Annotated in this window: 45 protein-coding genes and 2 pseudogenes (1 of these 47 running past the window's edge); 12 read left to right on the top strand and 35 right to left on the bottom strand. The window is 64.8% G+C overall.

Features of this window, described 5'->3' with window-relative positions; translation table 11 throughout:
• The 7 genes and pseudogenes from BMY06_RS18985 to BMY06_RS18960 form a co-directional block, all read right to left on the bottom strand.
• Positions 1–272 (bottom strand): transposase (locus BMY06_RS18985; protein WP_143064410.1); only part of this gene is annotated, 272 nt, incomplete at its 3' end.
• 12 nt (positions 273–284) lie between these two features.
• The gene (locus BMY06_RS18980; protein WP_074984562.1) at positions 285–959 is read right to left on the bottom strand and encodes a hypothetical protein; all 675 of its coding nucleotides are present in this window, start codon (positions 957–959) and stop codon (positions 285–287) included.
• Between the two features lie 64 nt (positions 960–1,023).
• The gene (locus tag BMY06_RS18975) at positions 1,024–1,326 is read right to left on the bottom strand and encodes a hypothetical protein (protein WP_074984561.1); all 303 of its coding nucleotides are present in this window, start codon (positions 1,324–1,326) and stop codon (positions 1,024–1,026) included.
• Positions 1,327–1,461: 135 nt separating this feature from the next.
• Entirely contained in the window at positions 1,462–1,788 is a 327-nt protein-coding gene (locus BMY06_RS38790) for a hypothetical protein (RefSeq protein ID WP_124263316.1), read from the bottom strand.
• Positions 1,789–1,965: 177 nt separating this feature from the next.
• Positions 1,966–2,280 (bottom strand): annotated as a pseudogene (locus BMY06_RS40200) (DDE-type integrase/transposase/recombinase); the annotation flags it as partial.
• Between the two features lie 90 nt (positions 2,281–2,370).
• A pseudogene (locus tag BMY06_RS40475) lies at positions 2,371–2,505 on the bottom strand (ESPR-type extended signal peptide-containing protein); the annotation flags it as partial.
• Between the two features lie 483 nt (positions 2,506–2,988).
• Positions 2,989–5,490, bottom strand: a complete 2,502-nt coding sequence (locus tag BMY06_RS18960; protein WP_065059406.1) for a penicillin-binding protein 1A — start codon at positions 5,488–5,490, stop codon at positions 2,989–2,991.
• A 657-nt stretch (positions 5,491–6,147) separates the two neighbouring features.
• On the opposite strand from BMY06_RS18960, the gene BMY06_RS18955 reads away from it, so the two are divergent.
• The 4 genes from BMY06_RS18955 (at position 6,148) to BMY06_RS18940 (ending at position 10,669) form a co-directional block, all read left to right on the top strand.
• Positions 6,148–6,741 (top strand): hypothetical protein, encoded by a 594-nt coding sequence (locus BMY06_RS18955; protein ID WP_074984559.1) that lies wholly within the window; start codon positions 6,148–6,150, stop codon positions 6,739–6,741.
• 348 nt (positions 6,742–7,089) lie between these two features.
• Complete coding sequence (locus tag BMY06_RS18950; RefSeq protein ID WP_065059403.1) at positions 7,090–7,770, top strand: PspA/IM30 family protein; 681 nt, start codon at positions 7,090–7,092, stop codon at positions 7,768–7,770.
• A gap of 96 nt (positions 7,771–7,866) precedes the next feature.
• Positions 7,867–9,054, top strand: a complete 1,188-nt coding sequence (locus BMY06_RS18945) for a tetratricopeptide repeat protein (RefSeq protein ID WP_074984557.1) — start codon at positions 7,867–7,869, stop codon at positions 9,052–9,054.
• Between the two features lie 124 nt (positions 9,055–9,178).
• Positions 9,179–10,669: a flavin-containing monooxygenase gene (locus tag BMY06_RS18940; protein ID WP_074984598.1), complete on the top strand. Its 1,491-nt coding sequence runs from the start codon at positions 9,179–9,181 to the stop codon at positions 10,667–10,669.
• Between the two features lie 43 nt (positions 10,670–10,712).
• Here BMY06_RS18940 and BMY06_RS18935 read toward each other — a convergent pair whose 3' ends face one another.
• Both BMY06_RS18935 and BMY06_RS39625 read right to left on the bottom strand, forming a co-directional pair.
• Complete coding sequence (locus BMY06_RS18935) at positions 10,713–11,483, bottom strand: class I SAM-dependent methyltransferase (RefSeq protein WP_074984554.1); 771 nt, start codon at positions 11,481–11,483, stop codon at positions 10,713–10,715.
• A 59-nt stretch (positions 11,484–11,542) separates the two neighbouring features.
• A complete protein-coding gene (locus tag BMY06_RS39625; protein WP_161495517.1) occupies positions 11,543–11,686 on the bottom strand; it encodes a hypothetical protein in 144 nt (47 codons plus the stop codon).
• 247 nt (positions 11,687–11,933) lie between these two features.
• Between BMY06_RS39625 and BMY06_RS18930 the strand changes: the two genes are divergently transcribed.
• Entirely contained in the window at positions 11,934–13,352 is a 1,419-nt protein-coding gene (locus BMY06_RS18930) for a methyl-accepting chemotaxis protein (RefSeq protein WP_074984552.1), read from the top strand.
• Between the two features lie 119 nt (positions 13,353–13,471).
• Here the strand turns inward: BMY06_RS18930 and BMY06_RS18925 are convergent, their stop codons facing one another.
• The 4 genes from BMY06_RS18925 to BMY06_RS18910 all read right to left on the bottom strand — a co-directional run bounded on the left by BMY06_RS18925 (position 13,472) and on the right by BMY06_RS18910 (position 17,601).
• Positions 13,472–14,290 (bottom strand): ABC transporter permease subunit, encoded by an 819-nt coding sequence (locus BMY06_RS18925; RefSeq protein ID WP_065059398.1) that lies wholly within the window; start codon positions 14,288–14,290, stop codon positions 13,472–13,474.
• A complete protein-coding gene (locus BMY06_RS18920) occupies positions 14,287–15,222 on the bottom strand; it encodes an ABC transporter permease subunit (RefSeq protein ID WP_065059397.1) in 936 nt (311 codons plus the stop codon). The genes BMY06_RS18925 and BMY06_RS18920 overlap by 4 nt, the downstream gene beginning before the upstream one ends.
• Positions 15,219–16,388: an ABC transporter ATP-binding protein gene (locus BMY06_RS18915; RefSeq protein WP_065059396.1), complete on the bottom strand. Its 1,170-nt coding sequence runs from the start codon at positions 16,386–16,388 to the stop codon at positions 15,219–15,221. Before BMY06_RS18915 ends, BMY06_RS18920 begins: the two co-directional genes overlap by 4 nt.
• A 112-nt stretch (positions 16,389–16,500) precedes the next feature.
• A complete protein-coding gene (locus tag BMY06_RS18910) occupies positions 16,501–17,601 on the bottom strand; it encodes a polyamine ABC transporter substrate-binding protein (RefSeq protein ID WP_065059395.1) in 1,101 nt (366 codons plus the stop codon).
• A gap of 651 nt (positions 17,602–18,252) precedes the next feature.
• Between BMY06_RS18910 and BMY06_RS18905 the strand changes: the two genes are divergently transcribed.
• Together BMY06_RS18905 and BMY06_RS18900 are read left to right on the top strand one after the other, a co-directional pair.
• Entirely contained in the window at positions 18,253–19,476 is a 1,224-nt protein-coding gene (locus BMY06_RS18905; protein ID WP_244144388.1) for a phospholipase A, read from the top strand.
• A 120-nt stretch (positions 19,477–19,596) separates the two neighbouring features.
• Entirely contained in the window at positions 19,597–19,800 is a 204-nt protein-coding gene (locus BMY06_RS18900; protein ID WP_074984548.1) for a DUF1289 domain-containing protein, read from the top strand.
• 92 nt (positions 19,801–19,892) lie between these two features.
• Here the strand turns inward: BMY06_RS18900 and BMY06_RS18895 are convergent, their stop codons facing one another.
• The 4 genes from BMY06_RS18895 to BMY06_RS18880 form a co-directional block, all read right to left on the bottom strand.
• Positions 19,893–21,083: an NAD(P)H-dependent flavin oxidoreductase gene (locus BMY06_RS18895; RefSeq protein WP_065060120.1), complete on the bottom strand. Its 1,191-nt coding sequence runs from the start codon at positions 21,081–21,083 to the stop codon at positions 19,893–19,895.
• Between the two features lie 171 nt (positions 21,084–21,254).
• Positions 21,255–22,688, bottom strand: coding sequence for an aldehyde dehydrogenase family protein (locus tag BMY06_RS18890; RefSeq protein ID WP_074984546.1), 1,434 nt, complete (start codon positions 22,686–22,688; stop codon positions 21,255–21,257).
• A 255-nt stretch (positions 22,689–22,943) separates the two neighbouring features.
• The gene (locus BMY06_RS18885) at positions 22,944–24,536 is read right to left on the bottom strand and encodes an ABC-F family ATPase (RefSeq protein ID WP_065060123.1); all 1,593 of its coding nucleotides are present in this window, start codon (positions 24,534–24,536) and stop codon (positions 22,944–22,946) included.
• Between the two features lie 213 nt (positions 24,537–24,749).
• Positions 24,750–25,649, bottom strand: a complete 900-nt coding sequence (locus BMY06_RS18880; protein ID WP_074984596.1) for an NAD(P)-dependent oxidoreductase — start codon at positions 25,647–25,649, stop codon at positions 24,750–24,752.
• A 217-nt stretch (positions 25,650–25,866) separates the two neighbouring features.
• Between BMY06_RS18880 and BMY06_RS18875 the strand changes: the two genes are divergently transcribed.
• Positions 25,867–26,076 carry a dodecin gene (locus tag BMY06_RS18875; protein ID WP_065060124.1) on the top strand — a complete coding sequence of 70 codons (210 nt, stop codon included), beginning with the start codon at positions 25,867–25,869 and terminating at the stop codon, positions 26,074–26,076.
• A 162-nt stretch (positions 26,077–26,238) separates the two neighbouring features.
• Here the strand turns inward: BMY06_RS18875 and BMY06_RS18870 are convergent, their stop codons facing one another.
• The 4 genes from BMY06_RS18870 to BMY06_RS18855 all read right to left on the bottom strand — a co-directional run bounded on the left by BMY06_RS18870 (position 26,239) and on the right by BMY06_RS18855 (position 31,198).
• The gene (locus BMY06_RS18870) at positions 26,239–27,324 is read right to left on the bottom strand and encodes a BMP family ABC transporter substrate-binding protein (RefSeq protein WP_065060125.1); all 1,086 of its coding nucleotides are present in this window, start codon (positions 27,322–27,324) and stop codon (positions 26,239–26,241) included.
• A 60-nt stretch (positions 27,325–27,384) separates the two neighbouring features.
• Positions 27,385–28,314 (bottom strand): ABC transporter permease, encoded by a 930-nt coding sequence (locus BMY06_RS18865; RefSeq protein WP_065060126.1) that lies wholly within the window; start codon positions 28,312–28,314, stop codon positions 27,385–27,387.
• Between the two features lie 88 nt (positions 28,315–28,402).
• Entirely contained in the window at positions 28,403–29,509 is a 1,107-nt protein-coding gene (locus BMY06_RS18860; protein ID WP_074984545.1) for an ABC transporter permease, read from the bottom strand.
• Between the two features lie 66 nt (positions 29,510–29,575).
• Positions 29,576–31,198 carry an ABC transporter ATP-binding protein gene (locus tag BMY06_RS18855; RefSeq protein ID WP_074984543.1) on the bottom strand — a complete coding sequence of 541 codons (1,623 nt, stop codon included), beginning with the start codon at positions 31,196–31,198 and terminating at the stop codon, positions 29,576–29,578.
• A 365-nt stretch (positions 31,199–31,563) separates the two neighbouring features.
• Between BMY06_RS18855 and BMY06_RS18850 the strand changes: the two genes are divergently transcribed.
• A complete protein-coding gene (locus BMY06_RS18850) occupies positions 31,564–32,496 on the top strand; it encodes a LysR substrate-binding domain-containing protein (protein ID WP_065060128.1) in 933 nt (310 codons plus the stop codon).
• 63 nt (positions 32,497–32,559) lie between these two features.
• On the opposite strand, the gene BMY06_RS18845 is transcribed toward BMY06_RS18850, so the two are convergent.
• Entirely contained in the window at positions 32,560–33,969 is a 1,410-nt protein-coding gene (locus BMY06_RS18845) for an 8-oxoguanine deaminase (RefSeq protein ID WP_074984541.1), read from the bottom strand.
• A gap of 153 nt (positions 33,970–34,122) precedes the next feature.
• Positions 34,123–34,314: a hypothetical protein gene (locus BMY06_RS38785; protein WP_065060130.1), complete on the bottom strand. Its 192-nt coding sequence runs from the start codon at positions 34,312–34,314 to the stop codon at positions 34,123–34,125.
• Between the two features lie 270 nt (positions 34,315–34,584).
• Here BMY06_RS38785 and uraH point away from each other — a divergent pair, with 270 nt between their 5' ends.
• Positions 34,585–34,938 carry a hydroxyisourate hydrolase gene (gene uraH, locus BMY06_RS18840; RefSeq protein ID WP_065060131.1) on the top strand — a complete coding sequence of 118 codons (354 nt, stop codon included), beginning with the start codon at positions 34,585–34,587 and terminating at the stop codon, positions 34,936–34,938.
• Positions 34,939–35,182: 244 nt separating this feature from the next.
• Complete coding sequence (locus BMY06_RS18835; RefSeq protein WP_065060132.1) at positions 35,183–36,376, top strand: urate hydroxylase PuuD; 1,194 nt, start codon at positions 35,183–35,185, stop codon at positions 36,374–36,376.
• A gap of 110 nt (positions 36,377–36,486) precedes the next feature.
• Here the strand turns inward: BMY06_RS18835 and BMY06_RS18830 are convergent, their stop codons facing one another.
• The 4 genes from BMY06_RS18830 to BMY06_RS18815 form a co-directional block, all read right to left on the bottom strand.
• On the bottom strand, positions 36,487–37,980 hold the full coding sequence (locus BMY06_RS18830) for a TolC family outer membrane protein (protein WP_244144389.1): 1,494 nt from the start codon (positions 37,978–37,980) through the stop codon (positions 36,487–36,489).
• A gap of 32 nt (positions 37,981–38,012) precedes the next feature.
• Positions 38,013–40,124, bottom strand: coding sequence for a peptidase domain-containing ABC transporter (locus tag BMY06_RS18825; RefSeq protein WP_074984539.1), 2,112 nt, complete (start codon positions 40,122–40,124; stop codon positions 38,013–38,015).
• Between the two features lie 2 nt (positions 40,125–40,126).
• A complete protein-coding gene (locus BMY06_RS18820; protein ID WP_074984537.1) occupies positions 40,127–41,335 on the bottom strand; it encodes a beta-barrel domain-containing protein in 1,209 nt (402 codons plus the stop codon).
• A gap of 72 nt (positions 41,336–41,407) precedes the next feature.
• A complete protein-coding gene (locus tag BMY06_RS18815; protein ID WP_074984592.1) occupies positions 41,408–42,367 on the bottom strand; it encodes a hypothetical protein in 960 nt (319 codons plus the stop codon).
• Positions 42,368–43,043: 676 nt separating this feature from the next.
• Between BMY06_RS18815 and BMY06_RS18810 the strand changes: the two genes are divergently transcribed.
• Positions 43,044–46,526 (top strand): ESPR-type extended signal peptide-containing protein, encoded by a 3,483-nt coding sequence (locus BMY06_RS18810; protein ID WP_074984536.1) that lies wholly within the window; start codon positions 43,044–43,046, stop codon positions 46,524–46,526.
• A 124-nt stretch (positions 46,527–46,650) separates the two neighbouring features.
• On the opposite strand, the gene BMY06_RS18805 is transcribed toward BMY06_RS18810, so the two are convergent.
• The 8 genes from BMY06_RS18805 to ldcA all read right to left on the bottom strand — a co-directional run.
• Positions 46,651–47,175, bottom strand: coding sequence for an ureidoglycolate lyase (locus tag BMY06_RS18805; RefSeq protein ID WP_074984590.1), 525 nt, complete (start codon positions 47,173–47,175; stop codon positions 46,651–46,653).
• An 8-nt stretch (positions 47,176–47,183) separates the two neighbouring features.
• Positions 47,184–48,194, bottom strand: coding sequence for an allantoicase (gene alc / locus BMY06_RS18800; protein ID WP_074984534.1), 1,011 nt, complete (start codon positions 48,192–48,194; stop codon positions 47,184–47,186).
• 78 nt (positions 48,195–48,272) lie between these two features.
• Positions 48,273–48,794, bottom strand: a complete 522-nt coding sequence (gene uraD, locus BMY06_RS18795) for a 2-oxo-4-hydroxy-4-carboxy-5-ureidoimidazoline decarboxylase (protein WP_065060139.1) — start codon at positions 48,792–48,794, stop codon at positions 48,273–48,275.
• Complete coding sequence (gene puuE, locus BMY06_RS18790) at positions 48,791–49,750, bottom strand: allantoinase PuuE (protein WP_074984532.1); 960 nt, start codon at positions 49,748–49,750, stop codon at positions 48,791–48,793. Before puuE ends, uraD begins: the two co-directional genes overlap by 4 nt.
• Before the next feature lie 258 nt (positions 49,751–50,008).
• Positions 50,009–50,797: an aspartate/glutamate racemase family protein gene (locus tag BMY06_RS18785; protein ID WP_074984531.1), complete on the bottom strand. Its 789-nt coding sequence runs from the start codon at positions 50,795–50,797 to the stop codon at positions 50,009–50,011.
• Between the two features lie 43 nt (positions 50,798–50,840).
• The gene (locus BMY06_RS18780; RefSeq protein WP_074984529.1) at positions 50,841–52,364 is read right to left on the bottom strand and encodes an NCS1 family nucleobase:cation symporter-1; all 1,524 of its coding nucleotides are present in this window, start codon (positions 52,362–52,364) and stop codon (positions 50,841–50,843) included.
• Between the two features lie 323 nt (positions 52,365–52,687).
• Positions 52,688–53,416, bottom strand: coding sequence for a GntR family transcriptional regulator (locus BMY06_RS18775; protein WP_065060143.1), 729 nt, complete (start codon positions 53,414–53,416; stop codon positions 52,688–52,690).
• A gap of 306 nt (positions 53,417–53,722) precedes the next feature.
• On the bottom strand, positions 53,723–53,835 hold the 3' portion of the coding sequence (ldcA, locus tag BMY06_RS18770) for a muramoyltetrapeptide carboxypeptidase (protein WP_065060144.1). 814 nt of this gene lie beyond the right edge of the window; only the last 113 of its 927 coding nucleotides appear in the window; its start codon lies beyond the right edge, outside the window; the stop codon is at positions 53,723–53,725.

Below are 53,835 nucleotides of genomic sequence, written 5' to 3'. Positions count from 1 at the left end.
TTGAGAATCTCGTTGGCACGACGCAATTCCTTGACCTCGCGCTCCAGGGCCTTCAGCCGTTCGCGTTCGTCGGTGCTCACGCCATCACGCTCACCCTGGTCAACCTGGTCACGCTTGACCCATTCGTGCAGCGTCTGCGGCGTACAGCCGATCATCGGTGCAATCGATTCGACCGCCGCCCACATCGACGGATGTTCCCTACGTTGCTCGCGCACCAGACGCACTGCGCGCTCGCGGACTTCCGGGGAAAACTTGGTTGCCTTCTTGTTCATGGCTCCATTCTCTCAAGAGTTGGAGCCTCCACCAAACCCGGCTCGGTTCAGCGCCCATACCTGCTGCCCAGCCTGATTTACACCATATGGCACCCACGTAGTTCCGTCATTGGGTTGACTGCCAACAGCAACACGAACGCTACCAAGTTCTATTTTCCCATCGGAACTTAAGTTCATCTGCGCCATCTGTTGCTCAATCTGCTGTTCGGTATATTTCCCACCGCTCTTGTCTGCAAGTTGCTTAGCGAGCGATTTTTCTTCCGGATGAAGTTGCCGGTTAAAGCGGTCGACGTCGAACGCCGATGACGCGCCAGCACTACCGCCAACCGCACCGCCTATGCCCGTGGCGACGACGTTTGCCAGAATGTTGCCGAGCGCCTGATTGGCGTTCGAATCACCGGTTGGATTCGCTGCCACCACTGCATTGCTGATGTCGTTCAGTTTGCCGCCGATGAGCGACGACAGCCCCGCACCGGCCGCGCCCTGAATCGCACCGCCCGCACCACCGCCTAGGCCCGCGACGAGCGCTGCACCGGCCGCCTGCATCCCGGCGCGACTCGCACCGCCTTCCTTCCAGGCGTCGACGCCCGCCGCATCGCCCGATGCCTTCGCTTCTGCGAGTTTCGAATTCGCGTATTCGCCAATGCGCTGCGCGACCGCCTGACCCGCCGCGCTAGCTGCCGCCATCGTATCGGCCTGATTCGTCAGGATCGCATTGATATCTGAGCAGACGCGTATAGTCGTCGCCAGTTCACTTTTCGCCTTCCCCCGAATCAGGTGGGTTCGATGGTGGCTTGCTGTGTATCGCAGCGACAAACATCGCCAAAAAACCAAACCCGATGGCGCACAATAGTGGCTCTATTTCGAAGAATTCCCTCATCTTGGGTAATGTCTTCTGGAATCCAATTATCACAATTCCCGTGATAAAAACCGCCAAGTAGAACATCACAAATGTCGCAAAGAAAACCATCCAGAGACGAAATTTCCCGAGGAATTTTCCGATTACGTCCCCAAACAATCCACCGAACAATCCACTTAGAAGTGGATCAATCATCAGATATTCCTCCGTTACTTTTCCTTCGAATATTTAACGACTTTCTGAGCCGCGCCCTTGGTTGTTTATCCCACTATAGCGCGATGATTGACACCGGTTCGAACATCATCCCTGGAATCAGAATCTCAACCTTTATCAGTCAGCGTCACCGGGTTTATCAGCCGAACCTGATGATTGCTTCTTACGCTCCGCTTCACGTGCGATGGAGCCCAACAAGGCAACGAATGTAACTATCAATGATACCCCGCAAACAACCGAGATCACGAAAGGATCAAAAAATCCAACGAATCTCGAAACAGTTTTATGAAGACCGACCGTCAAAAATCCGATAATAAAAAACGCAAAATAAAAGAGAGCAACAGTACCAACAAAGACTTTCCACAACCTGAACCTTCCAAGAAATTTAGAAATAAACGGAGCCAGATAACCTCCAATCAACCCACTAATTATTTCAACAGACATGTATCCTCCTTACCGGTTCTTTGAACTCTCAGAATTCGTCAGCGCATGTGCCCCTCTGCCTACCGTTTGGTTCACTCCAAATTTGTTCAGTTGAACGACGAAACCCGGCACTGTAGATATACTTTTAAGTGAGTTGGGTACTCCTGCCCACTTTAGCAAGGTGACGGCCCCCATGTTGCTATGCAACGCGTCACCGAAGCGATTTTCCACTGCCGCCAGCATCACGTCGCGCACGATGTCGCCGCTATGGCCTGCTGTCGTGGCCGCCCAGCTCATCGCCTCGCGGTCACAGCAGTCCAGCGCGAACGTCACACGCAGCGGCTCCCCGTTGTCGCACCGGAACTCGAAGCCATCCGAGCACCAGCGCTGATTGCTTCGTGCCACAGCGACCTTGCCGTCGTGTCGTCGTTGCGGACGCGGTGGCGCCGCACGGCGCTCCATCGACAGCCCGTGCGTGCTCATGACTCGATAGACGCGTTTCGCATTGAACGGCAGGTTCACCAGCGGCGTGGCATTCGGCGTGGTCTGCACCTGCGGTGCATGCGCCCCGCCCGCAACGACCTGCGCCTGTGCGCCCGCCGCCATGCCAGCCAGCATCATGGCAGCGGCCACCACCACTTCGCCCTTCCCGCGTCCACCGCTGGCCGTCGCAGTCTCCTCCACCGCCACAACCATGTGACGCACCCTGCTGTAGACCAGCCTGAAATTCCTGTTCATCAAAGTCTCGCCGGAAAATTTATCCAGCAATCCTCAACGAGCGCATGAGGCCCCGAATACAGGACAATTCCTAAGAACAGGCAGAGACAGCAGAAAAGATTGCGTTTACCCAGCGCGCGTCAAGACAGTTGACATTGCTCAACAGTCAGACTGCATGCGCGGTGGGCTTCAGAAAGGTGTCACAGGCGCGGGGCGTGAAAACGCCTCCACGAGCAGTGCGATCGATCGATGTTGCGTTAGCGGTGTGTATAGCGCCTCGACCTGCACGTGAATGTCCGTTGCGTGGTCGAGCGTGCATGCAGTTGTCACGCCAACTTATCCCCAGTTTTTGTTGAAGTCCCTGTGGACAAGCCCTGGGCAACCCACCCAAACCCTTGTTGCCAAAGAGAATTGTCCGCACAAAACAAAACAAAACACGGCACGTCGTTGCCGACGTGCCGTGTTAATGAGGTGAAGCGGCGAACCTGAGCGAATACCGCAGCGTTACGGCTTGTTCGTCTCAAAGAGATCCATGATCTGCTGCTTCTCGCTCGTGGTCACGCTCGGCGGCGTCATGCCGCCCGGACCCATGCTGCCCGTTGCGCCGCTCGCATCGCTGGCCGCGCCGGCCGGCACGCCCGCATCCATGCCGATGGCCGAAACGAAGCCCGCACCCGGCGTCATATCCGAGTAGTACAGCTCGCTGCCGATGGTCGTGAGACCTTGCGGCATCGGCGGCTCTTCCTGCGGAATGCCTCGCAGCGCCTTGCTCATGTAGTCGACCCAGATCGGCAACGCGAGCTGCGCGCCGAACTCGCGGCTACCGAGGCTCTTCGGCTGGTCGTAACCCATCCACGCGACCGCCACCAGCGTGTGCTGATAGCCGGCGAACCAGCCGTCGTGCGCGTCGTTGGTCGTACCGGTCTTGCCTTGCAGGTCGTCGCGATGCAGCACGTTGGTGCCCGCGCCCGTCCCCGCCGTCGCCACCGAATGCAGCAGGCTGTTCATGATGTACGCGTTACGCGGCGTGATCGTCTGCGGCGCGTTCTGGCCGGCGACCAGCGGCTGCGCACGCGAGATCGGCTGGCCGTGCGCGTCGTCGACTTCGGCGATCAGATACGGATTGATGCGATAACCGCCGTTCGCGAACACCGAGTACGCACCCGCCGATTGCAGCGGCGTGACGAGCCCCGCGCCGAGCGCCATCGGCAGATACGGCGGTGTCTTGTCCGCGTCGAAACCGAAGCGCTGCGTCACGTAATCCTGCGCGTACTTCGTGCCGATATACGACAGGATGCGGATCGACACGAGGTTCTTCGACTTCTGCAGCGCGAGGCGCATCGGCATCGGGCCGTCGGGTTGATCGTCGTCCTTCGGTTCCCATGCGTCGCCGCCCGGCGAGCTCGGCGGAAAATACAGCGGCGCATCGTTGATGATGGTCGCCGGTCCGAGGCCCTTTTCGAGCGACGCCGAATAGATGAACGGTTTGAAGCTCGAACCCGGCTGACGCCAGGCTTGCGTGACGTGGTTGAACTTGTTCTTGTTGAAATCGAAGCCGCCGATCAACGCGCGGATCGCACCGTCCTGCGGCGTGAGCGAGACGAGCGCGCCCTCCACCTGCGGCAACTGCGTGATCTGCCAGTCGTTCTTCTCGTCGGCGATCAGGCGCACGATCGAGCCGGACTTAATGCGCAGCGCGTTCGACGCGCGCGGCGACAGACCCGCCGCCACGAAGCGCAGGCCCTGGCCCGTCACCGTGATCTGCGTACCGTCGAGCAGTTGCGCCGTCACCGATTTCGGCGTGGCGTCGATCACGACCGCGGAGACGAGGTCGCCGTTGTCGGGGTGATCGGTCAGTGCGTCGTCGATCGCCTGGTCGCGGTCGTCGCCGGCCGGCGGCAGTTGCACGAAACCTTCCGGACCGCGATAGCCGTGACGGCGCTCGTAATCCATCACGCCCTTGCGCACGGCGGCGTAGGCGGCGTTCTGATCGGCGCTGTCGATGGTCGTGGTGACCGTGAGACCGCGCGTGTACGTTTCGTCCTTGTACTGCGCGTACATCATCTGGCGCACCATTTCCGCGACGTACTCGGCGTGCACGCTGTATTCGGTGCCCGCGGTGCGCGTGTGCAGCGGCTCCTTGATGGCCTCGTCGTACTGCGCCTGGGTCACGTAGCCGAGATCGAGCATGCGCTTGAGGATGTACGCCTGGCGGATCTTCGCGCGCTTCGGATTGACGATCGGGTTATACGCGGACGGCGCCTTCGGCAGACCCGCGAGCATCGCCGCTTCGGCGAGCGTGATGTCCTTGAGATCCTTGCCGAAGTACACGCGCGCGGCGGCCGAAAAACCGTAGGCGCGCTGACCCAGATAAATCTGGTTCATGTACAGCTCGAGGATCTGATCCTTCGTGAGCGCACGTTCGATCTTGTACGCCAGCAGCATTTCGTAGATCTTGCGCGTGTAGGTCTTCTCGCTCGAGAGGAAGAAGTTACGCGCGACCTGCATCGTGATCGTGCTCGCGCCCTGCGACGCGCCGCCGTGCATCAGATCGGCCACGCCTGCGCGCAGAATGCCGACGAAGTCGACGCCGCCGTGTTCGTAGAAGCGATAGTCCTCGATCGCGAGCACGGCCTTCTTCTGCACGTCGGGGATGTCGTCGAAGCGCACGAGCTGACGTCGCTCTTCACCGAATTCGCCGATCAGCACGTGGTCGGCCGTGTAGATGCGCAGCGGCACCTTCGGCTGATAGTTCGTGAGCGCGTCGAGCGAAGGCAGCTGCGGGCCCATCACGACGAGCGCATAGCCGACGATCAGCGCGCCCACCACGGCCAGCGTGGCGAACAGGCCGAAGAAGCCGAGCGCGATCGACGCACCGATCGAGCGGCGTTTGGGCCGTTCGTCGCGCGCGTCGTCGCGGCGCTGCGGCTCGCGTCCACGGTTGAAGGAGGGTTCCCGATCGTCGTTCGGGTACTGCGGTGAAGGCGGTCGTTTAATGATAGGCATGACTGGAATGATTGGCGCGTTCGTTTGCGCCGCGGCTGCGCGGCAAGCGCGCGTAGATCTCGATCATGGCGTCATGGCGCCAATGCGGCATGTGACGGCGCCGCGCCCCGAGCGCGGTTCCGTAACGCGGCCGGCAACGCCCCCGTCCGGCCACGTGGCGCGCGAATTCCGCGCGCCGTCGCAAGGTGAATCTTTCATCACCCTTTCGCGTGAAGCCCGCCCATGAAGCCTTGTGCGCTGCATCGACGCGAAATGTAACAGCGCATTCTAAATAATTCGGGCGGGGGCGGTCGCGCTTTTTTTGTAAGAGTTTCCTGGACAAGCTCATGCCGACCTGTTTATTCGCCGTGAATGCCGTGCGGTGACGGCAGTTTGCGCCATCTGACGCGTTCTGCGGAGAAAGTGTCGAAGCGATGGGGGATCGGCACGCGCTTTCGACGCTGCGCGCCCCGATCCGCAATAGATCATTGCGCGATGCGCAAGCGCCGTGCGCGCAGCTTGGCGTTGCGCATCGCGCGTCTCGTCTTATCATGGAGAGATTGCTGCACGCCCCTGCGCGAGCGGCGGCCATCGCGCTGCTGTAACGGCCGCCCCACCCGCGCCGGACCCGAGGTCATTCGAGGCCGACCCCGACGCCGATCCATCGGCGAGCCGATCATGAACAAGCCCAGCGAACGCATCGTGGTCTTCGTCACCCCCGCGCAGAAACGCGCGATCTCCGCCACTGCCGACGAACTCGGCATCAGCATCAGCGAGCTCATGCGGCGCGCGGTGATCGCCTTCAGCGCGACCAGCGACCAGGTGAAGGCGGCCAGCATCGTCGACCGTCTGAATGCGCCGCGCCAGCCTGACGCGCTCGCGCAGGTCTTGCGCAAGGCCGCCAAACCGCTGAAGCCGGGACGCGCCGGTATCCGGCCCGCTGTCGCCGACGAAGCAAACGCGCCGCTCGAAGCCGCCACGCCGCTCGAGCACGCGCAGACATCCGACGAAACACACGAAGATCACGAGGCCCGTCTCGAACACGACGCCACGCACGAAGTGGCGCAAGCGGTCGCACGCCTCGCGGCATCCGCCGCCGAAAGCGCTGCGCAGGAAAGCCACGCCGCGCTGCCGCAAGACGTGCATTTCGCCGATAACGAACCGCTGCAGCCGCTCAGCGGCACACCGTTCGCCCGTCGCACGCTCGACGACCGCGACGAAGAAAACACGCATCGCCATGGCCCCGCGCCCGAGGGCGGCAAGTTCGCCTGAGCGCGCGCCTGCCCGCGCCAATAAGACGGCCAACGCGACGGCCGATGCACGCGCGAGGCACCCTCTGCGCGCCGTGCCTTTAAGTCCCTTTTAAGAGACCCCGTGGTGTAATATCCGCGAGCGATGCGCGCTGGGCCACGCATGAAACGCGGCGCGACGTGAAGAAAGGTCAATTGTGTCGGCGTGAATCGTTCGCGCTATTGCAATCGGCGCTTTCGTCCCGATTTGCGCGCTGCATGCGCGGCTCGCCCAAAGCGGCGTAAGCTGAACGCGAGGCGCGCGCACGTGCCGCAAGCCGCATCGCGGCCCGCCAAATGTAGGGCCGATCTCATTTCACCGGAGAATTACATGTCGCTTTTCGACTCCATCTCTCGCACGGTCAAGGGTCTCTTGAACGATGCCGCCGACTCCGTGCAGGACCCGTCGCGCGACGCGCGCCAGATCGTGCGCGAACTCGACGACAGCATTGCGAAAGCCGAGAACTCGCTCGTCGAGATCCAGGCGCAGGTCGCAATGCAGCAAAGCAAGCGCGACGTGGCCGCCGACAAGGCGAAGAAGTACGAAGACGGCGCGAAGCGCGCGCTGCAATCGGGCGACGAAGCGCTCGCTCGCGAGGCGCTCGGCGCGCAGTCGACGGCTGAAGCCGAACGCGACGCGCTCGCGGCGGAACTCGCCAAGCTCGAACCGTCGGTCGACCAGCTGAAGCAGCAGATCGACGACATGCGTTCGCGCCGCAACGACCTCAACGCACGCTCGAACATCCTGCAGGCGAAGCAGCAGATCGCCCAGGCCAAGGACGTCGCGGCGACCGCGCTCGGCGGCATCGGCGGCAAGAATCTTGCGCAGGACTTCCAGAAGCTCGAAGACAAGGTGAATCTGTCGAACGCCCGCTCCGACGCCCGCCTGAATTCGGCGGACACGTCGAGCGGCAAGGCGCTCGACGACAAGCTCGCCGCGCTGAACAAGGGCCCGTCGGTGGATGACCGCCTCGAAGCCCTGAAAAAGCAGCTGAATACGCCGGCGCAGTAACACGCCGCGCGTGACGGATGCGGCGCAGCGGTCTTCGCGCGCCGCATCCACGTAACACTGTCATGGAGACGGGCGACAAGCCGCCCGGCCTGCAACATGAAAAAGTTTTTTGTCGCTGTTTTCGCTTCGCTTGCGCTCGTGAGCGGCCTGGCGTTCGCCGTGCCGAGCGTCCAGCAGATCGAATCCGCGATGTCGCAAGGCGACTGGCAACGCGCCGACTCGGGTCTCACCGAGGTTCTGCAGGCGCATCCGGACAACGCCCGCGCGCACTATCTGTACGCGCAGGTGCTCAACCGCGAAGGCCGTTACGCCGATGCGCTCACGCAGGTCCAGCAGGCGAAGCAGCTCGACCCGCAAGTGCGCTTCACGCAGCCGCAGCGCTTCGCGCAGGTCGAAGCCAAAATCCGCTCCGACGCCGCGCGCGCCGGTAGCGTCACCACCAACCGCGCAAGCAATCCGTTCGCGCAGCAATCGCAATCCGTCGCGCCCGCCGCCGCCATGGCCTCTGCCGCGCCGGTCAGGCACGGTCCTGGCATTGGCATGTGGATCGGCATTGCGATCGTCGTGATCGGCATCGCGCTCGTGCTGCGCTGGACGCTGCGCCGCGCGAAATCGAACGACGACGCCAAGGCCGGCGACGACCGCCGCGACCAGCTCAAGCGCGCCACCGACCTGCTCAATGGCGTGCGTTCGCTCAAGCTCGACGTGAAGCTCTCGACGGCGGCCGGTCACGAGGTGCTGGAGAAGGATCTCGAAGCGTTCGAAACGCAGCTTCGCGGCGTGGTCGAGCGGCTTTCGGGCAGCACGAATCCGGTCGCACCCTACGAGATCGAAGATCTGGAACGCCAGTTCGAAAGCCTCAAGGCGCGCGCCGAAGGCCGCCCCGATCCGAACGCCCACGCCGCCGCACCGGCGGCTGCGTACGGCAGCGGCTCGGCCTACGCGCGTGAAGCCGACGCCGCCTTTGGTCACAATCCGCAATATCCGCCGCAATATCCGCCACAGCAGCAACCGCAAGTCATCGTGCAGCAAGGCGGCGGTGGAATGGGCGGCATGGGCGGTCTGCTGACGGGCGTGCTGCTCGGCGAGGCGCTCAACCACGGCCGCGACCGTGTGATCGAACGCGACGTGATTGTCGACGACGACGGCCGCCGTGTGCCGCGCGACGGCGGCAACGGCGGCGGTCTCGACTTCGGCCAGGGCTCGAACGACTGGGACGACGGTTCGGGCGGCGGCGTCGACATGGGCAGCAACGACAGCAGTTCCGACGACTGGAACAGCTAGGCGCCCAGCCGCCGCGCATTCGCCGCTGCTTTTGGATCACGGGCTCCCTCGCGGAGCCCGTTTTACATCGGCGCTGCCTTTCATTTTTCGAGCACGCGCTCCCGCTTTGAAGAAGCACACGATCATGGCCACACCTGCGGGACCCTCCTCCACTGCGCCGCGCATCGTCATCGTCGGCAGCGGTTTTGCCGGTATTGGCATGGCGATCCGCTTGCGCCGCATGGGCATCGAGTCGTTCACGATCTACGAGGCCGCCGCGAGCCTCGGCGGCACCTGGCGCGACAACGCCTATCCCGGCGCGGCGTGCGATGTGCCGTCGCATCTCTATTCGTTTTCATTCGAGCCGAACCCGGACTGGACGCGCACCTACGCGCCGCAACAGGAGATTCTCGACTATCTCGAACGCTGCGCGCGCAAATACGACGTCGAGCGCTTCGTCGTCTATCGCTCGCGGGTAAGCGCCGCGCGTTTCGATGTGACGCGCGCCGTCTGGGTGATCGAGATCGAGCGCGAAGGCGTGACCGAAACCGTGGAAGCCGATCTGCTGATCGCCGCCAACGGACCGCTCTCGCGTCCCGCCCTGCCCGCGATCGACGGGCTCGATCGCTTCGAAGGCACGCTGTTTCACTCGGCGCGCTGGGATCACGACTACGCGCTCGAAGGCAAACGCGTGGCCGTGATCGGCACGGGTGCGAGCGCGATCCAGTTCGTGCCGCGCATCCAGCCGCGCGTCGCGCAGCTCACGGTGTTCCAGCGCACGCCGCCGTGGATCATGCCGCGCCGCGACCGCGCGATCAGCGCGCGCCGGCGCTGGATTTACCGACACGTTCCGCTCGCGCAGCGGCTCGCGCGCGCGGCCATCTATTGCCAGCTCGAATCGCGCGCGCTCGGCTTTATCGTCGATTTGCGTCTGCTGAATGCGCCGATGAAATTCGCGCGCAACTATCTGGCGCATAAGGTCAAGGACGCGGCACTGCGCGCGAAACTCGCGCCCGATTACCTGCTCGGCTGCAAGCGCGTGCTGCTATCGAGCGACTATCTGCCGGCGCTCACGCAGCCTAACGTGGCGCTCGTAACGGAGCCGATTCGCGAAGTGGTCGCCGATGGCGTCGTGACGCAAGACGGCACGCATCATCGCGTCGATGCGATCGTCTGCGGCACGGGTTTTCAGGTCAACGACGTGGATGCGCCGTTTCGCGTGACGGGCCTCAATGGCGCGGATCTCGGCGAAGCGTGGCGGCGGGACGGTCCCGAGGCATATCTGGGCGCGAGCGTGGCGGGCTTTCCGAACTTCTTCATCGTGATCGGCCCGAACACGGGTCTCGGCCACAACTCGATGATCTACATGATCGAGTCGCAGATCTGCTATATCGCCGATTGCATCCGCGCGATGCAGCGCCGTCGCGCGCGCACGATGAACGTGCGCGCCGACGTGCAGCGCGCGTTCAACGCGAAGCTGCAGGCGCAGCTCGCGCGCACGGTCTGGAAGTCGGGCTGCCATAGCTACTATCAGACGAAAAGCGGCAAGGTCACGTCGCTGTGGCCTGGCTTCACGTTCGCGTTTCGTCACCAGACGCGGCGCGTGCGCGAAAGCGACTATGAGTTCGGCCGCTAAAGGCGCATATGTTTCGGCATCCGAATCATATGCGCCACGCGGTCTACACGCGCACCGGCTTGCCCGCGTAGACCCGCGTTTCGTACGCGAAGTCCACCGTGCCGCCTTGCTGCGTGGCATCGAACAGCGTGCGTAGCGCCGCGAGCATCGGCGCGTGGCGTGCGTCGTCGGCTTTCGGCGCATATGACGACGACATCAAGCGCCCTTTCAGCGCGTCGAAATCGAGCTGCTGTGCGTTCGGAAACACCGTTTTCTGCTCGAAGCCCTCGCCGAACCAGTCGGCCATCGCGTCGTCGGACGGATAGGTTTCGGCCACCTCGGTGTAGTCGGCGCAGAACGCGTGCAGCAAGGCCTCATAGCCTTCGAGAAACGCCGAGCCCTTGAGCAGACGGCTGTTCCAGAACAGCAGGATCTTGCCGCGCGGCTTGAGCACGCGCGCGAATTCGCGCCGCGCGCCCGCCTTGTCGAACCAGTGAAACGCCTGCGCGGCAATCACAAGATCGACGCTCGCGGTATCGAGCGTGCTTGCTTCCGCCGTGCCCGCCACGCTGCGATAGCGCGGATAGTCGGCCAGAAATGCGTCCGCCGCCGCGCGCATCGCCGCATTCGGTTCGACGGCGACGACCGGATGGCCCGCGTCGAGAAAAAGTTTCGACGACAAACCCGTGCCCGCGCCGATGTCGGCCACCGTCGCGCCTGGCGCGACGCCGCATTCGACGTGCGCGAACGTCGCCACTTCGCGCGGATAGCTCGGGCGGTACTTCACGTAGTCGGCGACCCGGTCGGTGAAACGCCGGGTGGAATCGTCGGTCATGAACGCCCCTCGTCGTGTGTTGTGCGCTCAGCGTGTCGCGTCTCGCGCGGCGCGCCGCCTCATCCGGCCCCACTCAACAGCTTGAGCAGGTCCCAGAGAAAACGGCACACCATCACAATCAGCTCCCAAAGCTGAGCCAGTTGATGCCAGAACGCGCCGACCACCACAAACGCGCCCTCCCCAAATATCGCTTCTATCATCATGTTCCCACTGCGGAGCGCGCCCATCGCGATCCGCAAGCCCCGATCATAGCGCCCCGCGCTACCCGCACGCGAAAGCGGCCTGGAAGCCTGGCCCGAAGCTACCCCGGAAAGCCCGCTCAAGTCGCCGTCCGCGCTGCCGTAAACACGTTGAAATCCCGGCGATCGCGCACGCGTCATGCATGCGTGGCGCGACGACCGGGCGCGACACGCATCGCCGCAGCGAATACGTAGAGCAAGGAGACTTCCGATGACAGTTTTGCGCCTGGCTTGGCGCGGCCGCCGCCGCTCAGGAAAATCGGCCTCGATCGTTGGCGATATCGCCGCGCACGCGGGCCGGCTTGGCATTGAAATCTGCGACGTGTCCGGCAACGTCGAGGCCGTGGCGGCCCGCGTCGGGCATCAGGCGGACGTGTGCGACGCCTTGCGCGAGTCGGCCGCGCACACGCTCGCGGGGAACCATCAGATCGCCACCGCCGCGCGCGCCATGCGCGAAGTCAGCGCCGGGACGGCCGCCAATGTGCAGGCCTCGCAGCAGACCATCGAGGCGTCGCTCGGCGACATTCACGGGCTGGTCGAGGGCGTGACCGTCATCGAAACCCAGATCGGCGCGCTCAAGGCGGCGCTCGAACACGTCTCGCGGGTTTCCGAGGAAATTTCGCTGATCGCGCGCCAGACCCAGTTGCTCGCGCTGAACGCCGCCATCGAGGCCGCGCGCGCGGGGGAATCCGGCAAGAGCTTCGCGGTGGTCGCCGCCGAGGTGAAGAACCTGTCCGCCAAGACCGCGGAAGCCACCGGACAGATCGAACAGACGCTCGCGAAACTCACGCAGCAGACCGAGCGTCTGATCGTCGAAGGCGCCGCCAACACCGAGCGCGCGCATCGCGTGCGCGAAGGCACGCGCGCGATCGGCGAGGCCGTGCACAGCACTGGCGATGCGATCACCCTGCTCGACGCGCACGCCGGAGAGATCGCCAAACTCACCGGCGAGATCGAAGCGAAGTGCGACGGTCTCGAATCGCAGGTCAGCGAGATGGCCAACGGCGTCGAGGATTCGAGCCGCAATTTCGCGCAGGCCAAGGATCAGCTCGGCAAGCTGCTTTCGGTCTCGGAGACGCTCATCGAACTCTCGGCCGCGACCGGCGTGGAAACCGAGGACACGCGTTTCATCGACAGCGTGCAGCGCGCGGCGGCGCAGGTCGGCAAGCTCTTCGAAGCGGCCGTCGCGCGCGGCGAGATCAGCGAGGCCGATCTGTTCGACCGCCACCACGCGCCGGTGCCGAACACGCAGCCGCAGCAGCACATGACGCGCTTCACCGCGTTCACCGACCGCGTGCTTCCGCCGATTCTCGAACCGCTGCTGCAACTCGACGAGCGCGTGGCTTTCTGCGCCGCCATCGATCCGCTCGGCTACATTCCCACGCACAACCGCAAGTTCTCGCATCCACAAGGCGCGGATCCGGTATGGAACGCCGCGAACTGCCGCAACCGGCGCATCTTCAACGACCGCACCGGGCTCGCGGCGGGCTCGCATACGAAGCCGTTTCTGTTGCAGACGTATCGCCGCGATATGGGCGGCGGCCAGTTCGCGATGATGAAGGACGCGTCCGCGCCGATCTTCGTCAACGGACGGCATTGGGGCGGTTTTCGAATGGGGTATCGGCTTTAAAAGCCGGCTCTAAACAAGCGGCTCTTAAGCCCGCACGCCCGAAAAGAAAAACGGCGCGCAGACCGAAGTCCACGCGCCGTTTTGTCTGTTTTGGCGACGCCGCCGAAGCAGCGAAACCCTCAGACCGCCATCGCCGAGCGCCGACGTTCGGCGCGCTGCATGAAGTAATTGCCGACGATCACGCCCACCGTCACGACGCCGATGAACAGCGTCGCGAGCGCATTCATTTCCGGATTCAGGCCCAGACGCACGCGCGAGAACACCACGAGCGGCAGCGTCGTCGAGCCGGGGCCCGAGAGGAACGCCGAGAGCACGAGGTCGTCGATCGACAGCGTAAACGACAGCAGCCAGCCCGCCGCGAGCGCCTGCGAAATCAGCGGCAGCGTGATCTGGAAGAACACCTTGAACGGCGTGGCGCCGAGGTCGAGCGCGGCCTCTTCGAGCGAGGGATTCAGCTCGCGCACGCGCGACTGCACGATGATCGCGACGTACGAGATGCAGAGCATCACGTGACCGATCCAGATCGTGAACACGCCGCGGCCCGCGGGCCAGCCGAGCAGCTTGCCCATTTCGACGAACAGCAGCAGCAGCGAGATGCCCTGAATCACTTCGGGGATCACGAGCGGCGCGTTGATCATGCCCGTGTAGAGCGTGAAGCCGCGAAAACGGCCCATGCGCGCGAGCACGAAACCCGCCCACGTGCCGATGATCACCGAGGCGAACGCCGTCATCAGCGCGATGCGCAGCGAGAGCCACGCGGCGTTGATGAGTTCGTCGTCGGTCGCGAGCGCCTGATACCAGCGCGTCGAGAAATGCGTCCACACCGTCACGAGTTGCGACTCGTTGAACGAATAGACGATCAGGCTGACGATCGGAATGTAGAGGAACGCGAAGCCAAGGCCGAGCGCGATGAATTGCAGGACGCGATTCGGTTTCATTTGCCGCGGCCCTCCAGTTCCTTCGCCTGGAAGTGCTGGAACAGCGCCATCGGCACGAGCAGCAGCAGCACCATCGCGCAGGTGACGGCGGACGCCATCGGCCAGTCGGCGTTATCGAAGAACTCGTTCCACATGACGCGGCCGATCATCAGCGTGTTCGCGCCGCCGAGCAGTTCCGGAATCACGTACTCGCCGACCGCCGGAATGAACACCAGCAGACAGCCCGCGATGATGCCGTTCTTCGAGAGCGGCAGCGTGATTTCGAGGAACGCGCGCCACGGCTTCGCGCCGAGGTCGTAAGCGGCCTCGAGCAGCGTGAGATCCATTTTCACGAGGTGCGCGTAAAGCGGCATCACGAGAAACGGCAGGTACGAATAGACCATGCCGATATAGACCGCCGTGTTCGTGTGATACAGCTCGATAGGCGAATGAATGATGCCGACCGACATCAGGAAATTGTTCAGCAGTCCGTTGTTCTTCAGAATGCCGATCCACGCGTAGACGCGAATCAGGAACGACGTCCAGAACGGCAGCATCACGGCCATCATGAGGATGTTGCGCGTGGCCGGATTCGAGCGCGCGATGTAGTACGCCATCGGATAGCCGATCAGCAGACACAGCAGCGTCGAAATGGCCGCCACGACCACCGAGTTCACGTAGGTCGCGAAGTACAGGCTGTCCTGGAACAGAAACGCGTAATGCGAGAGGTCGAGCGCGATGTGCCAGACGCCGTCGCTGAACGACGTGAGTTCCGTGTACGGCGGAATGCCGAGCTGCTGGTCGGCGAAGCTGATCTTCACCACCAGAATGAACGGCACGAGGAAGAACAGCAGCAACCAGAAGAACGGCCCCGCCACCACGGCGGTGCGGCCCGTCAGGTTGAAGCGCCGCGCCGGCCAGTGCAGCACGTCCTTGAAGGTCGGCGCGCTCATGAGGTCAGCACCACGCCGGCCGATGCGCTCCAGCGCACGTAGACTTCGTCCTCCCAGGTGGGCGAGTCGATCTCGGAGAGCGCGAGGCTCGACATGTTTGCGATCACCGTCTTGCCCGATTCGAGCTTGACGTGATACAGCGAGTAGCCGCCCATGTAGGCGATGTTCTTGACGACGCCCTTGCCCCAGTTGAACACGCCCTCGGGCGGCTTGCGCGTGAGCGAGATGCGCTCGGGGCGCACCGAGATCGTCACGGGCATGCCGAGCGGGCCGGTGATGCCGTGGTTCACGTACAGGCGTACGGGCAGATCCGCCGACTCGACGAACACGTGGTCCGGTTCGTCTTCCACGACGTTGCCGTCGAACAGATTGGTCGAGCCGATGAATTCCGCCGAGAAACGGCTGTTCGGATACTCGTAGACCTCGTTGGGCGTGCCGAGCTGGACGATCTGGCCTTCGCTCATCACCGCGAGGCGGCCCGCCATCGTCATCGCTTCTTCCTGGTCGTGCGTGACCATGATGCAGGTGACGCCGACCTTGTCGAGAATATTGACGAGCTCGATCTGCGTGCGCTGGCGAATCTGCTTGTCGAGCGCCGACATCGGCTCGTCGAGCAGCAGCAGCTTGGGACGCTTGACGAGCGAGCGCGCGAGCGCGACGCGCTGCTGCTGACCGCCCGACAACTGATGCGGCTTGCGCTTCGCGAAGCGCGTCATCTGCACGAGTTCGAGCGCGTTGGCCACGCGATCCTTGAGCTCGCCCTTCTTGACGCCTTCCTGGCGCAGCCCGAAGCCCACATTCGATTCCACGGTCATATGCGGAAAGAGCGCATACGACTGGAACATCATGTTGACCGGACGGCGGTACGGCGGCAGCGTGGCGAGGTCTTCGCCGTCGATCAGGATCTTGCCCGACGTGACGGTCTCCAGACCGGCGAGCATGCGCAGCAAGGTGGACTTGCCGCAGCCCGAGCTGCCGAGCAGCGCGAACAGCTCGCCCTTCTTGACCGACAGGTTGACGCCCTTGACGGCCGTGGTGTCGCCGAACTTCTTGACGACATCCACGACCTGCACGAAGTTGTCCGCGGCGGGATTGGCACCGTTGGCCGCGGCGAAGCCCGAAGGCAGCACACCGGCGGTTGCCGGCGCGCTCGACTGGTCACTCATGATTCTCTCTGCCCTGCCTGGTTCTGCCTGACTACTGGACGGGGTTGACGAACAAAGCCCCCGGCGTCGTGCCGAGGGCTCGGGTAAAACGATCAGTCTGCTGCGCGGCGCGTCAGCGGCCCGACTTGAATTCGGTCCACAGACGCGTCTGCAGACGCTGGATCTCAGGCGGCAGCGGCTTGAGCAGGAACAGGGTCTTCAGGACCTCGGGCGGCGGGTAGACGGCCGGGTCGTTGGCGATGTCCTTGTTCACGTACTTGCGCGCTTCCGCATTCGCGCTCGGGTAGAACACCGTATTCGTGATCGCCGCGTGCACCTGCGGCGTCTCGATGTAGTTGATCCACTCGTAAGCGGCTTCCTTGTGCTGCGCATCCTTCGGGATGGTCATCACGTCGAACCAGATCGGCGCGCCGCCCTTCGGAATGTAGTACTCGATCTTGTACGGCTTCTTCGCCTCGATCGCGCGATGCTTGGCGATCACGACGTCGCCCGACCAGCCGTAGGCGAAGCAGACGTCGCCGCCGACCATGTCGTTGATATAGCCCGACGAGTTGAACTGCGTGATGTACGGACGGATCTTCTTCATCATCGCCAGCGCGGCGCGATAGTCGTCCGGGTTCGTCGAGAGCGGATCCTTGCCGATGTAGTGCAGCGCGGCCGCGAACATCTGGTCCGGCGCGTCGAGCACCGAGACGCCGCACGCCTTCAGCTTCGAGATGTTCTCGGGCTTGAAGAGGATGTCCCAGTTGTCGAGCGGCACGTTCTTGCCGAGGATCTGCTGCGCCTTCGTGACGTTGTAGGCGAGACCCGTCGTGCCATACGCCCAGGGCACCGCGAACTTGTTGCCCGGATCCGCGCCGGCGACGAGCGCCATCAGCTGCGGATCGAGATACTTGAGATTGGGGATCTTCGACTTGTCGATCGGCGAGAAAATGCCGGCGGCGATCTGCTTGCCCGCGTAATTGCTGGTCGGCACAACGATGTCGTAGCCCGAGTTGCCCGCGAGGAGCTTGGCCTGGAGCGTGTCGTCGCTATCGTAGTTGTCGTACTTGACCTGAATGCCGGTTTGCTTCTGGAAGTTCGGAATCGTGTCCTTGGCGATGTAATCGGACCAGTTGTACACGTTCAGTTGCGTATCTTTCGCCACCGACGACACCCACGGCGCCGCGCACAACGCGATCGCACCCAGATGCGCCCAAACCCGTTTCTTCATCCCGTTCTCCGATTCACTCAGCCACGGCGCGGCTCGCGCCCGCCCTTTGTTTTTGCCTCGCATGTCGCCGCGCCTCGCGCGGCCCCCAGAATTTACCGAACCTACCATCAAACATGCCAGGCGCCAAAAAAGAACGGCCGCATGTCGCGCAAACGGAACACGCATTCTCCGTGCGGCGCCGATGGCAAATCGGGCGCAATTTTAGCCGTTTATGCGTCCCTGTCCACCGAAAAAACCGGACCGTGCGACATTCGCGCGACGCGGGCGACGCCGAGGCGCCGCGCAGGCCGGGGCGTGCGGCACGCCATCGCGGGGGCACATCCGGCGCGCCGGGGCAGGACGCGTGGTAAAAAAACCCTGAGCAGACCGGGCCCGCGCCTCGCGAGCCTCAGGGCGGCATGCACCGCCCCGCGCGCCCCTCCGACCACCGCCCGCCTCCTGACGACCCGACGCATGAGCCTCGATACTCCCGCGCCTTGCCTTAGCCTTTGGTTTCGCCGTCTTCTGTCCTGTGTGTCTTCTGTGCCGCTTTTGCCGACCTGGATGCCTTTCCGGGCGCGCAGGGGCACAATCCGCGCGCAATCGCCGTGGCGCCGCCGAAGCCAAGCCGCCGTGATCCATCGCGCATCGACTTTGATTCCGGCGCTGGCAATGGCCGCCGCGGGTCTTGCCGCCGCGCCGGCCGCGCACGCGAGCATCGCCATGCTGCAGCCGCCGCGCGAAGTCGCCGCCTCCCAGCCGCTCGAACTCACCCTGCTCGTCACCGCCGACGACGGCCGCCCGCTCAAGGTCACGCTGCCCGCGACGCTGCGCGTAACGCTGACGAACGGCGACGTCGCGCCCGCGCCGCTCGATCTCGTGCGCGAGCCCGGCGTGCCCGACAGGTTGACGTTGCGGCCCGGCCAGTTCCGCAAGGTGCGCTACCGTGCGCCGTGGCCTGACAGCGCGCGCGGCGCGGTGCGCATCGATCCGGTGGGCTTCGACGCCTCGCCCGCGCTCGTCGTGCTCAATCGCGGCCCGAACCAGGCCGCCGTCGTCCAGACCGCGCGCGCCGAAAGCGCCGCGACCTCGCCCGCCAGGATCGCCACCATCGAGGCCACCGGCGCCGACAGCGCCATTGCGCCCGCCGCCGACTCGCTCGCCACGACGGGCCGCAGCACGCTCGCGCGCCTGTCCTACTACGAGCCGATGTACGTCGGCGTGGGCAAGAACGGTGACACGACCGCGCGCTTCCAGCTCAGCTTCAAGTACCGGATCATCATGCCGGACGACCTGCGCTCGAAAGGTTTCTTCGACAACCTTTATTTTGCTTACACGCAGAATTCGATCTGGGATCTGAGCGCGACCTCGGCGCCGTTCCGCGACACGAGCTACATGCCGCAGCTGTTCTATTACATCCCGGATACCGGCTGGAAGAGCGACTGGTTCACGCGCATGGGCATCGCGGCGGGCGTCGGTCACGAGTCGAATGGCCAGTCGGGCGCGGCGTCGCGCGGCATCAACATCGTGTTCGTGCGGCCCACGTGGGAGTTCGGCAACGTGGACGACTACCACGTGACGGTTTCGCCGAAGCTGTACTACTACCTCAGCAAATCGGACAACGAGGACATTGCCGATTACCGCGGCTACATGGACCTGCTGATCAAGTACGGCAGCCCGGACGGCTGGCAGCTCGCCACGACGCTGCGCAAGGGCACGAAACACGGGTACGGCAGCGTCGACGCCCAGCTCACCTACCCGCTCTCGCGGCTGATCAGCAGCAAGTGGGGTGGCTATCTGTGGATCGGCTATTTCAACGGTTACGGGGAGGATCTGCTCGACTACAACCAGCGCCAGCACTGGGTTGCGCGGATCGGCTACAGCATTGCGCGCTGACTGCGCGCGACGGCGCCCGCCGTGGCGTCGGGCCGCAGTTGGCCGGATCGGCTAACATAGCGGGGTTTCTGGTCCCGACCGGCACGTGACCGCGCCGGTCATCCCGCCCCAAGATATTTCATGGCATCCAATCTTCACGACCTTCCCGACAGCCCGTGCATCGGCGTGTGCTCGACGCTCTTCGACGACATCTGCAAAGGCTGCGGCCGCACCGCGATGGAAGTCTCCAACTGGGTGTTCCTCAGCGACGAGGAAAAGCGCGCCGTCTGGACGCGCATCGAGCGCGAAGGCACGGCCATGCGCTTCCAGAAGAAGAACGCCTGACGCCGTACACATGAAAAACGCCGGACGAACCGGCGTTTTTTTCCTGCCCGAGCGGCGCGCCGGGCGTCAATTCCCGACGCTCAACTGCACCCTCAACTCAGCGCAAAAGCGGCCCGTTTGGCGACCGCCGGCCGCGAAACCCCCGTCAAAAGCAGCTCCAGCAGATCGCGCACGCTGCGGATCGCGTTGCCGAACGGCAACGACTCGCGCCCCCGGAAAAACAGCCCGTTCGACACGTCGCCACGCAAAGCCGCCGCGAGACGCGTGTCGATGCAGAAGTGGCCGAATTTTTCGATACCGTCGCGCAGCCCGCACATCGACAGGCAGTCGAGCCCGGTCGGGCAGGCCAGCTTGATCGAGCCGATTTTCGCGCGGATACGCGATTCGTTGCGCAGGTAACGATCGAGCCACGGCGTCTTCACGGCCCGCGCAGGCAACCCCGTCACGCTGACGAATTCGACGATGTCTTCGGGCGTGGCGTCGGCCAGCACGCGCTTGAAGTTCGGATGCGCGTCGCCTTCCTCGGTGACAGCGAACGGCGTGCCGACCTGCACGCCGTTGGCGCCCGCCTCCAGCCACTTGCGCACGGCTTCGTGACTGTTGATGCCGCCCGCGACGATCAGCGGCACGTCGCGGCGCGTGATGCCGAGCGAGGCGTAGACCTCGTCGAGATCGGCGAAGATGCGGTCGAACGCGAAACGCTCGTTGTCCATGTCGGCGATGTCGGTCACGCCAAGGTGGCCGCCCGCGTGCGCCGGGTGTTCGAGCACGATGGCGTCGGGCAGACGCCCCTTCTTCGCCCACTTCTTGAGCACCAGTGCGACCCCGCGCGCGTCCGACAGGATAGGCACGAGCGCGATATCGACGCCGGCGGTCATATCGGGCAGATCGAGCGGCAGACCGGCACCCATGACGATGGCGTCGGCGCCTTCCTCGCAGGCCGTGCGCACATAGTCGGCGTGGGCGCTCACGGCCTTCATGACGTTCACGGCGATCATGCCGTTGCCGCCGGCGAGCTGGCGCGCAGCGGCGATCTCGCGGCCGAGCGCGATCAGGTTCGCGCGTGCGAGCGTTTCGTGCGAGTGATCTTCGCGGCATTCATCGGCGAGGTCGGCGTGATGATGGCGCAGGTCGATGCTCGCGATGGTGCCGAGCGCGCCTTCGCGCGCGACACTGCCCGCGAGCCGGTGAGCCGAAATGCCGACGCCCATGCCGCCTTGCACGACCGGCAGCAGTTGACGCCCGCGGATGACGAGCGGCGAGAACGAATGAGTAGGAAACATGGTGACCCGCTTTGCGTTGTCGATGACAAAACGACAATGGTCGCGCGCCGCCCACAGATCACATTGCGATTAATCAATGAAAAATGCGGGGTCTTATGAAGAACCCCGCATGGATGATTCGCATCAACACGTCACGCCGAAACATTTGCAAGGCGCAAAAGCGCCTACAGATCAGGCTTTCGGCACTTTGAACTGCATCGATTTGTATTCCAGGTACTCCTCCAGACCGTAGACGCCGTTCTCGCGGCCATGGCCCGACTGCTTGTAGCCGCCGAACGGCGCGGCCATGTTCCACGCGCCGCCGTTGATGTCGATCTGACCTGTGCGGATACGTCGCGCCACGCGCATCGCGCGCTCGTCGCTGCCCGCCCAGACCGCGCCGCCGAGACCGTAGAGCGAGTCGTTGGCGATAGCGACGGCGTCGTCTTCGTCCTTCGCCGTGAGGATCGTCAACACCGGGCCGAAAATTTCCTCCTGCGCGATGGCGGCGTCGCGCGGCACGCGGCCGAACACGGTCGGCTTCACGAAGAAACCCTGCGTCACGCCTTCAGGCAGGCCCGCGCCGCCGGTCACGAGTTCGGCGCCATCCGCGATGCCGCGTTCGATGTAGTGCTGCACGCGCTCCTGCTGCACCTTCGAGGCGAGCGGGCCGAGCTTCGCCTTCTCGTCGCGCGGATCGCCGACCGTGTAGGCTTCGACCGCCTCTTTCGCGAGCGCGCGCGCTTCGTCGTAGCGCGATTCCGGCACGATCATGCGCGTGTGCGCCGAGCAGGTCTGCCCCGAGTTCAGAAAGCACGCGCCGACGGTGCCTTTGACGGCCGCCGCGAAATCGGCGTCGTCGAGCAGGACCGAGGCCGACTTGCCGCCGAGTTCGAGCGCCACGCGCTTGACCGTCGCCGACGCCACTTCCGAGACACGCTTGCCCGCGCGCGTGGAACCCGTGAACGACACCATGTCGACCTGCGGATGGCGCGCAAGCAGTTCGCCGACAACCGGGCCGTAGCCCGTGACGAGATTGAACACGCCGGCCGGCAGGCCCGCCGCATGAATGGCCTCGGCGAGCACGAACGCATTGAGCGGCGCGATTTCGGACGGCTTGAGCACGACGGTGCAGCCTGCGGCGAGCGCGGCGGCGACCTTGAGCGTGATCTGGTTGAGCGGATAGTTCCAGGGCGTGATCGCCGCGACCACACCGACCGGCTCGCGCACGACCAGCGAATTGCCGACGCGCTCCTCGTACGGGAACTCGCTTGCGAGCTTCGCGTAGGCGCCCCAGTTGTAGACCGGACCGCCGACCTGGATCGCGCGCGCGAGCTTGAGCGGCATGCCGACTTCGCCGGCGATCAGTTGCGCGAGTTCGTCGGTGCGGGCCTTGAGGTTGTCGGCGATCTTTTGCAGATAGGCGCCGCGCTCGGCGGCGGGTGTCGCGGACCAGGCGTCGAATGCGGCGCGCGCGGCGGCGACGGCCGCTTCGGCATCGGCTTCGACGCCTTCGGGAATGCGGCCCATCACGGCCTCCGTACCCGAGTCGAAGACGTCGATCGTGCCTTTGCCATGCGGCGCGACCCATTGGCCGTTGATGTAGAGCTGGGCGTAATTGTTCATGCGGTGTGCTCCTGTCTCCGTGTCTGTTGGTGTTCTTGCCGCATGCCTGTTTGACGCACGCCGGACGTGTTTCGGGGCGGCGCGGGCGTCAAGAACCACGCGGCGGCAACGTTGCATTCTAGCGTGGTTGACGGTTACGTAAAGTGGCGGCGACGCCCTGCGCTACGCGGAATGGACCACCAAAACAAAACGGGCGACGCTTTACGCGTCGCCCGTTTTCATTTCATCCCGCAATCAGCAATCAGCAAACTGCGCTCAATGCAGACCCTGGCTCGCCAGGAAGTCCTCATAGTTGCCGCTGTAGTCGTTGATCGTGCCGTTGGTCTTCACTTCGATGATGCGATTCGCCAGGCCGTTCACGAATTCACGGTCGTGCGACACGAAGATCAGCGTGCCTTCGAACTTTTCGAGCGCGATTTGCAGCGACTCGATCGATTCCATGTCCATGTGGTTGGTCGGCTCGTCCATCAGCAGCACGTTGTGGCGGCCCAGCATCAGCTTGCCCCAGATCATGCGGCCCTTCTCGCCACCCGACAGCACCTTGACCGACTTCTTGATGTCATCGGCGTTGAACAGCAGACGGCCCAGCGTGCCGCGCACCGACTGCTCGTCGTCGCCTTCCTGGCGGTACTGGTCGATCCAGTCCATCAGCGTGACGTCGGCCGGGAATTCTTCGTACGTGTCCTGCGGCATGTAGCCGATGTTCGCGTTTTCGGCCCACTTCACCGACCCGTTGTCGACCGCCACGTTGCCCAGCAGCGAGCGCAGCAGCGTGGTCTTGCCCGCGCCGTTTTCGCCGATGATCGCGATGCGCTCGCCCGGCTGCACGCTGATGTTGAATTTGTTGAAGATGCGGCGTTCGTAGGTCTTCGTGATCTCGTCCGCGACCACGACGATGTTGTGCAGCTTCTTCTCGAACTCGAAGCGGATGAACGGGTTCTGACGCGACGAGGGCTTGAATTCCTCGATCTTGATCTTGTCGATCATCTTCAGACGGCTGGTGGCCTGACGCGCCTTCGACTTGTTCGCCGAGAAGCGGCGCACGAAGTCCTGCAGGTCGGCGACGCGTTCCTTCGCCTTCGCGTTCGCATTGGCCTGACGCTCGCGCGCCTGCGCCGACGCCAGCATGTAGTCGTCGTAGTTGCCCGGATAGACCTTCAACGTGCCGTAATCCATGTCCGCCATGTGCGTGCAGACCTGGTTCAGGAAGTGTCGATCGTGGGAAATGATGATCATGGTCGAGTTGTACTCGTTCAGAACATCTTCCAGCCAGCGGATCGAATTGATGTCGAGGTTGTTGGTCGGTTCGTCGAGCAGCAGCACGTCCGGCTTCGAGAACAGCGCCTGGGCGAGTAGCACGCGCAGCTTCCAGCCCGGCGCCACGGCGCTCATCGGGCCCTGATGGAATTCCGTGTCGATGCCGATGCCCAGCAGCAGCTCGCCCGCGCGCGCTTCGGCCGTGTAGCCGTCGTACTCGGCGAACTTGGTCTCGAGGTCGGCGGCCTTCATGTAGTCGTCGTCGGTCGCGTCGGGGTTCGCGTAGATCGCGTCGCGCTCGGTCATCGCGGCCCACATTTCGGTGTGGCCCATCATGACGACGTCGAGCACGCGCACGTCTTCGTACGCGAACTGATCCTGGCGCAGCTTGCCGAGGCGCACGTTCGGCTCGAGGATGACGTTGCCCGAGCTTTGCTCGAGGTCGGCACCGAGGATCTTCATGAACGTGGACTTGCCGCAACCGTTCGCGCCGATCAGGCCATAGCGGTTGCCTTCGCCGAATTTGACCGAGATGTTCTCGAACAAGGGCTTCGGCCCGAATTGCATGGTGATGTTGGCGGTAGAGAGCACAGCGCGTCCCGAAAGTAGATCGACGAAAAACCTGTAATTTTAGCAGGTTATGCCAGTTCGCGCGCGGCTGCCACCTGTCCGGCGACAGGACCGCGCCTCGGCAAATTACGGGAAATTCGTGGCAGATTCATGCTGCGGAGCGTGGCACGGCCGGAATTCGTCCGCGCATCCGGCCCCCAGCGCACCGGGTTCAGCGCCGATTCAGCGCCGGATTCAGCCCTGACGCGGCGTCTGCAGAATGTCGACGAAACCGGAGAAGTCGGCCTGCGCGAGCCCCATCGCTTCCGCCAGACGCAGCAATTGCTGCACCGTGCCCGCGACCGGCATCGGCGTGCCGGTTTCGCGCGCGGCGTCGGCGACCGTATCGACGTCCTTCTGAAACGTTTTCAGGGCGCCGATCGGCGCGAGCCCGTCCTGTGTCATGCGCGGCACGAAGGTGCGCAGCAGCGTGGAGTCGGCCCAGCCGCCCGCGAGCGCATCGGGCAGCCTGGCGGCGTCGATGCCGCTGCGGCGCGCGAGGCTCACCGCTTCGGCGATCGCCGCGACCGTGGCGGTCACGATGGCCTGATTGCAGAGTTTGGTCGTCTGCCCCGCGCCCGGTCCGCCCATGTGCGTGACCCGCGCCGCGTAGGCGGCCAGCGCCGGCTCGACCGTCGCCACGTCCTGCGCCGCGCCGCCCGCCATCACCGCGAGCGTGCCCGCCTGCGCGCCGCCCACGCCGCCCGACACCGGCGCATCCACCCAGCCGACGCCCAGCGCCGCTGCGCGTTCGGCCAGCTCGCGCGTGAGGCCCGGCGGAATGCTCGAATGATCGACGATCAGGCGCACGCGGCGCGCGTCGTCGGGCGTGGCCAGCAGGCCGTCGTCGCCGAAGACGGTCTGCTCGACCGCCGCGCCGTCCGCGACGCAGAGCAGCACCACCTCGGCCCGGCGCGCGAGTTCACGCGGCGTGGCGGCCACGCGCGCGCCGTCGGCGACGAGCGCTTCGGCCTTCGCGGCGGTGCGGTTCCACACGCTCACCGCGTGCCCCGCGCGCAGCAGATGGCGGATCATCGGCGCGCCCATCAATCCCGGGCCGCAAAATCCCAGTTCGGTTTTGTCCTGCTCCTGCATGTGCTTCGTCTCCTGCGTGGCGTGGCTCGTCGTGATGTGCGGTACGGCGTTGCTTGACGTCGCTCCGGCTTCGGCACCGGGCATGCGCAATGCACGCGGATTCCGCGAGGCGCCATCATAACCGGCGGCCTGGCCGCCTCAGCGCGCATCCGCACGCAACCGTATCTATACTCGATTGGCGCATCCCCGAACAACCGTGCCCAACGGAGACACTGTCATGAGCGACCATGTCTACAAGCAGATCGAACTCACCGGATCGTCCCAGGTGTCCAGCGACGACGCCATCCGCTGCGCCATCACGCGCGCGTCGAAAACGTTGCGTCATCTGCACTGGTTCGAGGTCGTGGAAACGCGCGGCCTGATCGAAAACGACCAGATTTCGCACTGGCAGGTGACGATCAAGGTGGGCATGCGCATCGACGACTAGCCGCGCGCGGCCGGTCACGCGGCCAAAGACAAAACGGCAGCGCGAAGCCCTCGGGCCTCGCGCTGCCGTTTCACGTCCTGAGCGCGAAATAATCTGAGGAAACGCGCCGCACTTATTTCGCCGCTCATTTCCCCGCCGCTCATTTCCCCGCTTGTGTCGCCATCACTTCGGCAGCGAGCCGTCCACGCCCTCGACGTACCAGTTCAGGCGTTGCAGTTCCGGGTCGGTGAGCGTCTTGCCCGCCGCGACCTTGACCGCGCCCGTCTGATCCTTGATCGGGCCCGTGAACACATCCCACTTGCCGCTGGCGATCGCTTCGCGCTTCGCGGCGACGGCCTTCTGCGCGTCGGCGGACAGATCGGCCGTATTCACGTCGCCGAGATCGACGGCCTTTTGCGGAATGCCCCACCAGACCGGATCGTTCTTCCACTTGCCGTCGAGCACCTGCTGGATCGCGGCGACGTAGTACACGCCCCAGTTCGCCTCGACCGAGCCGAGATGCGCGTGCGGGCCGAACTTCTTCATGTTCGAATCCCAGCCGAACGCGTGCACGTGCTTTTCTTCGGCGGTCGCGAGCGTGGCGCTCGAATCGGTGTTTTGCAGCAGCACGTCGGCGCCCTGCCCGATCAGCGTTTCGGCGGCCTGCTTTTCCTTGCCCGGATCGAACCAGCTGTTGATCCAGATAACCTTGGTGTGGACCTTCGGATTTACCGAACGCGCGCCCAGCGTGTACGCGTTGATGTTGCGGACCACTTCGGGAATCGGCACCGAGGCCACGAAGCCGAGCGTGTTGGTCTTCGTCGCATAACCGGCGGCCACGCCCGCGAGATACGCGCCCTGATACATGCGCACATCATAGGTGCCGAAGTTCGGCGCTTTCTTGTAGCCGGTCGCGTGCAGGAACACGGTGTCCGGGAAGTCCTTCGCCACTTTCAGTTCGAAGTCCTGATAACCGAAGCTCGAACCGAAGATGATCTTGTTGCCCTTGCTCGCGAGATCGCGGAACACGCGCTCCGAGTCCGCCGATTCCGGCACGTTCTCCACGCGCGTGATCTTGATCTTGTTGCCGAACTTCTGTTCGGCGGCCTTCGAGCCCTGATCGTGCGCGTAGGTCCAGCCGGCATCGCCGGGATTGCCGAGGTAGACGAACGCGACGCCCGGCGCATCGGCGGCCTGCGCGGCCGGGACGAGCGCCGCCGTGCCGCACGTGGCGGCGACGGCGAAAGCGGTCAGGAGGGTTTTTTTCATTGTGTGGATCTCCGGTCGTGAATTGAGAAACTGCGAGCGCTTCTGTTGTTGTCGAATGTTTCAAGCCGCGCCAAAGAACGACTTGCCAAGCGAGGCCGGCGCGTTGAGGCGAATGGTGTTCGGATTGCGCGAGATGAGCACCAGCACGACGATGGTCGCCACGTACGGCAGCATGGCGAGGAACTGCGTCGGCACCGGCACGCCCACGGCCTGCGCGTAGAACTGCGCGCCCGTGACCGCGCCGAACAGCAGCGCGCCGATCAGCAGACGCCCCGGCCGCCACGTCGCGAACACCACGAGCGCGAGCGCGATCCAGCCGCGACCCGCCGTGATCTGCTCCTGCCACAGATGCAGTTGCACGACCGAGTAATACGCGCCCGCGAGCCCCGCCATCGCGCCGCCGAACGCGGTCGCGCCGTAACGCACGCCGATCACCGGAAATCCCACCGAATGCGCGACTTGGGGCGACTCGCCGACCGAGCGCAGCACGAGTCCCGCACGCGTGCGGTAGAGGAACCAGCCGACTACCGCGAACATGGCGAACGCGAGGTAATCGACGGGCGTGAGATTGAAGAACGCCGGGCCGACGACCGGCAGATGCGACAGCCCGGGAATCGGCCACGCGGCTATCGTCGCCGAGGTGGCGGCCGAGGTGTACGGCTTGCCGACGTAGGCGGAAAGACCGACGCCGAAGATCGTCAGCGACAGTCCCGTGGCGACCTGGTTGGCCTGCATCGTGAGGACGAGGAAGCCGAACAGCAGCGACATCGCCACGCCGGCGGCCATGCCCGCCACGAGCCCGAGCCACGGGTTGCCGCTGATCGTCGTGACCGCGTAGCCGGTGACGGCGCCCATCAGCATCATGCCTTCGACGCCGAGGTTGAGCACGCCCGACTTCTCCGTGACGAGTTCGCCCACGCCCGCGAACATCAGCGGAATGGCGGCGGTGACGGCGCTCGACGCGAGCGAGCTGGCTTGCTGGATATCCATGTCGTGTGACCTGTTTCGGATGCGTTGTGTGGCGAGTGCGCGAGATGCGAGTTGCTAGTTGCGACGAAAGGCGACGCGGATGGCGGTGTCAGCCTGCCGTCGCCACGGTATGGCGGCGACGGATGCGGTAGTTCACGAACAGGTCCGCGCCGAGCAGGCAGAACAGCAGCAAGCCCTGGAACACGCCCGAAAGCGCCTGCGGCAGTTGCAGCGAGGTCTGCACCGCTTCGCCGCCGAGATACAGCAGCGCCATCAGCAGACTGGCGAGCACGATGCCGACCGGATGCAGCCGCCCCACGAACACGACGATGATCGCCGTGAAGCCGTAACCCGGCGACCACGTCGCCTGCAACTGGCCGATCGGACCGGCGATCTCGCCCATGCCCGCGAGACCAGCGAGGCCGCCCGAGAGCAGGAGCGAGGTCCAGATGGTCTTCTTCTCGGAGAAACCGGCGTAGCGCGCGGCGAGCGGCGCAAGACCGCCCACGCTCATCCGATAGCCCGCGAAGCTGCGGCGCATGAACAGCCAGACGAGCGGAATGGCCGCGAGCGTCAGGAAGATCGACGCGTTCAGACGCGTGCCGCGCAGCCAGTGAATGTGCCAGTCGCCGCCGAAGGTCGGATAGAGCGCGTCGCCGCTGAACATTTCGGAGAGCGGAAAATTCATGCCGTTCGGATCGCGCCACGGACCGCTCACGAGCCAGATCAGCAATTGCGTCGCGACGTAGGTGAGCATCAGGCTCGTGAGGATTTCGTTGGTGTTGAAACGGCTCTTGAGCCACGCGGGAATCGCCGCCCAGGCCATGCCGCCGAGCACGCCGGCGAGCATCATCAGGAACAGGATCCACCAGCCCGTCGACTGGTCGAAATAGATCGCCACGCCGCTGGCGGCGATGCCGCCGAGCACCATCTGCCCTTCGGCGCCGATGTTCCAGACGTTGGCGCGATAGCCCGCCGCGAGACCCAGCGCGATCAGGCACAGCGGCGAGGCCTTGAGCAGCAGTTCGCTCCAGCCGTTGACGCTGGACAGCGGCTCGATGAAGAACGCGTGCATCGCCTGCAAGGGATCGCGTCCGACGAGGCCGAAGATCAGAAAGCCGATCGCGAGCGTGAGAAGCGCGGCGATCAGCGGCACGGCAATGCGCACCGTGCGGGACGGCGTCGTGCGGGCTTCGAGTCGGTAGGGAAAAATCATGGCGGTGGAATCGGAAACGTTGCGTCGTTGTCGGTATGCGCGGCGTGTTAGGTCGTGTCGCGCCGCTCACGCGTGCGCCGTCGGCGCGGCCGGTTCGGCGGGCGGCTCGCCACCGTTCTGCGGGCCCGTCTGCGGCCCGTTCTGTTCCGCGCGTTCGCCGAACAGTCCCGCCATCCAGCGGCCGATTTCTTCGGCGTTCGTCTCGCCGGTGAGGCGCGCGGGCGACAGACGTCCGCCCGCAAGCACGGCGATGCGATCGCAGATATCGAACAGTTCCTCGAGTTCTTCGGAGATCACGAGAATCGCCACGCCGCGCGCCGAGAGATCGAGCAACTGCTGCCGGATGAACGCCGCCGCGCCGACGTCGACGCCCCACGTGGGCTGCGCGACCACCAGCACCTTCGGCGCCTGCAAAATCTCGCGCCCGACGATGAACTTTTGCAGATTGCCGCCCGAGAGGCTTTGCGCGAGCGCGTCGGGACCGCCGCAGCGCACGTCGAATGCGCCGATGCAGCGTTCGGCGAACGCGCGCATCGCGCCGGTCTTGAGCCAGCCCGAGCGCACCATGCCTTCGCGATGCGCCGTCAGCAGCGCGTTCTCCGCGAGCGACATCGCCGGCACCGCGCCGCGTCCGAGCCGCTCTTCGGGCACGAAGGCGAAGCCGAGCTTGCGGCGCGCGCCCGCCGACATGCGTGCGGCCGGCTTGCCGCAGATCGTCACCGCGTCGGCGCGCATGCCGTGGCGCGTGGTCTGCGCTTCGCCCGAGAGCGCGGCGAGCAACTCGGCCTGCCCGTTGCCGGACACGCCCGCGATCCCCAGAATCTCGCCGCTATGCACGCCGAACGACACGTCCTTGAGCGAGGTACCGAACGGATCGTCGCTCGGCATGGAAAGCTGCTTCACGTCGAGCAGCACGTCGCCGGGCGTGTGCGCACGACGCGTGTAATCGGGCAATTCGCGGCCCACCATCAGGCGCGCGAGCGAAGCATGCGTTTCCTCGCGCGGATTCACGTTGCCCGTGACCTTGCCGCCGCGCAGCACGGTGGCCGTATCGCAGAGTTCCTGAATCTCGTCGAGCTTGTGGCTGATGTAGAGAATGCTGCAGCCTTCCGACGCCAACCGTCGCAGCGTGCCGAACAGCTTGCGCACCGCTTGCGGCGTGAGCACCGAAGTGGGCTCGTCCATGATCAGCAGACGCGGGTTCTGCAACAGGCAGCGCACGATTTCCACGCGCTGGCGCTCGCCCACCGTGAGGCTGTGCACGTGGCGCTGCGGATCGACGTCGAGTCCGTATTGCGCCGACACTTCGCGGATGCGTTTTGCGAGCGCCTTCAGATCGAACGTTTCGTCGAGCGAGAGCGCGATGTTTTCGCCCACCGTCAACGTTTCGAACAGCGAAAAATGCTGGAACACCATGCCGATGCCGAGCTTGCGCGCCGCCGCCGGACTCGCGATCTCGACGCGCTCGCCTTCCCAGCGAATCTCGCCTGCGTCCGGGCGCACCGCGCCGTAGACGATTTTCATCAGCGTGCTCTTGCCCGCGCCGTTTTCGCCGAGCAAGGCGTGGATTTCGCCGGGCGCGACGGTCAGCGTGACATCGTCGTTGGCGCGCACCGCCGGATATTGCTTCGTGATGCCAAAAAGCGCGAGTCGCGGCGTGCTGGCTTGACGGGAAGAAGAGTCGCCCATGGAGGTTGTGCCGTAGTTCGTTGTCGTGCGCCTGCATTGCGGCCGAGGTGCGGCCGGAGTGCGGCTGAATCGCGGAAATCGATTGCCTGTTCGGAGGCGCCAGCCGGTTCGTTCCGCGCCGCGCGAAGCGCCGCTGCGCGGGTGACGATACCTGTTAGCCCTGCCAACGTCGAGACATCAAAAATGTTCGTCGTCCAGACCTCACAGGCGTATACCGGTTATTTGGCCGACGTGCGCCAACGTGGGCCGGGCTTTCACACGGCGTCGGTATAAGCCGCCCTTGACGGCCCTTTTTGTCCATATTAAAAAACATATACCCACGAAGCCTTTCGATCAGCCAAAACATATAATTCGGAGAGTAGTTCATGAGTCAGCAACGCGAGGCGATCGACACGTACCTCTTGCGCGTCTTGCACACCCTCTTGATGGAGCGCAGCGTCACGCGCGCGGCCGTCAAGCTCAATCAGTCCCAACCCGCAATCAGTGCCGCGCTGCGCCGTCTGCGCGACATCACGGGCGATCCGCTGCTCGTGCGCGGCAAGTCGGGCATGGTGCCGACCGAATACGGTCTGCGCCTGCTCGAACCGGTGCAGAACGCGCTGCGCGAAATCGAACGCATCCGTTTCCAGCAGCATAATTTCGATCCGGCTACGTCCATTCGCTGCTACCGCATCGGTTGCCCCGACTATCTGAACGTGCTGTTCGTGCCCACCGTCGTCGAGCGTTTCCGCCAGGCCGCGCCCAACGCCACGCTCGAATTCCATTCGCTCGGTCCCGCGTTCGATTACGAACTCGCGCTCGAAGAAGGCAAGCTCGATATCGTCATCGGCAACTGGCCCGAGCCGCCCGAGCAACTGCACCTCTCGAATCTGTTCGTCGACCAGATCGTCTGCCTGATGAGCAACACGCATCCGTTCGCCAAGCGCGGCGGGCTCACGCTCGATCAGTACCTGAACGCACCGCATCTCGCGCCCACGCCCTATTCCGTGGGCCAGCGCGGCGCCATCGACGTGCATCTCGCGCGCGAGCGTCTCAAGCGTCACGTCGTCGTCACGCTGCCGTACTTCAATCTCGCGCCTTACGTGCTGATCAAGTCGGATCTCGTGTTCACGACCACGCGTCTGTTCGCCGACCACTACGCGCGCTTCCTGCCGCTCACGGTCGTGCCCGCGCCGCTCGATTTCCCGCCGATGCAGTACTACCAGTTGTGGCACGAGCGTTGTCATTATTCGGACGAAGTGCGCTGGTTGCGCGGCCTCGTCGCCGAAGCGACGAAGACGCTGATCGACAAGCCTTAAACGATGTCCAGGCGAAGCGGCGTTCGGCGCCGCTTCGCGCTTGCTCAACTCATCACCGAAGCATTAACGCGCCGCCTGCACGAGCCGCGCCGCGAGCGCGTTGTGGCGCTCGATCACCGGACCCAGTTCGACGGTCTGTAACACCCCTTCCTTCACCACCACGCGTCCGCCAATCACGCTCAACGCGACCTGCGACGGCGCGCAGAACACCAGCGCCGCGACCGGATCGTGCAACGCGCCCGCAAATGACGGCTGACGCAGATCGAACGCGACGAAATCCGCCGCCATGCCGGGTGCCAGCGCGCCGATGTCGTCGCGCCCCAGCACTTTCGCGCCGCCCAGCGTGGCGATTTCCAATGCCTCGCGCGCGGTCATCGCATCGGGGCCGAAACCGACGCGCGCGAGCAGCATCGCCTGACGCGCCTCGGCCACCATCTGCGCGCCGTCGTTCGACGCCGAGCCGTCGACGCCGAGCCCGACCGGCACGCCCGCGAGCCGCATCTTCTTGACCGGCGCGATGCCCGATGCGAGCCGCATGTTCGAGCACGGACAATGCGCGACGCCGGTGCCCGTGCGCCCGAACAGGCCGATGCCGTGATCGTCGAGCTGCACGCAGTGCGCATGCCAGACGTCGGGGCCAATCCAGCCCAGATCCTCCGCGTATTGCGCCGGCGTCATGCCGAATTTTTCGCGGCTATAGGCGATGTCGTTGACGTTCTCCGCGAGGTGCGTGTGCATCGAGACGCCGTAGTGCCGCGCCAGCGTCGCCGACTCGCGCATCAGGTCGCGGCTCACCGAGAACGGCGAACACGGCGCGACCACCACGCGCAGCATCGCGTAGCGGCCCTCGTCGTGATACGTCTCGATGAGGCGCTGCGTGTCGGCGAGAATCGCGTCCTCGCGCTCGACCACCGAATCGGGCGGCAAACCGCCGTCTTTCTGCCCGACGCTCATGCTGCCGCGGCTCGCATGAAAGCGCATGCCGATCTGCTGCGCCGCGCGGATGCTGTCGTCGAGACGGCTGCCGTTCGGATAGATGTACAGATGGTCGCTCGACGTCGTGCAGCCCGACAGCAGCAACTCGGCCATCGCCGTGAGCGTCGACACCTCGATCATCTCGGGCGTGAGATTCGCCCACACCTTGTAGAGATTCGTGAGCCAGCCAAACAGTTCGGCGTTCTGCGCGGCGGGCAGCGCGCGCGTGAGGCTCTGGTACATGTGGTGATGCGTGTTGACGAGGCCCGGCGTGATGAGATGGCCGGTGGCGTCGATCACGTCGTCGGCGTCGGACGGCAATTCCGCCGTCGGTCCGACCGCGACGATGCGGTTGTCCTCGACATAAAGGCCGCCGCCGCGAATCTCGCGGCGCGCGCCGTCCATCGTCACCAGCATGTCGGCGTTCTTCACCAGCAGGGTCTTGCCCTTGCCGGATTCGCGCGCCATGCCGTTCGTCGTGCGGTTCGTGGGTTCCATCGTGTCTGTTCGCTCCGTTGTCGTGCCGCGGCGGCCCTGCTGTGCCGCGGCGTTCGGGCCCTGGCCCTGGGTGTTGACAGACGTCCCTGCCGCACGCGCCGCCGAGCCGGAAACCGGTGCCGACGCATCCCCGCAAGGACGCCGCTGGCCCGGTTACCCGGCGCGCAGCGCCGTCTTCGGGATGCGCCGCCCGCCGTTCAGCCGGCGAGGCAGCGCATGACCTCTACCTTCGGCGGTCAAAAAAATGCTGACAATTCGCGCCAATGAGATACCCGAATTCACGCCCAGCATATAAAGGTCGATTTTTGGCTGTGCGAGGATGCACTCATGGGTGAAAACCCGCATGGAAAATGCGGGTTGGATCGCGCCGGAAGGCCGCCAGGACTGGCGCGGCGCGCGAGGCTCATGCTGCCGGCATTATCTTTCCTATCGCTCGCGCGCTGGAGGCCCGATCGTTCTTAAAATGCGTTCACGGCGCTCGCATCGATCCGCCGACGGGTATGTAGCCACTGTCTCGCCAGCGACGTGGAGCCTCGATCCGCCGCACCGAATTCCGGGATCGGGCTGCCGCCGCAAGCTCGCAAAGACACCAGCAAAACACAAGGAAAACTGCGAATGGGCAAGCTGACTACCCACGTGCTCGACACCGCGAACGGCCGTCCCGGCGCGGGCATCAAGGTCGAACTTCATGCGCTCGACGGCGAGGCACGCCGGGCGCTGAAGACCGTGACCACCAACCACGACGGCCGCTGCGACGAACCGCTGCTCGAAGGCGTCGCGCTCGCCGCGGGCGAATACGAACTCGTGTTCCATGCGGGCGATTACTTCGCGGCGCTCGGCGTGAAGGTGCCGGAGCCGCGCTTCGTCGATCGCGTGGTGCTGCGCTTCGGTATCGCCGACGTCAACGCGCACTACCACGTGCCGCTGCTCGTCTCGCCGTGGGCGTACAGCACGTATCGCGGCAGCTAGGCGCGCCGTTTTTCGGCATCGCGCAGACGATACAGACACAACAACAGACGGACCGCAAAGACAGCGGCTAGACACATTCAACGTCGAGGCAACGGCGCTGTATCGCCGTGGAGCGCACTGGAGCGCCCTGCCTGCACGACGCCGCCTCTTTGCATGGCGTCCAGCCCCGCAGTCCGCGCGCGACGGCGCATCGATCCCAGGACGATGCCCAGCGCGCGTCACGAATCAGAAGTGGAGGAGTTTCATGGAAGGCTTTATCACTGACTGGCTGAACCTCGCGCTGCGCTGGTTCCACGTCATCGCGGCGATCGCCTGGATCGGCGAATCGTTCTACTTCGTCGCGCTCGACAACAGCCTGAAACCGCCGACGGACCCGAACCAGCGCCGTCGCGGCGTGTTCGGCGAACTGTGGCACGTGCACGGCGGCGGCTTCTACAACATGCAGAAGTACACGGTTGCGCCGCCCGAAATGCCCGACGACCTGCACTGGTCGAAGTGGCCTTCGTACACGACGTGGCTCTCGGGCGCGTCGCTGTTCACGGTGCTCTATCTGATGGCGCCGAACACGTATCTGATCGACAAGAACGTGCTCGACATGGGCCCGGTCGTGGCGATCTTCTCGGCGCTCGGCTTTCTCGCCGCGGGCTGGATCGTCTATGACTCGCTGTGCCGCCTGCTCGGCACGAAAGACCGCCTGCTGGGCGTATGCGTGGGCCTTTACGTGGTGATCGCCGCGTACCTCGCTTGCCACATCTTCTCGGGCCGCGCCGCGTATCTGATCATGGGCGCGATGCTGGCGACGATCATGTCGGCGAACGTGTTCTTCGTCATCATCCCGGGCCAGCGCAAGATGGTCGCCGCGATGCTCAAGGGCGAAGTGCCGAACCCGATCTACGGCAAGCGCGGCAAGCAGCGTTCGGTGCACAACACCTATTTCACGCTGCCGGTGGTGTTCGCGATGCTGTCGAACCACTACGCGATGACGTACGCACACACCTACAACTGGGCCGTGCTCGTGGTGATCATGCTGGCCGGCGCGCTGATTCGCCAGTTCTTCGTGATGCGTCATCGCGGTCAGCAGCTCTGGTATCTGCCGATCGGCGGCGTGGCGCTGATGTTCGTCGCGCTGGTGTGGACGCTGCCGCGCCCGGTCGTGCCGCAAGCCGAAGCGGCGAACGCGCCGACGCTCAAGGTCGGCGACATCCAGCCGATTCTTCAGCAACGTTGCGCGGGCTGCCACTCGGCCCACCCGACGATGATGGGCGCTGCGCCCGCCGGCGTGATGTTCGATACGCCCGATGAAATCTCGCAGAACGCGCAGCGTCTGTATCAGCAGGCGGTGACGCTCAAGGCGATGCCGCTCGGCAACGTCACGCATATGACGGACGACGAGCGCCAGAAGATCGCGATGTGGTTCCAGGGCGGCGCAAAACAGTAAGCGCATGACGCCTGCGCGCGTCACCGGTCAAACGCAAAGGCCCGAAGCAGACGATGCTTCGGGCCTTTGCGTTTTCTTTGCTTTCTTGCTTGTTGCGCCGGTGTAAATGGCTACCAGACTGCGCCGGAAACCGATGCGGCCGGAGCCATCTCGGCGGCGCTCATCGGGCGTCGCGCGTAAGGCGCTGTTTCCGGCGATGCGGCTTTTTCCGGCAGCCGTGCGGGCTCTGCCGTGTGCGCTTCGACGATCGTCGTCGCCCTCATCGGCGCGGGCACGTCGACCGTCTTGCCCTCGCCTTCACGGCCGAACAACTGCGTGTTGAGACGCCCCACTTCATCGAGATCGAGAATCGCGGCTTCGGCCAGCAGCTTGAGCAAGGCGAGCACCGTGTCGTAGCGCGCGCGGATCTGATCGCGCTGGCTCGCATAGAGCGCGTCGGTCGCGCGAAGCACGTCGACGCTCGTGCGACTACCCGCACGAAAACCGATCCGCGTGGCGTCCAGCGCGTCCTGCGCGCGCCGCGCCGACTGCGCGAGCGCCTGGCTGCGCTCGACACCCGCGTTCACGCGCAGCCAGCCGTCGCGCGCGTTCGCCGCCGCGTCGCGCACGGCGGCTTCGAGTTCATCGCGCGCCTTGTCCTCGAGCGCCTGCGCTTCACGCGTGAGCGCCGTGGTTTCGCCGCCCGAGAACACGGGGATCGTCACTTGCAGCATGCCGGTCGTGGTGGTGGTCGGACGCGAGTAGCCGCCGCCCGCACCCGCCGGCGTATGCGTGACTTGCAGCGAAACGTTCGGATAATGCGCGGCCTGCGCCTTCTGCGTATCGAACTTCGCGACCTGCAACGCCATCTCGCCGATCTGCACCGCGTACGCACGGGTTTGCGCCTGCGTGACCCACGGTTCGACGTCGGCGGGTGCGAGCGCGGGTGGTGCGACCTGCGCTGGCAACACGGCAAGCGCGCCCGGTGGCTTACCGGTCAGCCGCTCCAGCGCGAGCCGCGTCAGCCTCGCCTGGCTCTGCGCATCGAGCCATTGCACCTGAGCCTGCGCGCGGCTCGATTCGGCTTCGCGCAGATCGACGAGCGTGGCCTCGCCCGCCGCCTTCGCGCGCACCAACTGCGCGTAATGCGTATCGAGCGCAGCGCGATAGGCGGTGGCGCGCGCCAGTTCGTCCTCGGCGGCGAGCGCATCGAAATAGGCTTGCGCCGCGCGCAGGATCGCGTCCTGCGTCGCGCTCGCCGTCTCCAGCTTGCCGCGCGCGACCACGTAATCCGCCTGACGATACGCGGTCCAGAGCGACCAGTCGAAAATCGGCTGAACGAGCGAAACGGTCCAGCCGCTCTGCCAGTAGTGCTGAGTGGGAAAGTCTTCCATCACGATGCCGTTGTACGCGCGGCCCCAGCCGCCCTGCACGCGCGGCATCAGGCCCGCGCGCGCCTTCGGGACCGCCTGCATGGCCGCGCGGTACGCGTCGCGCGAAGCGGCCAGCGTCGCGTCGTGATCGAGCGTGTCTTCCACCACGCCGAGCAGGTCCGCGGCGTGCGCGGCTGGCGATGTCAGCATCGTCAGCGCGACCGACAACGCGCACGTCCATGTACGTGTCACGCAGACCAATCGTTTCGAGCCGGAAGCCGCCATCACGCCGACTCCATCGCGGCTTCCGCCTGCGCGCGATCCACCGGCACGAACGCCCCGTCGATCAGCCGATAGTGGCGATCGAAGCCCTCGGCCATCGCGACATCGTGCGTAATCACCACGACGGTGCGCTCGATCCGCCGTAACAGCGACGCGATCCGCCGCACGGCAAGCGGATCGAGATTCGACGTGGGTTCGTCGAGCAGCAGCAGTTCGCGCGGCTGATACAGCGCGCGCGCCAGCAGCAGCCGCTGACGCTGCCCCGCCGAAATATTCGCCAGCGAATCGCTGATGACCGTGCGCGTGCGCATCGGCAGACGCATCACGTCGTCGAGCAGGCCCACGGCTTCGAGCAGCGCGTGAATGCGCTTTTCGTCGGCGTTGCCTTCGAAAAGCGAGATGTTATCGGCGATCGAACCGTGCAGGATGATGTCGCCCTGGCGCATGTGCACCGCGTGTCGGCGGATTTCGTCGACCGCGAGATTCGGCCACGCGATGCCGTTGAGCAGAATCTCGCCCGACTGCGCCTGCTCGGCCGCCGCGAGCAATTTGAAGAGCGTCGACTTGCCCGCGCCCGACGGCCCGGTGATGACGATCTTGTCGCCGCGCGCGATATCGAGACTCGCGTGGCGCAGCACCGGCTGGTCCGACACGCCATACGCAAACGTCACGTCGCGCACGCTGATGCGTTCGAAGCGCTGCGCCTCGACCGTCTTGTGCATATCTTCGAGCGGCGTGTAACGCTCGGTTTCGGTCTGCGTGATGTCGTCCACGCGCGCGACGGGCACGCTCAGCATGAAGTACGCGAAACCGGTGTTGATCGCGTGCGCGACGCGATCGGAGAACAACGACTTGTAGATCATGAACGAATAGAACGCGCCCACCGACACCGTGCCCGCGAGCATGAGCTTCGCCGCGAGCCAGGTCACGGCCAGCGTCTCCGCGTGTGCGAGCAGCTTGAGCACGGCGTCGCGCGTGGCGGACAGCCGGGTACTGCGAAACAGCACCGACGCGTAACTGCGAAACTGCTCCATGAAGCGCGCGACGCGGCGCGTCTCGCCCTGCGAGAGCTTGATGAGCGGCGCGGCGCGCACGGTTTCGATCAGCGCGTCGTCGCAACGCGCGGATTCGTTGAACACGCGCGCGTGCGTTTCCCACATCGACGCGAACATCAAGCCGGAAACCAGCACATACAGCCCGAAGATCGCCAGCACGACGAATGACAATCCGGGGTTCTGCACGAACATCATCGCCAGCGCGAGCAGGCCGACCGCGAGATCGATATAGAGCGTGACGACCGAACGCGAAGCGAAGCCCGTCACTTCGTCCTGCGCCTTCACGCGCGCGAAGACATCGCCCACGTTGCGTTTTTCGAAGTACGAAACCGGCAGACGCAGCAGATGGCCGAGCAGCCCCTGCGTCGCGTTCACGCTCATCAGCGCGTGCAGCAGTTCGACGAGCACGCCCTGCGCGTACTGGCTGATCGCTCCTACCAGGAAGATGCCCGCGAAGGTGATCGCGAGCACGTTCAACAGATTGAGGTTGTCTTCCGCGACCACGTGATCGAGCACGAACGAGCCGAGATACGGCTGCGCGAGCACGGCGAACTGGCTGCCGAGCGCCACGAAAAGGATCTTTGTGATCTGGCCGCGCATCTGCGGATTGAGGGCACGCAATTGCGCGAGCGCGGCCGGCACGCGCCAGCGTCTGGCGATGCGCTGCATCGCGGGCGTGGGCGCGCACTCGATCAGGAAACCCGACACGTTGGCGAGAAACGTATCCATGGAGATGCGCCGCCGCCCCATCGCTGGATCGATCAACTTCACATAGTTGCGCGAGCAACGTTCTACGACGACGAAATGCGCGCCGCCGAAGTGCACGATCGAGCCGCGCTTGATATCCGCGACATCCTGAGGTTCGAAGCGAAACGCCTGCACTTCGAGGCCGAACTCGGTCGCGACGTCATAGAGATCCATCAGCGTCAAGCCGTTCGCCGAAATTGGCCGATGTGCCGACAGCTCGCGAACCTCCGTCGCTCGACCGCAATGCGTGAGCACCATCGCGAGACACGCATAGCCGCACTCCGCGACTTCATTCTGGTAGATAACGTGCATGCTCAACCTCGCGCGATCTTGAAGAGCGGCTCGAGCACCCACTCGGCCACCGTGCGACGCTCGACCACGACGCTCGCGCTCGCCTGCATGCCCGGCAAGATGTCGAAGTGCTGCTTGCCGTAATCGAAGGTGCGGCCGCGCAAGGTGACCCACGCAACGTACTCGTCGCCGGGCGGCGTGGCGGCGGCTTTGTCGGCGCCCGCGCTCGCGGGAGCGGGCGGCGCCGTGCCCACTGTCGTGCGCGAAATCGAATCGATGCGCGCCTCGTAGGAACCGAATTTCGCATACGGAAACGCGTCGAATTTCAGGCGCACGGTCTGCCCTTCGCGCACGAAGCCGCGCCGCCGCGACGGAATGCGCAACTCGGCGCGCAAAGGCTGCGAGGTGTCGGTCACGATGACGAGCGCGATATCCGACGGCTGCAGCATCGCGCCCTGAACCAGTCGCGAAAAGGTGACGACGCCCGACTTCGGCGCGGAAATGGTGGCGTCGCGGCGGTTCTGCTCGAAACGCGCGTCGGCCTCCTGGAGATCGCGCGCGTGGCTCGCGTCGAGTTCCTTCAACTGCGCCGCGAGCGCGGTCTGCGAATTCTGGAGGTCGGCGAGCGCGGCCAGCGTCTGCTGCCTGCGCGAAGCGGATTCCGCGCGCGCGATGCGGCTCTGATGCACATCCGCGCGGGCTTGCTCGATTCGATCCGCCACGACGTAGTCGGACACCGATTCGAGCCGCGCGAGCTTCTTCTGCGCTTCGCCGACCAGTTGCGCATTCTGCGCGCCTTGTTCGCCGAGCTGCGCGAGTTCGGCGCGCCGGCTCGCCTCGTTGGCGCGCGCGGTCGCGAGCTGAGTGTTCAGGTCGATACGTCGTTGCGTGTAGAGCGCGTCCGCGGCGCGGCGCTCTTCGTCGCGCACCTGTGCGTCGAATGTCGCGCGGCGCGTGCCGTCGTTGGCGAGCGACATGTCGCGTTCGAGACGGAACAACGGCTGACCGGCAGCGACATGCGCGGGCGGTTCGACGTAGATCGCCGAGACCAGCCCCGTCTCGCCCTGAATCTTGATTTCGGCCGGCGAGACGATTTCGCAGCGCACATCCTGCTTGAGCTCGACTTCGTGCGTGAACGCCAGCACCAAGGCCACGACGACGAACGCCGACGACGCATAGGCGATCCAGCGCCAGCGAATATCCCGAAACTCGGGAAGAGGCTTCGATTCCATCTTGTTATCAGGTCCCCGTTGCCGGCGGTGCCGGCAATGCGTGTGATTCGTCTACAGCGTGTTATGCGCGGCTCAGCGCGTGGGCGCGAAGTGATAGCCGCACGGATGGCCCGCGAACAGCCAGTCCGGATAGTTGTGGCGACGCGCGGCGTCGATGGCGTCGGCGAGCCGTTGCGGCGCGTCTGACGCGGCGAGGTCGACAGGCTCGCCCACCTGAACGTCGAAACGCCCGTTCGACAGCGTCAGGTAAAACGGCAGCAAACAGGCATCGATCGGCGCCCCGAGCCGAAAGACACCGTTATGCACGCGCGCGGCGCGCCCCGACATCGTGACGCCGACGGTTTCCATCGGATATTTCGCGAGCGAAAACGGCGCGGCGTCGGCGAAGATCGCCAGCACGCCGTCACGACGCAACGCGCGGGCCACGCGCAAGCCAAGCCTGTTGCGCTGCTCACTGTCGCTGTCGTAGGTGTACAGCACCGGCACGGACGGGATCATCGCGGCGTCCTCGCCGTAGACGTCGCGCGGCACGCCCGACACGACGGCAATGGACGCGAGGCCAAGCGCCTTGCGCACTTCGTCGATCACATAGATGTTGGCGTACTGCGAAACATGATGAAACGGCGAAAGCAGGACCGCCCGCCCCGGTTCGCGCGCCTTGATTTCGCGGATGCGCTGCGCCACGTGCGCGCCGGCGGCACGCAGATCCGGCCACGTGTCGCGATGCAGCGCGCGACCGGCATAGAGGCATTCATCGAGCAAACGCTGACGCAGATCCGCCGACATCGTGCGCAACGCGTGTTGGCGTGCAAGCCCGACGTCCGTGCGCCCCGCTTCGTAACGCGCGATGCCGCTTGCGCGCGAGCGTGCGTCGAACAGACTGCCGATCAGCCAGCGCAGTAACGCGACGCGCTCGACACCCGCGAACGACAGCCTCGCGAACACGGCGCGGCGCATCGCATGACGCGCACAGGCGAACCGGTAGCGCAGTTGCCGGTTAAGACGCAGCAGGACGGAGAGTGATGTTTGCATGGTGAATGACGGCATGCAATGGAGCGGCGACGCGACTCGCCGTCCATGCGCGACCGTGACGTCGAAAGCAGAAGGGGCATGCGCCCCTCCTGCTCAACTCACGCGATTAACGCGGAACCGGCGAGCCACCCGAGCTGCCCGACGATGCCGGCGTCGAGACGACACGGCGCGGTGCGCAAACTTTCTTGCAGCAACCGCCGGCTACCTTGATTTCCGCGAGTTGAGCGCGTTCGATTTTTTTCATGATTAGGTTTCCTCATTTAAGTTGGTTTATGCCTCCCTCGTTTTGGGGGGGCGGATTGATCCTATCAAACACAGAATCGCCGTCCAATCCGATTGACATTTTTTGATCACTGTTCACAACAATTAAGCGCCACCTGACTCACGCCTCATTGTGATCCTTCATTGCGGAAGAATTCCCCCACAGCCGCAAACGATCTACGTCAACTTTTCCGCCTAATCCCTTCTGCATGTTTAGGGAAGACACCTTCCCTGCCAGGCAAGCTCTCAGACAACGAACAGCCGCATCGCGGTCCATTTAGGACAAATCGTATGTTCGGTGCATTGATCCCCACATAAATTTCGCCGAGCACGTGATCGTCATACGGGGGGCATCTCGAACTGCCTGCGCCATGTCACGCGCATTCGCCTTTCACCTCACCTTATAGGTAGTTAGATGAACAAAATATATCGCTCCGTCTGGAGTGAAACAGACCAAACCTGGGTAGCTGCGCCGGAAACTGCCGCTGCGCGCGGAAAATCATCGCGCACGATGGCGGTCATCGCCACCGGAGCCATGGGGCTCGCGGCGAGTCTCGCGGTGAATTCCGCCGGCGCGGCCACGGTCGGCACTGTCGGCAAAGGCTCGCTCGAACTGTGTTCCGGCGCCGCCGGCTATGCGTGGGGCAATACGGGGGGATACGAGCGAATCGACTGCTCGACCGACGGCAAGGGCACGACTGACGGCCTCACTTTCTCGCTGAACAACGCCGGCGACGGCTATGGCGGTTACGGTTTCACTACGTCGACCGCACGCGTTTCGGGCTATGCTGACGGCACGCTCGTCAACTACGGCAAGACGGTCGAGATCCGCGGCACCGGCGGCGGCACCGGCAGCGACGCTGCTGTGAAGGTCTACGGCACGGCGGCGTTCGACAGCCAGGCCACGATGACCGGCCACAAGATCGTGGGTCTCGCGGACGGCGACGTGAACGCCACCAGCAAGCAGGCCATCAACGGTTCGCAGCTCTATGCGGCGCAGCAGATCGTGGACAGCAAGCTCGCCAACGCGGTGGTGTACGACTCGACGGCGCACAGCAAGGTGACGCTCGGCGGCGCGGGCACCTCCACGCCGGTCGCACTCTCCAACATCAAGGCGGCCACGCTCAGCGGCGCGAGCACCGACGCCGTCAACGGCGCGCAGCTCTACGCGACCAATCAGTCGGTCACCAACCTCGCGGGCACCGTGACGAACATCGCCGGCGCGGTCACCAACCTCGCGGGCGACGTCACCAACATCCAGGGCAAGCTCGCCGACGCCGTGGTCTACGACTCGTCGGCGCACAGCAAGGTGACGCTCGGCGGCGCGGGCTCATCCACGCCGGTGGCACTCACCAACATCAAGGCGGGCACGCTCAGCAGCACGAGTACCGACGCCGTCAACGGCGCGCAGCTCTACGCCATCGACCGGAAGATCACGAGTTCGTCGCTGCACTATCTGAGCGTGAACAGCGACACCAGCTACAGCAACTTCAACAACGACGGCGCAACCGGCGCGCAAGCCATCGCGCTCGGCGCCAATGCAGCCGCTGTCGGCATCGACGGTATTGCGATCGGCCGCAATGCGCACGCGGCGGACAACGGCTCGATCGCGCTCGGCGCCGACGCGAAGACCGCGCCGGTCGTCGCCACCACGGAAGCCACAATCGGCGACAACGACTACGCCTTCGCGGGCGTAGCGCCGGTCGGTACGCTCAGCATCGGCGACGTGGGCGCGGAGCGCACGCTCACGAACGTCGCGGCTGGTCGCCTGAGCGCCGACTCGACCGACGCGGTGAACGGCTCGCAGCTCTTCTCAACGATCCAGGAAACCAGTGCGAACACCACTACGATCAACAACCTGACGTACAACATCACGAACGGCAAGATCGGCCTCACCCTGCAGGACGAGGACACGCGAGACATCACCGTTGCGAAAGACACCGACGGTGCGAACGTTGACTTCACGGGCACGGCCGGTGCGCGTCAGCTCATGGGTCTCGCGAACGGCATTGCCGACAGCGCGGCCGTGAACGTGGCGCAAATGGCCTCGGCCGGCTTCACGTTCGACAGCATGGGCAACGTCACCAATGCAGCCGTGACTTATGTGGCGGGTTCGATTGATTCAGGCAGCCCGCATATCGAGCTGGACAAGGGCACGGGCAATAGCCCTTATCACGTCGACGGTGACGATTGGTCCAAGGGCTATCTGCCCGTCGGCACGCGCATTAGCAACGTCGCCAACGGCATTGTGGACACCGACGCCGCGAGCGTTGGGCAGGTCTGGGACATCATGGGCACGATCTTGACCCCGGGCGGCGGCGGCAACAAGCTGATGAGCGCGTCCGCGCCCGGTTCGAACGTCAATGGCAGCTCCGGCGTGGACTCGTCGGGCCGCTCCAGTTCCTACCAGAGCGCGGCCTACTACTCACAGGTCGCGGGCTATGCGAACGGCGTGGGTGGTGCGGCGCCCACCGACGTCGCGCGCGCATTCGGCGCGGGATCGATCGCCATCGGTTCGGGTGCCTACACGCCCGCGATGAACGCCGTCGCGCTCGGCGTGCAGGCCTACGCCAACGCGAAGGACGCCGTCGCGCTCGGCGCGGGCTCGGTGGCCAACCAGTCGAACACGGTCTCCGTGGGCAGCGACGGCACGGGCGTGTTCACCGCCTATGACGCCGACGGCAATGCCTACACCGCGCAAAGCCAGGCCAACACGCGCCGCATCGTCAACATGGCGGCGGGTCAGGCCGATAACGACGCCGTCAACGTCGGTCAGATGCGCAGCGTCGTGAGCGCACTGGGCGGCGGCGCGTCGATCAACTCGGCGGGTGCGTTCGTCGCGCCGTCGTATTCGGTAGGCGGCACGGTCGTCAACACGGTCGGCGACGCCATCGCGAATCTCGACAGCCGCGTGACGCAAAACACGGCCGATCTCGCGGATGTCGTGGGCGGCGCGAACGCGATCCATGCGAGCGGCTCGTCGAACTCCGTGGTGCAGATGTCCGCGGTCAACCGCACCCTGCTCGCCGCGAGCGACACGAACGTCGCAGCGAGCGCTGCCACGGACACCGGCGCCGTGCATTACGACTCGGATGCGCACGACCAGATCACGCTGGCGAGCGCAACGGGCGGCAACGTGAAGCTCAGCGGTCTGGAAAACGCGGATCTGTCGTCGACGAGCCGCGACGCCGTGACCGGCCAGCAACTCTTCGCGACCAACCTGCAAGTCGACGCGTTGAACCAGGCCGTGCAGAACATCGCCACGACGGGTTCCACGGCGCTTTCGGTCAACAGTGCGAACGGTCCGGCATCGGCGACGAACGCGCAGACCATCGCGCTCGGCGGCGGCGCAGCGGCGTCGGGCAATAACGCCACGGCGATCGGTGATTCGTCGGTGGCGTCGGGCGAGAGCACGGTTGCGCTCGGCCGCAACGCGTCGGCCACGGCGGCGAACTCGGTTGCCATCGGCGCGAATTCGGTTGCGGACCGCGCAGGCGCGGTGTCGGTGGGCTCGGAAGGTTCGGAGCGGCAGATCACCAACGTCGCGGCGGGCACGTCGGGCACGGACGCGGTCAACCTGAGCCAGATGAACAGCGCGCTCTCGCAGCAGTCGAACACGTTCAACCAGCAGGTGCAAAGCCTGCAGCGCTCGATCAACACGGTCGAGAAGAACGCGTATGCGGGCGTGGCAGCGGCCATGGCCATGCCTAACCTGACGCCTTCGGGCCCGGGCAAGACCGTGGTCGCGGCGGGCGGCGGCTACTACAAGGGCAGCAGCGCGGCGGCAGTCGCCGTCACGTATCGTTCGGCCAATATGCACTGGCTGGCGAACGTCGGCGTAGCGGTCACGAACAACGGCGACGCGGGCGCACGCGCCCAGGTCGGCTACGAGTTCTGATCGGCATGCGGTGGCGCGCTCGCGGCTACGCGGGCGCGCCACCTCGCAGCAAACAAAAAAGCCACGAACGCGAGTTCGTGGCTTTTTGCATGGCGAAGTGACAACTGACGACGAAAACACCGCGTCAGCGACCCGCCGCCTCCATCGCTTCCTGCGTGAGCCACAGCGATTCCGGCAGATCCAGCTCGTTGAGATTGAGCCCGTCACCGCCACGATCGACGACGATGAAATCGCTCACCTCGCCCAGCGCGATCAGCGGGTGATGCCAGACGCCCTTCGCGTAATTCACGCCCTGCCACCCACTCGTGACGAACGCGCGAATCTTCGTCAGGTCCAGATCGCCAGCCAGCGCCACCACGACGAGATACGGCTTGTCGTTGAGCGGCACGAACGCCTGACTGCCGAGCGGATGCCGCTCCAGCATCTTCACTTCGAACGGCAGCACGCGCGGTTGTCCGCGAAACAGGTTGACCAGCGTGCGGCCGTTTTCGTCGGTGACATCCACTTTCGCGAGATCGTGATAGCGGATCGTCGTGCCCAGATTGATCGGAATCTGCTTCGCGCCTTCAAGCTCGATCACGTCACCGAACGGCGCGAACGCCTCGCGCGTGAGCGGCTCGATGGTCAGCGTGGTACGGGTATCGCTCATGATGCGGCTCAGGCCAGCGTGCCCCACAGACGCACGCGCGACACGCCGCCGTCCGGGATGATGTTGAAGCGCACGTGCGTGACCGGGCCGAGCGCCGCGAGTTCGCTTTCGAAGTAGTGCTGGTTATCCATTTGCAGCTTCTGCTCGCCGAGCAGCACGGGCCAGAACATCGCCTGCGTCACGAGCGAGCTGTCGGTGCCGCCCACCACGCGCGCGGCCTGGAACGAGCAGCGATCCGGATAATTGCCCTTGAAGTGCGCCGTATCGACTTCGATCCTCTTGATGATGCCCGGCTGCGCGAGCGCGATGATCGCCCAGTCGTTGCCCGGTTCGCGGCGGCGGCGCGTTTCCCAGCCGTCGCCCATGTTCACGCCGCGGCCCGGCATCAGAATCGTCGAGGCGAGACCGAAGTGCTGGTTGTTCGCGCCGACGAGATACGCGCCGTTTTCCATCGCGGCGAGGTCGAACAGTTCCGTGCGGCTCGCGCCCTGCCAGTCGAGTTGCGGCTGACCGTAGACACGCAGACGCGCGATGCCGCCGTCCGGATAGATGTTCACGCGCAGGTGCGTGAACGGCTTGTCGCTGCGCACTTCCACGTAGTGATGGCTGTTGCCGTTCAACGACATCGACGGCACGATTTCCGTCCATTGCGTCGAGCCGTTGGGCGCGCCGTCCGGCACGTGCGCGGCTTCGACGGAGGCCGCCGGCGGATAGTTGCCCGTGAAGTGGCTCGTGTCGAGATCGAGGCCCTTGATGACGCCCGGACGCGCAAGCTTCACGACGCACCAGTCGTAGCCCGTCGTGCGCTTGCGGCGCGTTTCCCAGCCGTCCATCCACTTGCCGTGGTCGTCGTACTTGCCAGGGATGAAGACGGCCGGCTCCGGATTGAGCATGCGCTCCTTCGGCGCGAAGAAGTCGTCGCTCGCCTCCAGCGCCTGCGCGCCCAGACGCGGGTCCGCGAGATTCACGTAGCGGCGCGTGAAGTCAGGTGCGTTGGGGTCGAGAGTCGGGAGTGCCATCTTTGTCTTCCTTCGTATCTATTCTGTGGTTCAAAAAGGCGCTGCGCTCCGCGTCGGCTGCCGGAGCGCATCGCCACGTCACGCGTCGATCAGCTCATCCAGCCTGAAGCGCGCAATGCGATAAATCTGGTCGAGGCTCGCGCGCATTTCGTCGGCGCGGCTGTTGTTCACGCGCGCTTCGAAGTTCGCGATGATGCCGTGACGGTCATAGCCACGCACCGCGAGAATGAACGGAAAGCCGAACTTCTCGCGATACGCGCGATTGAGCGCCTGCAGCTTGTCGAACTCTTCCTGCGTGCACTGGTTGAGGCCCGCGCCGCTCTGCTCGCGCGTCGATTCGGCGGTCAGTTCGCCGCGCACCGCCGCCTTGCCCGCGAGTTCCGGGTGAGCGTTGATGAGCGCGAGCTGACGCGTTTCGCCCGAGGTTTCGACGATGTTCGACATCGTCGTGTGCAGCATGTCGATGCTCGCGTAGGGGCGCTGCTGCGCGGCCGCCTCGGCCACCCAGGGCGAATGCTCGAAGATGCCCGAGAGCGCCGCCACGAAGGCGTCGGTCGAGGCCTGATTCAGCTGGTCGAGGGTGTAGTGCATTGCCTTCATGCGGCGGCCCCGCGGTTCTCGTTCTGTTGCGGTTGATAGGGATGGTGCTCGCGCCAGTGGCGCGCGATATCCACGCGGCGCGTGACCCATACGCGCTCGTGTTGTTCGATGTGATCGAGAAAGCGCTGCAGCGCGCGGAAGCGCCCCGGCCGTCCGAGCAGACGGCAGTGCATGCCGATCGACAGCATCTTCGGCGCTTCGTCGCCTTCCTCGTAGAGCACGTCGAACGCGTCGCGCAGATAGGTGAAGAAGTGATCCGCCGTATTGAAGCCTTGCGGCGTGGCGAAGCGCATGTCGTTGGTGTCGAGCGTGTACGGCACGATCAGTTGCGGCGAGGTCTTGCCGCCCGTCACCGTCACGTCCATCCAGAACGGCAGGTCGTCGCCGTAATTGTCGGAGTCGTAGAGAAAGCCGCCGTATTCCGCCACCAGACGATGCGTGTTCGGACTGTCGCGCCCCGTGTACCAGCCGAGCGGGCGCTGGCCCGTCACGCGCTCGATCGCCTGCATGCCGAGCTTCATGTGCTCGGCTTCGAGTTCCGGCGTCGCGTCCTGATAGTGAATCCAGCGATAACCGTGGCACGCGATCTCGTGACCCAGTTCGACGAATGCGCGCGCGACGTCGGGATAACGCTCGATCGCCATGCCCACGCCGAACACGGTCAGCGGCAGACCGCGCTTCTCGAACTCGCGCAGGATGCGCCACACGCCCGCGCGCGAGCCGTATTCGTAGATCGACTCCATGCTCATATGACGCGAGGGATACGCAGCCGCGCCGACGATCTCGGAGAGAAACTGCTCCGACGCGGGATCGCCGTGCAGCACGCAGTTCTCGCCGCCCTCTTCGTAGTTGAGCACGAACTGCACAGCGACGCGCGCGCGCCCAGGCCAGTTGGCCTGCACCGGATGGCGGCCATAACCGATCAGATCGCGGGGATAGTGGGGATCGAGTGGCATGCTGGTCGAATCAATCGAATGGTGAGGATAAAACACACGCTGAAAACGGCTTCCGGGTCCGCGCGATACCGGTACCACCCGCCTGCAAGCCTTGCGCCACAAGGATTGGCGGGATTCGACGGCGATCTGCTTCACGGACCGGCCCAGTGTAGCGAAATCGTCAGGCCGCGCCCATATGCACGCTCAGATAGTGCGGGTCAAGCGAGGTGTATGAGCCGGACGGGCCGCGCCCGGCTTGCACGCTCGCCGGACACGCGTTTACCCGTAGCGCAGCGGGCGCACCGGCGGCGGCGTGTCCGTCGCGCTCGCGGGGCTGGTCGGGCTGAAGCGGGCGAATTCGCCGTCGTAGCGCTTGGCGAGCGGACGCGCGAAGTCGCCGCGCTTGGCGGTCGTCAGGCGCAGCGCGACCAGCGCCTCGACCCATTTCACGGCCGCCGTCACGCCATCGACGACCGGCACGCCCAGCGCGTCCTCCACCTGGGCGCACAGGCTCGTCATGCCCGCGCAGCCAAGCACGATGGCATCGCTGCCGTCTTCCTCGAGCGCGCGCCGGCATTCGTCGACGATCGCGCGGCGCGCCGCCGAACCCGGCTCGTCGAGTTCGAGCACGGCCACGTCGATCGCGCGCACGTTGCGGCAGAAACGCGTCATGCCATAGCGCTCGGCCAGATGCCAGGCCATCGCGCGGGTGCGCGAGAGCGTCGTCACCACCGAGAAGCCGGGCGCGAGCACGCTCGCCGCGTGCATGGCCGCTTCGGCGATGCCCACCACCGGCCCGCGCGCCAGTTCGCGCGCGGCGTACAGACCGGGATCGCCGAAGCAGGCGATCACGTAGCCGTCATAGCCCTCGCGCTCGCCCGCCTCCACTTCCGCGAGCAAGCCGGGCGTCGCGAGCGCCTCGTCGTAATAGCCCTCGATCGAGGGCGGCCCCATGGTCGGACTCACGGCCACCACATCGGTGCCCGGCGCAACGACGGCGCGCGCGCACTGGTCCATGGCGGCCGTCATGCGCTGCGTGGTGTTCGGATTGATGAGTTTGATACGCATGGCAGTTCCTTCGTCTCCTTCGTCTCTTGCGTCTTTCGCGGGCTCAGGCCTGCGCGCGGGCGCGTTCGCCCATCGTGAAGGCGCGATAGAACAGTGCGCCGAGCGCCGCGCCGATGAACCACGAGAAGTTCGCCGCATTGCCGAACGACGGCATCATCACGCAGAGCACCGCGATCACGGCTGCGGGCAACAGCGCCGCGACCGCGCGCCAGTTCACGCCGTTGCTGTACCAGTACGCGCCCTTCGGCGAAACCGAATAAAGGTCGTCGACCGCGAGCCGGCCGCGCTTCACGAGATAGAAGTCGACGATCAGGACACCATACAAAGGCCCGATGAACGCGCCGAGCACGTCGAGCGTGTAGTGAATCACGCCCGGATTGTTGAACAGATTCCACGGCGTGATGAAGATCGACGCGACCGCCGCGAGCATGCCGCCCGCACGCCAGCTGATGAGACGCGGCGCGACGTTCGAGAAGTCGAACGCGGGCGACACGAAGTTCGCGACGATGTTGATGCCGATGGTCGCGATCGTGAACGTGAGCGCGCCCAGAATCACGGCGGTCGGATGATCGATACGACCCACCGTTTCGACCGGATCGGTAATCAGTTGCCCGAACACCGGCAGCGTCGCCGACGTCGTGATCACCGTGACCAGCGAAAACGCGAGAAAGTTGACGGGCAGGCCCCAGAAGTTGCCGCGATGCACGCTGCGCAGCGACTTGCCATAGCGCGAGAAGTCGCCGAAATTGAGCATCGGCCCCGAGAAATACGACACCACCAGCGAGATCGCCGTGATCATCACCGGAATCACCTCGGTGCCGTGATACTTCACGCCGCCGAGATTCAGGCCGATGTTCTGCCAGCCCGCGCGATAAACCATGTAACCCGCGAGCGCGAACATCACCACGTAGACTGCCGGGCCCGCGAAGTCGATGAACTTCTTGATGGTGTCCATGCCGTTCCAGAACACGAACGCCTGCAGCACCCAGAGCGTCATGAAGCCGGCCCAGCCGACCGTGGAAAGACCGAGCATGCCGTGCTTGTGCACGTCGGCGTAAGGCATCAGTTGCGGGAAGAATTTGAGCACGACGATCACAAGCGCGCTTGACGCCAGGAAGGTCTGGATGCCGTACCACGCCACCGCGATGAGGCCGCGAATCACAGCGGGAATATTCGCGCCGAGCACGCCGAAGGTGCCGCGGCACGCGACCGGATACGGCACGCCGTGACGCTGACTCGGACGCGCGATGAGATTGCAGAGCACGTTCACGATCGAGATGCCGACGATCAGCGCGACCAGCACCTGCCAGCTCGTGAGACCAAGCGCGAACAGCGAGCCCGCGAACACATAGCCGCCGACGCTGTGCACATCGGACATCCAGAACGCGAAGATGTTGTACGCGCCCCAGGTTTGCTCCTTGAGCGGCGCAAGATCGTGGTTGTAGAGCCGCTCGCTGTAGCCGGCCGGGATCGTCAGATTGTCGGCGCCATCGCCGCTGTTGCCGCTTTCGCCTGAATCGAAACCGGGCACTGCCGGACTGCCTGGAGATGCGCTGAACTGAGCCATGACCCGCTCCTTGGGATGGATACGCCGACGGAAAAAAGACGCCTGAACGCCTCGACACGCGCGCCGCGCCGCTCGTTGCGGCCGCCGCGATGATTCCCTGCGGATGCACGGGGCCTTGCGCCGCGTGCTGCGCACCGCGTCGGTCGCCGCTTGCGCGCGCCCTGATCGCCGTGCCCACCGTCATGCCGATGCGTGTGCGGAGAACGCCTGGCGGCGTGCGCATCACGATCGTTCGAATTCCCTGGTTTGCTCTGTTTCGTTCTTTTATGCGGCGGCGGTTGCTCGCCGCAACGCTCGCCGCCCTGCCCGATTCGGCGTCTGGTTCAACGTCCGGACGCCGCGGTCTCGCGCGTGCCGAACACATCCTGCAAATCGACCGATGCGCCCGCCGGCCGGTCGAGCATTTTCAGCTCGACGCCCTGCAGATGCCGCACCATCAGCGCCGCCGCTTCCTGCGCCTGACCGCTTTCGAGCGCCGTCAAAATGGCCTCGTGATCGTCGTACGAACAGGGGCTGCGTCCCGGCGATTCGTAAAGCGCCGAAATCAGCGTCGAACGCGCCACCAGTCCGTTCAGGCAGTCGCACAGCACCGTGTTGCCGGTAAGCGTCGCGAGCGCCGTGTGGAACTCGCCCGAGAGGCGAATCCACGCCGGAAAGTCGCGGCTCTCGAACGCCTTGCGTTCGCGCCGGATCGTCTCGCCGATGCTCTTCAACCGCCGGTTGCCGTGCTGCGCGCTGCAAACGCGCTCCACCACCGCGAGTTCGATGATGCGGCGCATCTCGAACACCTCGTGAACCTCCTGTAGCGAAGGACTCGCGACGAACGCGCCCCGGTTCGGTTCCAGATCGACGAGATGATCGGTGGCCAGCAGCGCCAGCGCCTGGCGGATCGGGCCACGCTTCACGCCGAACACTTCGCACAACTGCGCTTCCGTCAGCTTCGCGCCAGGCGGCAAACGATGTTCGAGGATCGCGGCGCGGATACGCGCGGCGATCGCCTCGGGTTTCGTGCCGGTCGCGTCGGCTTCGGTATCGGTTTCGGTGTTTCGCATGTCTGTCACCTTGATGTTGGGTATGCTAGTTTGGACATAAAGATTGTCAACAATTTTATCGGCCATCCTGGGGAAGATACCCACGCCGACGCAAGACGTTCGTGCATCGTAACGGTGAAACCCGCGTCAATTCTGGGAATATCGCACTTTCGTGGTGACCGGCTGCCCCACAATGGCCCAATTTTTTGTCAACAATCCAGTATCGAAGCGGTTCCTTGAACATGGGTATGGCGCTCGATTTTTTGGCAGTTAGTTGCAAATAAGGCGTCAAAAAAAGCGCCCGAAGGCGCTTCGCAGTCACGTCGATCAGCCAAGATGCGGATACCCGCTCATCTGCAACTCGAAACCATGCGCGTGGGCGCTCAATTGCGCCTGCGCGCCGAACGGCAGCGTGACCATATCGGCGATATGGCCGAACG

The organism is Paraburkholderia tropica, assembly GCF_900109265.1.
Classification (GTDB): domain Bacteria; phylum Pseudomonadota; class Gammaproteobacteria; order Burkholderiales; family Burkholderiaceae; genus Paraburkholderia; species Paraburkholderia tropica.
The sequence above is the reverse complement of the archived record's forward strand: the minus strand, read 5'-3'. Positions and strand labels throughout refer to the sequence as shown.

Coding starts and splice junctions, on each gene's coding strand:
- BMY06_RS18920 (WP_065059397.1), bottom strand. CDS start 15,222: ATGAGCGCGCCGACCTTCAAGGACGTGCTGCACTGGCCGGCGCGGCGC.
- BMY06_RS18875 (WP_065060124.1), top strand. CDS start 25,867: ATGAGCGACCATGTCTACAAGCAGATCGAACTCACCGGATCGTCCCAG.
- BMY06_RS18775 (WP_065060143.1), bottom strand. CDS start 53,416: ATGCGAAACACCGAAACCGATACCGAAGCCGACGCGACCGGCACGAAA.
- BMY06_RS18880 (WP_074984596.1), bottom strand. CDS start 25,649: ATGCAGGAGCAGGACAAAACCGAACTGGGATTTTGCGGCCCGGGATTG.
- BMY06_RS18960 (WP_065059406.1), bottom strand. CDS start 5,490: ATGCCTATCATTAAACGACCGCCTTCACCGCAGTACCCGAACGACGAT.
- BMY06_RS18780 (WP_074984529.1), bottom strand. CDS start 52,364: ATGGCTCAGTTCAGCGCATCTCCAGGCAGTCCGGCAGTGCCCGGTTTC.
- alc (WP_074984534.1), bottom strand. CDS start 48,194: ATGGCACTCCCGACTCTCGACCCCAACGCACCTGACTTCACGCGCCGC.
- BMY06_RS18940 (WP_074984598.1), top strand. CDS start 9,179: ATGGCCACACCTGCGGGACCCTCCTCCACTGCGCCGCGCATCGTCATC.
- BMY06_RS38785 (WP_065060130.1), bottom strand. CDS start 34,314: ATGCGGGTTTTCACCCATGAGTGCATCCTCGCACAGCCAAAAATCGAC.
- BMY06_RS18805 (WP_074984590.1), bottom strand. CDS start 47,175: ATGAGCGATACCCGTACCACGCTGACCATCGAGCCGCTCACGCGCGAG.
- BMY06_RS18850 (WP_065060128.1), top strand. CDS start 31,564: ATGAGTCAGCAACGCGAGGCGATCGACACGTACCTCTTGCGCGTCTTG.
- BMY06_RS18900 (WP_074984548.1), top strand. CDS start 19,597: ATGGCATCCAATCTTCACGACCTTCCCGACAGCCCGTGCATCGGCGTG.
- BMY06_RS18945 (WP_074984557.1), top strand. CDS start 7,867: ATGAAAAAGTTTTTTGTCGCTGTTTTCGCTTCGCTTGCGCTCGTGAGC.
- uraH (WP_065060131.1), top strand. CDS start 34,585: ATGGGCAAGCTGACTACCCACGTGCTCGACACCGCGAACGGCCGTCCC.
- BMY06_RS18810 (WP_074984536.1), top strand. CDS start 43,044: ATGAACAAAATATATCGCTCCGTCTGGAGTGAAACAGACCAAACCTGG.
- BMY06_RS18860 (WP_074984545.1), bottom strand. CDS start 29,509: ATGATTTTTCCCTACCGACTCGAAGCCCGCACGACGCCGTCCCGCACG.
- puuE (WP_074984532.1), bottom strand. CDS start 49,750: ATGCCACTCGATCCCCACTATCCCCGCGATCTGATCGGTTATGGCCGC.
- BMY06_RS18905 (WP_244144388.1), top strand. CDS start 18,253: ATGGCCGCCGCGGGTCTTGCCGCCGCGCCGGCCGCGCACGCGAGCATC.
- BMY06_RS18925 (WP_065059398.1), bottom strand. CDS start 14,290: ATGAAACCGAATCGCGTCCTGCAATTCATCGCGCTCGGCCTTGGCTTC.
- BMY06_RS18975 (WP_074984561.1), bottom strand. CDS start 1,326: ATGATTGATCCACTTCTAAGTGGATTGTTCGGTGGATTGTTTGGGGAC.
- BMY06_RS18980 (WP_074984562.1), bottom strand. CDS start 959: ATGGCGGCAGCTAGCGCGGCGGGTCAGGCGGTCGCGCAGCGCATTGGC.
- BMY06_RS18845 (WP_074984541.1), bottom strand. CDS start 33,969: ATGGAACCCACGAACCGCACGACGAACGGCATGGCGCGCGAATCCGGC.
- BMY06_RS18930 (WP_074984552.1), top strand. CDS start 11,934: ATGACAGTTTTGCGCCTGGCTTGGCGCGGCCGCCGCCGCTCAGGAAAA.
- BMY06_RS18910 (WP_065059395.1), bottom strand. CDS start 17,601: ATGAAGAAACGGGTTTGGGCGCATCTGGGTGCGATCGCGTTGTGCGCG.
- BMY06_RS18815 (WP_074984592.1), bottom strand. CDS start 42,367: ATGCAAACATCACTCTCCGTCCTGCTGCGTCTTAACCGGCAACTGCGC.
- BMY06_RS18855 (WP_074984543.1), bottom strand. CDS start 31,198: ATGGGCGACTCTTCTTCCCGTCAAGCCAGCACGCCGCGACTCGCGCTT.
- BMY06_RS38790 (WP_124263316.1), bottom strand. CDS start 1,788: ATGTCTGTTGAAATAATTAGTGGGTTGATTGGAGGTTATCTGGCTCCG.
- BMY06_RS18950 (WP_065059403.1), top strand. CDS start 7,090: ATGTCGCTTTTCGACTCCATCTCTCGCACGGTCAAGGGTCTCTTGAAC.
- BMY06_RS39625 (WP_161495517.1), bottom strand. CDS start 11,686: ATGATGATAGAAGCGATATTTGGGGAGGGCGCGTTTGTGGTGGTCGGC.
- BMY06_RS18820 (WP_074984537.1), bottom strand. CDS start 41,335: ATGGAATCGAAGCCTCTTCCCGAGTTTCGGGATATTCGCTGGCGCTGG.
- BMY06_RS18835 (WP_065060132.1), top strand. CDS start 35,183: ATGGAAGGCTTTATCACTGACTGGCTGAACCTCGCGCTGCGCTGGTTC.
- BMY06_RS18915 (WP_065059396.1), bottom strand. CDS start 16,388: ATGAGTGACCAGTCGAGCGCGCCGGCAACCGCCGGTGTGCTGCCTTCG.
- BMY06_RS18870 (WP_065060125.1), bottom strand. CDS start 27,324: ATGAAAAAAACCCTCCTGACCGCTTTCGCCGTCGCCGCCACGTGCGGC.
- BMY06_RS18955 (WP_074984559.1), top strand. CDS start 6,148: ATGAACAAGCCCAGCGAACGCATCGTGGTCTTCGTCACCCCCGCGCAG.
- BMY06_RS18825 (WP_074984539.1), bottom strand. CDS start 40,124: ATGCACGTTATCTACCAGAATGAAGTCGCGGAGTGCGGCTATGCGTGT.
- BMY06_RS18895 (WP_065060120.1), bottom strand. CDS start 21,083: ATGTTTCCTACTCATTCGTTCTCGCCGCTCGTCATCCGCGGGCGTCAA.
- BMY06_RS18890 (WP_074984546.1), bottom strand. CDS start 22,688: ATGAACAATTACGCCCAGCTCTACATCAACGGCCAATGGGTCGCGCCG.
- BMY06_RS18935 (WP_074984554.1), bottom strand. CDS start 11,483: ATGACCGACGATTCCACCCGGCGTTTCACCGACCGGGTCGCCGACTAC.
- BMY06_RS18785 (WP_074984531.1), bottom strand. CDS start 50,797: ATGCGTATCAAACTCATCAATCCGAACACCACGCAGCGCATGACGGCC.
- BMY06_RS18865 (WP_065060126.1), bottom strand. CDS start 28,314: ATGGATATCCAGCAAGCCAGCTCGCTCGCGTCGAGCGCCGTCACCGCC.
- uraD (WP_065060139.1), bottom strand. CDS start 48,794: ATGAAGGCAATGCACTACACCCTCGACCAGCTGAATCAGGCCTCGACC.